This is a genomic window from Streptomyces sp. NRRL F-5755 (genome assembly GCF_001279365.1).
Classification (GTDB): domain Bacteria; phylum Actinomycetota; class Actinomycetes; order Streptomycetales; family Streptomycetaceae; genus Streptomyces; species Streptomyces rimosus.
The window spans coordinates 1-54,356 of sequence record NZ_LGCW01000279.1; the positions used below are offsets into that span (position 1 = coordinate 1).

The 54,356-nt window shown below is 68.4% G+C and carries 51 protein-coding genes, 1 tRNA gene and 12 pseudogenes; 28 read left to right on the forward strand and 36 right to left on the reverse strand.

Going from position 1 to position 54,356, the window contains the following annotated elements:
- Positions 1–189 precede the first annotated feature (189 nt).
- Together ADK86_RS45270 and ADK86_RS27255 are read right to left on the reverse strand one after the other, a co-directional pair.
- Positions 190–423 (reverse strand): annotated as a pseudogene (locus ADK86_RS45270) (EF-hand domain-containing protein); the annotation flags it as partial.
- A 150-nt stretch (positions 424–573) separates the two neighbouring features.
- Complete coding sequence (locus tag ADK86_RS27255) at positions 574–1,038, reverse strand: NUDIX hydrolase (RefSeq protein ID WP_053698998.1); 465 nt, start codon at positions 1,036–1,038, stop codon at positions 574–576.
- Positions 1,039–1,281: 243 nt separating this feature from the next.
- Between ADK86_RS27255 and ADK86_RS44800 the strand changes: the two genes are divergently transcribed.
- Positions 1,282–2,064, forward strand: coding sequence for an NAD-dependent epimerase/dehydratase family protein (locus tag ADK86_RS44800; RefSeq protein ID WP_053698999.1), 783 nt, complete (start codon positions 1,282–1,284; stop codon positions 2,062–2,064).
- 31 nt (positions 2,065–2,095) lie between these two features.
- Positions 2,096–2,218 (forward strand): annotated as a pseudogene (locus ADK86_RS44805) (DUF5999 family protein); the annotation flags it as partial.
- Positions 2,219–2,315: 97 nt separating this feature from the next.
- Here ADK86_RS44805 and ADK86_RS27265 read toward each other — a convergent pair.
- The 3 genes from ADK86_RS27265 to ADK86_RS27275 are packed head-to-tail and all read right to left on the reverse strand — an operon-like array spanning position 2,316 to position 3,770.
- Entirely contained in the window at positions 2,316–2,972 is a 657-nt protein-coding gene (locus tag ADK86_RS27265) for an HAD family hydrolase (protein ID WP_053699000.1), read from the reverse strand.
- A gap of 2 nt (positions 2,973–2,974) precedes the next feature.
- The gene (locus tag ADK86_RS27270) at positions 2,975–3,436 is read right to left on the reverse strand and encodes a DUF6262 family protein (RefSeq protein ID WP_199834477.1); all 462 of its coding nucleotides are present in this window, start codon (positions 3,434–3,436) and stop codon (positions 2,975–2,977) included.
- A gap of 10 nt (positions 3,437–3,446) precedes the next feature.
- Positions 3,447–3,770, reverse strand: coding sequence for a hypothetical protein (locus tag ADK86_RS27275; RefSeq protein WP_053699001.1), 324 nt, complete (start codon positions 3,768–3,770; stop codon positions 3,447–3,449).
- Between the two features lie 484 nt (positions 3,771–4,254).
- On the opposite strand from ADK86_RS27275, the pseudogene ADK86_RS42575 reads away from it, so the two are divergent.
- Positions 4,255–4,377 (forward strand): annotated as a pseudogene (locus tag ADK86_RS42575) (IS110 family transposase); the annotation flags it as partial.
- A gap of 84 nt (positions 4,378–4,461) precedes the next feature.
- Entirely contained in the window at positions 4,462–4,788 is a 327-nt protein-coding gene (locus ADK86_RS43360; RefSeq protein ID WP_159393974.1) for a hypothetical protein, read from the forward strand.
- A gap of 47 nt (positions 4,789–4,835) precedes the next feature.
- Here ADK86_RS43360 and ADK86_RS44810 read toward each other — a convergent pair.
- The 3 genes and pseudogenes from ADK86_RS44810 to ADK86_RS27285 form a co-directional block, all read right to left on the reverse strand.
- Positions 4,836–5,059 (reverse strand): annotated as a pseudogene (locus tag ADK86_RS44810) (transposase); the annotation flags it as partial.
- Positions 5,057–5,233: pseudogene (locus ADK86_RS43905) on the reverse strand (IS110 family transposase); the annotation flags it as partial. The pseudogenes ADK86_RS44810 and ADK86_RS43905, both read right to left, overlap by 3 nt.
- A gap of 541 nt (positions 5,234–5,774) precedes the next feature.
- Entirely contained in the window at positions 5,775–6,038 is a 264-nt protein-coding gene (locus tag ADK86_RS27285) for a hypothetical protein (protein WP_053699003.1), read from the reverse strand.
- A gap of 262 nt (positions 6,039–6,300) precedes the next feature.
- On the opposite strand from ADK86_RS27285, the pseudogene ADK86_RS45730 reads away from it, so the two are divergent.
- Positions 6,301–6,678 (forward strand): annotated as a pseudogene (locus ADK86_RS45730) (HEAT repeat domain-containing protein); the annotation flags it as partial.
- A gap of 437 nt (positions 6,679–7,115) precedes the next feature.
- On the opposite strand, the gene ADK86_RS27290 reads toward ADK86_RS45730, so the two are convergent.
- From ADK86_RS27290 to ADK86_RS45460, 3 genes are read right to left on the reverse strand one after another with little or no spacing between them, the layout of a single operon-like run.
- Complete coding sequence (locus ADK86_RS27290) at positions 7,116–7,445, reverse strand: hypothetical protein (RefSeq protein ID WP_053699004.1); 330 nt, start codon at positions 7,443–7,445, stop codon at positions 7,116–7,118.
- Positions 7,446–7,448: 3 nt separating this feature from the next.
- A complete protein-coding gene (locus tag ADK86_RS45455) occupies positions 7,449–7,871 on the reverse strand; it encodes an AlkA N-terminal domain-containing protein (protein ID WP_053699005.1) in 423 nt (140 codons plus the stop codon).
- 51 nt (positions 7,872–7,922) lie between these two features.
- On the reverse strand, positions 7,923–8,333 hold the full coding sequence (locus ADK86_RS45460) for an Ada metal-binding domain-containing protein (protein ID WP_053699006.1): 411 nt from the start codon (positions 8,331–8,333) through the stop codon (positions 7,923–7,925).
- A 541-nt stretch (positions 8,334–8,874) separates the two neighbouring features.
- Between ADK86_RS45460 and ADK86_RS27305 the strand changes: the two genes are divergently transcribed.
- From ADK86_RS27305 to ADK86_RS27320, 4 genes and pseudogenes are all read left to right on the forward strand, one after another.
- Positions 8,875–9,357: a protein-tyrosine phosphatase family protein gene (locus tag ADK86_RS27305; RefSeq protein ID WP_053699007.1), complete on the forward strand. Its 483-nt coding sequence runs from the start codon at positions 8,875–8,877 to the stop codon at positions 9,355–9,357.
- A gap of 428 nt (positions 9,358–9,785) precedes the next feature.
- A tRNA-Trp gene (locus ADK86_RS27310) sits at positions 9,786–9,857 on the forward strand.
- Positions 9,858–9,860: 3 nt separating this feature from the next.
- Positions 9,861–12,160 (forward strand): annotated as a pseudogene (locus ADK86_RS27315) (hypothetical protein); the annotation flags it as partial.
- A 1,112-nt stretch (positions 12,161–13,272) separates the two neighbouring features.
- Positions 13,273–14,019 (forward strand): hypothetical protein, encoded by a 747-nt coding sequence (locus tag ADK86_RS27320; RefSeq protein ID WP_053699008.1) that lies wholly within the window; start codon positions 13,273–13,275, stop codon positions 14,017–14,019.
- Here ADK86_RS27320 and ADK86_RS41440 read toward each other — a convergent pair.
- Positions 13,971–14,881: pseudogene (locus tag ADK86_RS41440) on the reverse strand (IS5 family transposase). The gene ADK86_RS27320 and the pseudogene ADK86_RS41440 overlap by 49 nt on opposite strands.
- Positions 14,882–15,126: 245 nt before the next feature.
- Between ADK86_RS41440 and ADK86_RS27330 the strand changes: the two are divergent.
- Positions 15,127–15,468: an LppU/SCO3897 family protein gene (locus tag ADK86_RS27330; protein WP_159393976.1), complete on the forward strand. Its 342-nt coding sequence runs from the start codon at positions 15,127–15,129 to the stop codon at positions 15,466–15,468.
- Between the two features lie 105 nt (positions 15,469–15,573).
- On the opposite strand, the gene ADK86_RS27335 is transcribed toward ADK86_RS27330, so the two are convergent.
- Positions 15,574–16,875: an SUKH-4 family immunity protein gene (locus ADK86_RS27335; protein WP_053699010.1), complete on the reverse strand. Its 1,302-nt coding sequence runs from the start codon at positions 16,873–16,875 to the stop codon at positions 15,574–15,576.
- Between the two features lie 303 nt (positions 16,876–17,178).
- Positions 17,179–17,754, reverse strand: coding sequence for a CGNR zinc finger domain-containing protein (locus ADK86_RS41445; protein WP_078952302.1), 576 nt, complete (start codon positions 17,752–17,754; stop codon positions 17,179–17,181).
- Between the two features lie 82 nt (positions 17,755–17,836).
- Between ADK86_RS41445 and ADK86_RS27340 the strand changes: the two genes are divergently transcribed.
- Positions 17,837–19,009 carry an epoxide hydrolase family protein gene (locus tag ADK86_RS27340; RefSeq protein WP_053699011.1) on the forward strand — a complete coding sequence of 391 codons (1,173 nt, stop codon included), beginning with the start codon at positions 17,837–17,839 and terminating at the stop codon, positions 19,007–19,009.
- A 126-nt stretch (positions 19,010–19,135) separates the two neighbouring features.
- Here the strand turns inward: ADK86_RS27340 and ADK86_RS27345 are convergent, their stop codons facing one another.
- The 6 genes from ADK86_RS27345 to ADK86_RS43370 form a co-directional block, all read right to left on the reverse strand.
- Positions 19,136–19,960, reverse strand: coding sequence for an SAM-dependent methyltransferase (locus ADK86_RS27345; RefSeq protein WP_053699012.1), 825 nt, complete (start codon positions 19,958–19,960; stop codon positions 19,136–19,138).
- A 393-nt stretch (positions 19,961–20,353) separates the two neighbouring features.
- Entirely contained in the window at positions 20,354–20,767 is a 414-nt protein-coding gene (locus ADK86_RS43365) for a hypothetical protein (protein WP_159393977.1), read from the reverse strand.
- Positions 20,768–21,801: 1,034 nt separating this feature from the next.
- The gene (locus tag ADK86_RS27355; protein ID WP_053699014.1) at positions 21,802–21,996 is read right to left on the reverse strand and encodes a hypothetical protein; all 195 of its coding nucleotides are present in this window, start codon (positions 21,994–21,996) and stop codon (positions 21,802–21,804) included.
- 64 nt (positions 21,997–22,060) lie between these two features.
- Positions 22,061–22,189: a hypothetical protein gene (locus tag ADK86_RS45275; protein ID WP_267888811.1), complete on the reverse strand. Its 129-nt coding sequence runs from the start codon at positions 22,187–22,189 to the stop codon at positions 22,061–22,063.
- Positions 22,190–22,413: 224 nt separating this feature from the next.
- Positions 22,414–23,049, reverse strand: a complete 636-nt coding sequence (locus ADK86_RS27360; RefSeq protein WP_159393978.1) for a hypothetical protein — start codon at positions 23,047–23,049, stop codon at positions 22,414–22,416.
- A gap of 253 nt (positions 23,050–23,302) precedes the next feature.
- A complete protein-coding gene (locus ADK86_RS43370; protein WP_159393979.1) occupies positions 23,303–23,476 on the reverse strand; it encodes a hypothetical protein in 174 nt (57 codons plus the stop codon).
- Between the two features lie 251 nt (positions 23,477–23,727).
- On the opposite strand from ADK86_RS43370, the gene ADK86_RS43375 reads away from it, so the two are divergent.
- Positions 23,728–23,889, forward strand: a complete 162-nt coding sequence (locus tag ADK86_RS43375; protein ID WP_159393980.1) for a hypothetical protein — start codon at positions 23,728–23,730, stop codon at positions 23,887–23,889.
- Between the two features lie 336 nt (positions 23,890–24,225).
- On the opposite strand, the gene ADK86_RS27365 is transcribed toward ADK86_RS43375, so the two are convergent.
- Positions 24,226–24,540 carry a hypothetical protein gene (locus ADK86_RS27365; protein WP_234346056.1) on the reverse strand — a complete coding sequence of 105 codons (315 nt, stop codon included), beginning with the start codon at positions 24,538–24,540 and terminating at the stop codon, positions 24,226–24,228.
- A 342-nt stretch (positions 24,541–24,882) separates the two neighbouring features.
- On the opposite strand from ADK86_RS27365, the gene ADK86_RS27370 reads away from it, so the two are divergent.
- On the forward strand, positions 24,883–25,218 hold the full coding sequence (locus ADK86_RS27370) for a histone-like nucleoid-structuring protein Lsr2 (protein ID WP_053699017.1): 336 nt from the start codon (positions 24,883–24,885) through the stop codon (positions 25,216–25,218).
- Between the two features lie 586 nt (positions 25,219–25,804).
- On the opposite strand, the gene ADK86_RS27380 is transcribed toward ADK86_RS27370, so the two are convergent.
- From ADK86_RS27380 to ADK86_RS27390, 3 genes and pseudogenes are all read right to left on the reverse strand, one after another.
- Positions 25,805–26,236, reverse strand: coding sequence for a hypothetical protein (locus ADK86_RS27380; protein ID WP_234346057.1), 432 nt, complete (start codon positions 26,234–26,236; stop codon positions 25,805–25,807).
- Positions 26,237–26,395: 159 nt separating this feature from the next.
- Positions 26,396–27,165: pseudogene (locus ADK86_RS27385) on the reverse strand (transposase).
- Between the two features lie 43 nt (positions 27,166–27,208).
- Positions 27,209–27,643, reverse strand: coding sequence for a hypothetical protein (locus tag ADK86_RS27390; protein ID WP_053699019.1), 435 nt, complete (start codon positions 27,641–27,643; stop codon positions 27,209–27,211).
- A 466-nt stretch (positions 27,644–28,109) separates the two neighbouring features.
- On the opposite strand from ADK86_RS27390, the gene ADK86_RS27395 reads away from it, so the two are divergent.
- Complete coding sequence (locus ADK86_RS27395; RefSeq protein WP_053699020.1) at positions 28,110–28,394, forward strand: hypothetical protein; 285 nt, start codon at positions 28,110–28,112, stop codon at positions 28,392–28,394.
- 1,644 nt (positions 28,395–30,038) lie between these two features.
- Here the strand turns inward: ADK86_RS27395 and ADK86_RS27400 are convergent.
- A complete protein-coding gene (locus ADK86_RS27400) occupies positions 30,039–30,527 on the reverse strand; it encodes a hypothetical protein (RefSeq protein WP_053699035.1) in 489 nt (162 codons plus the stop codon).
- Between the two features lie 996 nt (positions 30,528–31,523).
- Here ADK86_RS27400 and ADK86_RS27405 point away from each other — a divergent pair.
- Positions 31,524–32,048, forward strand: coding sequence for a hypothetical protein (locus ADK86_RS27405; RefSeq protein WP_234346058.1), 525 nt, complete (start codon positions 31,524–31,526; stop codon positions 32,046–32,048).
- An 82-nt stretch (positions 32,049–32,130) separates the two neighbouring features.
- Positions 32,131–32,628 (forward strand): hypothetical protein, encoded by a 498-nt coding sequence (locus ADK86_RS27410; RefSeq protein WP_234346059.1) that lies wholly within the window; start codon positions 32,131–32,133, stop codon positions 32,626–32,628.
- Positions 32,629–33,005: 377 nt separating this feature from the next.
- Here ADK86_RS27410 and ADK86_RS27415 read toward each other — a convergent pair whose 3' ends face one another.
- The 4 genes from ADK86_RS27415 to ADK86_RS45280 all read right to left on the reverse strand — a co-directional run bounded on the left by ADK86_RS27415 (position 33,006) and on the right by ADK86_RS45280 (position 35,315).
- The gene (locus ADK86_RS27415; protein WP_053699021.1) at positions 33,006–33,509 is read right to left on the reverse strand and encodes a hypothetical protein; all 504 of its coding nucleotides are present in this window, start codon (positions 33,507–33,509) and stop codon (positions 33,006–33,008) included.
- Positions 33,510–34,303: 794 nt separating this feature from the next.
- Positions 34,304–34,813, reverse strand: coding sequence for a hypothetical protein (locus ADK86_RS41460; RefSeq protein ID WP_199834480.1), 510 nt, complete (start codon positions 34,811–34,813; stop codon positions 34,304–34,306).
- Positions 34,814–34,839: 26 nt separating this feature from the next.
- On the reverse strand, positions 34,840–35,187 hold the full coding sequence (locus ADK86_RS27425) for a hypothetical protein (protein WP_053699023.1): 348 nt from the start codon (positions 35,185–35,187) through the stop codon (positions 34,840–34,842).
- Positions 35,184–35,315, reverse strand: coding sequence for a hypothetical protein (locus tag ADK86_RS45280; RefSeq protein ID WP_267888812.1), 132 nt, complete (start codon positions 35,313–35,315; stop codon positions 35,184–35,186). The genes ADK86_RS27425 and ADK86_RS45280 overlap by 4 nt, the downstream gene beginning before the upstream one ends.
- Positions 35,316–35,487: 172 nt before the next feature.
- Here ADK86_RS45280 and ADK86_RS27430 point away from each other — a divergent pair, with 172 nt between their 5' ends.
- Together ADK86_RS27430 and ADK86_RS27435 are read left to right on the forward strand one after the other, a co-directional pair.
- Entirely contained in the window at positions 35,488–36,900 is a 1,413-nt protein-coding gene (locus ADK86_RS27430; RefSeq protein WP_053699024.1) for an erythromycin esterase family protein, read from the forward strand.
- Between the two features lie 625 nt (positions 36,901–37,525).
- On the forward strand, positions 37,526–38,092 hold the full coding sequence (locus ADK86_RS27435; protein ID WP_234346060.1) for a hypothetical protein: 567 nt from the start codon (positions 37,526–37,528) through the stop codon (positions 38,090–38,092).
- Positions 38,093–38,191: 99 nt separating this feature from the next.
- On the opposite strand, the gene ADK86_RS27440 is transcribed toward ADK86_RS27435, so the two are convergent.
- Positions 38,192–39,262: an alpha/beta hydrolase family protein gene (locus tag ADK86_RS27440; protein ID WP_053699025.1), complete on the reverse strand. Its 1,071-nt coding sequence runs from the start codon at positions 39,260–39,262 to the stop codon at positions 38,192–38,194.
- 659 nt (positions 39,263–39,921) lie between these two features.
- Here ADK86_RS27440 and ADK86_RS45735 point away from each other — a divergent pair.
- Positions 39,922–40,038 (forward strand): annotated as a pseudogene (locus tag ADK86_RS45735) (Ku protein); the annotation flags it as partial.
- Between the two features lie 301 nt (positions 40,039–40,339).
- Positions 40,340–40,513 carry a hypothetical protein gene (locus tag ADK86_RS43385; protein WP_159393981.1) on the forward strand — a complete coding sequence of 58 codons (174 nt, stop codon included), beginning with the start codon at positions 40,340–40,342 and terminating at the stop codon, positions 40,511–40,513.
- A gap of 149 nt (positions 40,514–40,662) precedes the next feature.
- Here ADK86_RS43385 and ADK86_RS43390 read toward each other — a convergent pair whose 3' ends face one another.
- Complete coding sequence (locus ADK86_RS43390) at positions 40,663–40,938, reverse strand: hypothetical protein (RefSeq protein ID WP_053699027.1); 276 nt, start codon at positions 40,936–40,938, stop codon at positions 40,663–40,665.
- Between the two features lie 390 nt (positions 40,939–41,328).
- Positions 41,329–42,288 carry an Lrp/AsnC family transcriptional regulator gene (locus ADK86_RS27455; protein WP_078952305.1) on the reverse strand — a complete coding sequence of 320 codons (960 nt, stop codon included), beginning with the start codon at positions 42,286–42,288 and terminating at the stop codon, positions 41,329–41,331.
- A 206-nt stretch (positions 42,289–42,494) separates the two neighbouring features.
- On the opposite strand from ADK86_RS27455, the gene ADK86_RS27460 reads away from it, so the two are divergent.
- From ADK86_RS27460 to ADK86_RS44820, 5 genes and pseudogenes are all read left to right on the forward strand, one after another.
- A complete protein-coding gene (locus ADK86_RS27460; RefSeq protein ID WP_159393982.1) occupies positions 42,495–43,643 on the forward strand; it encodes an MFS transporter in 1,149 nt (382 codons plus the stop codon).
- Positions 43,644–43,859: 216 nt separating this feature from the next.
- Positions 43,860–44,561 carry a flavin reductase family protein gene (locus tag ADK86_RS27465; RefSeq protein ID WP_159393983.1) on the forward strand — a complete coding sequence of 234 codons (702 nt, stop codon included), beginning with the start codon at positions 43,860–43,862 and terminating at the stop codon, positions 44,559–44,561.
- A gap of 1,228 nt (positions 44,562–45,789) precedes the next feature.
- Entirely contained in the window at positions 45,790–47,268 is a 1,479-nt protein-coding gene (locus ADK86_RS27470) for an MFS transporter (RefSeq protein WP_053699031.1), read from the forward strand.
- A 505-nt stretch (positions 47,269–47,773) separates the two neighbouring features.
- Positions 47,774–48,019: pseudogene (locus tag ADK86_RS27475) on the forward strand (transposase); the annotation flags it as partial.
- A gap of 302 nt (positions 48,020–48,321) precedes the next feature.
- A pseudogene (locus ADK86_RS44820) lies at positions 48,322–48,636 on the forward strand (hypothetical protein); the annotation flags it as partial.
- A gap of 334 nt (positions 48,637–48,970) precedes the next feature.
- On the opposite strand, the gene ADK86_RS44825 reads toward ADK86_RS44820, so the two are convergent.
- The 4 genes from ADK86_RS44825 to ADK86_RS43400 all read right to left on the reverse strand — a co-directional run bounded on the left by ADK86_RS44825 (position 48,971) and on the right by ADK86_RS43400 (position 52,056).
- Positions 48,971–49,525 carry a hypothetical protein gene (locus ADK86_RS44825; RefSeq protein WP_234346061.1) on the reverse strand — a complete coding sequence of 185 codons (555 nt, stop codon included), beginning with the start codon at positions 49,523–49,525 and terminating at the stop codon, positions 48,971–48,973.
- A 137-nt stretch (positions 49,526–49,662) separates the two neighbouring features.
- Entirely contained in the window at positions 49,663–50,040 is a 378-nt protein-coding gene (locus ADK86_RS43915; protein ID WP_199834482.1) for a hypothetical protein, read from the reverse strand.
- Positions 50,041–50,872: 832 nt separating this feature from the next.
- Positions 50,873–51,553, reverse strand: a complete 681-nt coding sequence (locus ADK86_RS43920; RefSeq protein ID WP_199834483.1) for a helix-turn-helix domain-containing protein — start codon at positions 51,551–51,553, stop codon at positions 50,873–50,875.
- 92 nt (positions 51,554–51,645) lie between these two features.
- Positions 51,646–52,056 carry a hypothetical protein gene (locus ADK86_RS43400; protein ID WP_159393984.1) on the reverse strand — a complete coding sequence of 137 codons (411 nt, stop codon included), beginning with the start codon at positions 52,054–52,056 and terminating at the stop codon, positions 51,646–51,648.
- 154 nt (positions 52,057–52,210) lie between these two features.
- On the opposite strand from ADK86_RS43400, the gene ADK86_RS45285 reads away from it, so the two are divergent.
- The 3 genes from ADK86_RS45285 to ADK86_RS43405 all read left to right on the forward strand — a co-directional run bounded on the left by ADK86_RS45285 (position 52,211) and on the right by ADK86_RS43405 (position 53,796).
- Entirely contained in the window at positions 52,211–52,342 is a 132-nt protein-coding gene (locus ADK86_RS45285; protein WP_267888813.1) for a hypothetical protein, read from the forward strand.
- Between the two features lie 105 nt (positions 52,343–52,447).
- Positions 52,448–53,353, forward strand: coding sequence for a DUF6197 family protein (locus ADK86_RS43925; protein ID WP_199834484.1), 906 nt, complete (start codon positions 52,448–52,450; stop codon positions 53,351–53,353).
- Between the two features lie 83 nt (positions 53,354–53,436).
- Positions 53,437–53,796 carry a hypothetical protein gene (locus ADK86_RS43405; protein ID WP_053699033.1) on the forward strand — a complete coding sequence of 120 codons (360 nt, stop codon included), beginning with the start codon at positions 53,437–53,439 and terminating at the stop codon, positions 53,794–53,796.
- The last annotated feature ends 560 nt before the right edge of the window (positions 53,797–54,356 follow it).

Consider the following 54,356-nt stretch of genomic DNA (forward strand, 5'->3'; position numbering starts at 1 on the left):
CCGCCGCTACGAACGCAAGCCCGAACACTTCCTCGCCTTCACCGCCATCGCCTCAACCCTCATCTGCCATCGACGACTCCAAATGAAATGACGTCTAAGACGCCCATCGGCATCGGTGTCGGCGATGTCGAACAAGGACCCCAGCGCGGGCCGGCAGGAGCGTTCGAACGCCTCGTGCCCCACCCATGTGCGGTATTCCTCGAAGGTCACGCGGCCGTCGTGGTCGGCGTCCATGTCGCCGAAGACCGCCTCGTGGGCAGCCCGCGCGCCGACGACCACCGGGTGGTCAGCGGCGCGGTCCATGGCCGAGGCCACACGGTCGACCCTTCCGAGGTATTCCGCATGGGTGATGGCGCCATCACCGTCCACGTCCAGCATCGCGAAGATGCGGTGTTGCGGCGAGTCAGCCCCTGGGCTGGACATGTGCTACCTCCCGGCGGTTTCCATGGCTTCGCATCCGTCAAGATACCCACAGAACGACAAAGCGATGCATAGCTAACCGTAATTGGGCAAGTGTGTCCGCCTCGGCGCCAACCATCGTTCAGCGTTCCGTGTATCGCGCCCGCTGAATGGTCAGGCTTCCTCCGGTCCCCAGCCGTATTTGCTGCTGGTGCGTCCGGCAGAGATGTGACGCAGGACGGCCGCATGGTAAGACACGATCTCGACAGGAATGTCGCTGAGGGGAAACCGGGACAGGCCGCCGCATTTATCCGGCTCGGCGTTGTACGGTTCGCCGTCCCACGAGTGGGCGCGGTAGAAGATGCCGAAGCGGGGGTCTTCTCCGGGGGCGCGGTGGTCGATGACGTGGGCGAGTTCGAGGTGGTCCGGGTCGACGCGTACGCCGATCTCTTCCCATCCTTCGCGAACGGTGCCGTGGTCGGTGGGTTCACCTGCTTCGAGGTGGCCGGAGGGGACCTGCCATTGCCCGGAGGCATAGCCGCCTTGGCGCAGGCTGAGCAGGACCTGGCTGTCGCGGGTCAGCAGGAGGTGGACGTCGATGATCCGGCGGTGGCGCTGGACGTCGCGGGGTGCGGTCACGGGGAAGCGTTTCCTGTGAGTGCTGCAAAGTGGGTGGAGGGTGCCCGTCTACTGGGTGCGAATGCGGTCTAGCCGTTCGTCTTGGGGGATCACGTACGTGGTCAGTTCGCACAGTTCGAGACGGGAGCTGCGGCAAAGCACCGGGTGCATGCTGCGGATGCTATCTGCGAAGGACCGTACGGAGCAGTGTGGAGCGTGCGCCGAAGATGGCGGGGTCCGGCTCTTGGAGGGCACGATCTGTCCATGCGCATTCTCATCATGGGCGGGACGTGGTTTCTGGGCCGGGCTGTTGCCGAGGAGGCGCTGCGGCGCGGGTGGGAGGTGAGCACCTTCAACCGCGGGCGCTCGGGCCCAGACGTGCCGGGAGTGCGGGCGGTGCACGGTGACCGGACGGATCCGGAGAACCTGTCGGCTCTGGCGTCGTACTGGCCGTGGGACGTGGTGGTGGACACGTCGTCTTCGGCGTTGCCGCCGCACGATGTCCTGGCCGGCGCTCGGGTTCTGCAGGCCGTGGCGGAGCAGTACGTGTACGTCTCGACGGTCAACGCCTATCGGGGGTGGCCCAGTGATCCGCTGACCGAGCAGTCGGAGCTGCTGGACGGGCCGCCGGATGCGGATGCCGAGTACGAGCGGCTGCCCGAGGGATGGGATGGCCCGGACTGGTACGACCAGGTCAAAATCCGGATGGCGCAGCTGCTCAGCAAGCTGGGGCCGACGACCGCATCGACGCGATGCGCATCTGCGAGCAGCACGGCCTCCTCGACGAGGACACCGACAGTTCCGGCCCGCCCGGCACCGCCCGACCCGGCGAGGCCGCCTGAGACGACCGCTCGGTGCGCCGGAGAGATCACACCCTGCCCACCAAGCGGAAGCCGCTTCCCGTACCCCAGCACACCGAGGAACGCGATGAGCGAGCAGAACACCAGCGGCCAGGACGACCAGGATCAGCCGAAGGGCGAGGGCTGCATCGGCTGCGGCACTTTTAAGGGCCGCTGCATGGACCCCAACCGGCACAGCCTGATGTAGCGGCCACCGACGCGTCGTGAAAGGACTGCTCATGTGCCAGCACCAGCCGCCCTGCCCAACGGCCTACGCCGCCGACCGGGACGCCGCCCACCTGGTGGCCCACCACCCGGAACAGGGCTGGAGCCTATTGTGCAACGGCGTCGTGCACTTCGAGGTTATGTCGATCTCTCAGTAACAAGGACTGGTCTGACGTGCTGCTTCGCGAGAAGGACATGTCGTTTCAGCGGCTCTGGACCAGGAGCTGTGCGGGCTTAGGCGGCGGTGGCCAGCAGTTCGGGCAGGTTGCGCATGTCGTCGAATACGACGGTGCCTGGTCCTTCCAGCCGCGAGGCCGGGGTCAGGCCGCCGCAGTAGCCGAAGGCCCGCATGCCAGCGGCGCGAGCCGCCTGCACCCCGTATGCACTGTCTTCGATCACCGCGCACCGCTCGGGTTGTACTCCCATGGAACGTGCAGCGTGCTGGAAGAGGTCGGGTGCGGGCTTGCCTCGGCGGACGTCAGCCGCACTGAAGATGCGGTTCTCAAAGTGATCCGTCAGGTCGGCGATCTCCAGGCTTCGTCGGATGCCGGCGTGATCACCGTTCGAGGCGACACAGACGCCTATGGTGAGACTTTTCAGGACCTCTGCGACGCCGTCGACAGCGGTCAGCTCGGCCTCGAAGGCCGCCTCATACAGATGCTCGTACTTCTGCTGCCAGCCCTTTTCCAGGCGCCGTCCGAGTCGTTTCTCGACGGCTGCGGTGTAGACCTCGGCGGACGAGCCCACGAACCGCTCGATGATCTCAGCTTCGGTGAACGCGCACCCCAGGTCAGCCATGACCATCGCGTCGACTTTGACGCATATCTTCTCGCTGTCCACCAGCACGCCGTCACAGTCGAAGATCACCAGTTCAACAGGGCTCTGCGTCATTATCAGCAGCGTAGAGGGATGCCGGTGCAGACTCCGCACCGCATAGGGCTGTCGTCGGATTTGCCGGGGTTTAACCCCGAGCCGCTCGCACCACCCGCCGGAGTGCCCGACAGTGCGCGGAGGCGACGGATCTCGCCGTGGGCGATCTCCAGCTTCTGGGTGAGGTCGGCGACCTGGTCGCGAAGCTGCCGATTGCGTTCGAGCGCGGTCTCCAGCCTGCGTTGCAGAGAGGTACCGCTGGCCGCGTGCCGCGGGCTGCGGTGTGGTGCCGGGGCTTGTTGCTGGAGCTGGTTGATCGCGGTGATGAGGTCGGTCTGCGTGTATAGCCAGGACCCGGAGACACCGGCCGCGTTCGCGTTGCCGACCACGGTGGGTCGTTCGCTGCGGCGGGCTGCTGCCTTGATGGTTTCTTCGGCGCGCTCGCGTGCCTGCCGGCTGCGCGTCTTCGATGCTTCGACGAGCAATCGGGCGTTGTCAGCCGGTGGCATCGAGATCGGTCACCTTCCCACCGGCCACGATCTGCTGCGGTCCGGCCTGTACCAGGGCGTCGATGGTGGTGTCGAGTTTGCCGAGCATGCGGGTGTTCTTCTCGACGATGCGCGACAGCCCGGCTTTCTCGGCATCGTCGATGAGCTTGCGGGTCTCCTCACGTTGGCGTCGGTGCTGGTCGAGGAAGTCGCCGGTGGTGATGAAGTGGCAGTCCAGGCAGGGGTTGGCGTACTCGCAGTCGGTCTGGATAGGGGCTCCGCAGTAGCCGTTGGGGAGACTGACCTTGGCGCGGACCGGGGACAGCCGCATCCAGGTGGCGGCATACCGCGTCTCGCAACTTGATCCACAGCCCGCATACCCCACGCCTGTGGCGAAGTCACTGGCTGGAAGCGTTCCCCTCAGGGGAAGCGCCACCTGACGATTTCCACCCGGCGACTGACGACGCTGATCCGCAGTACGTGAGCGGACAGCAGGGACGGAGCAAAACGAGTGCGCGCTTGACCTGGTTCAAGAGCAGGACTGCCGACGTTGCACCCCTGCACCGCCGGTCCTCACATCCTGACACGGCAAAACTGCTCTGGCACCACACGTCGCGAGGCGCTCTCCGCGTAAGCGGAGGTGGGCCGCGGCCGATGTCGGCACCGACCGTGTACTCGGCTTAAGCGGGGGTGAGCCGGATGGCCTACCGGTGTGCGTCCGCTCCGCGTGTTCTCTCTGGGGGCGGAGTGATCCTTGGAACAGTTTCAGGTCGGCCTACGCTTGATGCGCTCTGCGCGTCGCCGAGACGGGCGACGAAGGCAAAAGCCACATCCAGGCCGTGCTGGCCCTGGCCCGCCGGCGCCTCAACGTCCTCTGGGCCACGATCCGCGACCACACCTCCTGCGAACTCCGCCCTCCGACCGCGGCTGCGGCTTGACGTCCGCTATTAGGAAGTCGTTTAACGTGCACATTGCCGCTTCGGTCGAGCCGGTGGGCTGGGGGGCCTGACATGCTTCGGGGCATGGAGTCCCGCAAGAGTCCCGAGAAGAGCCCGTTGCGCCTGGCTGATGTCTGCCCTGATCTTGTTGGCGAGGTAGTTGCCCTGCTGCGGGACTCACATCCGGGAGACCCGATCGCGGACTCGATCTCGAGCCTTCCCTTTCACGGGATCTGCCGCAACTACGTGCTGACCGCTCCAGAGGGGACGCCATCGCCGTGGGTCATCGAGCTGGAGCGTGAACAGGAGACGGTGTTCCTGCTGGGTGTTGATCCGTCTCGGTCTGTAGTCACGTGGGTTGATGTGCTGGACGGACGAGATCCGTCTGCTGCATTGCCGCGTCAGTCCTGACTGACGCGTCTGGGCTTCGTTCCCTTTTGGTGGTGGGCTGGACGGCTTTAGGCCTCACCAGTGGCGAGGACCCGGCCCACATCATGACGGGGTGCCGGACAGCGGTTCTTCGAGCCGGATGGCCGGCCCGGACCGGGCTGAGACGGTTTCGGCGCACCAGCCGGAGAGCCGGTATTCGCGTGCAGGTTCTGAACCCCCTGCGGACGCGCGTTGGTGTCAGCTTGTTCGGCTCGGTCGGCTTCTCCCAGGGCCGCCGCAGGTCGGTGGCCATCGCCCACAGCGCCTCGCCCTGGTCGGCGAGGACGAGCACCTCTCGGATGAGCTCCAGCAGCTCGGGCTCGTCGTTGCCGACACGGCGCGACAGCCGCCGTTCACCCCGGGTGTCGAGCACCACGCAGTGGTGATGCTCCTTGCCGATGTCTCCCCCGGCCCAGATCCTGAACATGGCCGTCTCCGTCAGCTCTTCGTTCTGCGGCCCCGCGGGCGGCCTTGCTGGCGTTTTCCTACACAGCGATCAAGCCGCGTATCCCAATGAGCGGTTGTGACCGTCACGGACTCCGGTCGGCCAAGTCTTTTCAGCCATCAGACGGCTACAAGCTCACTGCTATACCCAGAGCCTTCGGACTCACCGATGCTACGAATGACCGGCGTAGGCCCGCGCTAGAATGGTAGGACAAGCTGAGTGATTGTTCGCCATCCGGGTTCCTGAGTGGCCGGGGAGCTATGACCTGGTGGCATGTTCGAGGTCGTCGAACGGATACGGGAGCGTCGTTGCCAGGACTGCGACGACCGGTTGAGGGGCTCTTCACGCTGGACCCCACCTCAGCCAAGCGGTGATCAACATGACGGGACGGTGGCCGCCTCCCCTCCCCCGGCGGGCCGTTGCAATCATCTTCAACTTCCCTGTGCCTAACCAAACGAGGCCCACCGGGCGTCACCCCAGTGAGCCTCTTCCGGCAGAGTGGCCCGTCACGAGCGGCCAGGGATCAGCCTTCCGCCACCCCTCTCAGCCCGCGGGCAATCTTGAGATCTACGTCGAGCGCACTGAGCCTTACCGGATCACGCCGGTCGTCGAGCACGACAACATGGAGCCTTCTGCCGACGATGTCGGATCGGTCGCCCGAAGGCCACTCCGGGTCCTTGGTGTTGTCGATCAACCCTCGGGTTCCCTCCCGCGACTCGACCTCCAATCCCCAAGGCCGGACAGCAACCACCGTCACGTCGGCCTCGTGATTCTGCAGAAAAGCCATGTCCGTCTTCCAATCCCTCCGGGCATCCAGACGCGCTTCAGCGTCAGCGAGTTGAGGCCCTTGAGCCGCGACGCCTTGTCAGTGCGCCCGATTAGGGTGCCCGCCATGGACAAAGGGCTGTTGGCCGTATCGCTCTCCGGTTCCTGGGAGCACACTACGGCGGCGCGTGATGCTCTCGTGGAACAAGGAGCTGCCGTCGTCGGGACGGTGCTGGACGTGCTCTGCGACGAGCAGTCGCCCGTTGCGTGGACGGTCCCTGCGGATGTGCTATGCCGGATCGGGGAACCGGCTCTTGGGCCCCTGGCACGAGCAGCAGCAGCGGCGGCGGACTCACCCGAAGCCGCGAGAAGAGCCGCGTGGGCGCTGGGACGACTGGAGGTGGACGATCCAGGGGCCTACGAGCCACTGCTGGAATGCGCACCCGTGGGTTCGGAGCAACGCTCTCTTCGCACTCCAGAGCCACGGCGAGGCGGCACTGAGGTTCATCGACCGGCTGACCCCGTTGCTGGGAGCCCCGGAACCCGAGGTCCGGCAGCGAGCGGTCCGGGTATTCCAGGCGATCGGCACCCCAGGGGTGCCCGGCCTGCAACGCGTGCGCCGCCTGCCGGCACCCGGCCGCAGAGTGCGAGCCGGCGCGCTCGAGGCCCTCGCGGCCATCGCAGGGCCCGACGGTCTCGACTCCAAGGACCAGGACGCCTGGCGCCGACTGACGAAGATCAAAATGCTGGCCGAGGTCCCGGACAGCATGCACCTGTGCGGATCCTGGTACGCGGTGCCGACCGCCGACCAGGACGCGGTACTTGAAGCGTTCGACCTCGGCAGCCCCCAGCCGGTCACGCTGCGCACCGGTGCGGCGGCCTGGAGCCACGACCACCATCACAGCTCCGTGACGGCCAGCGGGTCGGCATCCAGGTCCAGCCGGCGGCACCGCCGAAGCGGTTCTCAAGCTCCGCGCTCTCATCAGCAACGGCGATCTCGGCTCCTACTGGGCGTATCATCTCGCCGCCGAACATCAGCGTCTCTATCCAGCTGACCAGCGCCGATACGCTCTCACCGCCTGAGAACCACCGCTTGACGCTACCGAGCATCAGCGTTCCCGATTTCGGCAGCCAATGCGGCCATCTCCCGCAAGCGCTCGTAGTACTCGATCGCGCCGCCCTCATCATCGATCAACGGCAGGACCTTCTCAACGGCCGCGAGGCACCCGAGAAGGACCTGGTGGCGCCTTTCATCGAGGGGCCCCGACAGCGACGAGGAGACACAGCCAGCGATCTCCGTGTCCAGCAACACCATGTCTTCACCTTCGATCTCTCGACGGCGCATGTGTGGCGGGAATGACGCGCGCATGTGCTCGCCCCACAGCCGTGAGAGCAGGTTCAGTCCCCGTTCGCTCATGTTCGCGATCATGCCCTACATCCAAGCTCTACGGAAAAGAGTCCCCGCCGAGTCGCCGAATGACCGCTCGACCTGTTTCGTCGGCCATGGATGCCTACCTGCCGACCTGCGGACTACCTCACGCAGAACGAGCCGCACCCCTTCGACATAGCCGGTGCGTGCAGTCAGCGCAACCGCTCCCGTCCCGTGCGGCAGTTGCAAGCTCCGGCGGTAGATGGCACCGTCGATCTCTTCGATGCCTGGCACCGCGTGGGCGGCGAAGAACCGCAACAGGGTCTGACTGTCGAAGGGCTCGCGGACCGACACGCGTACCACGATGGTCCCGGCAGCATGCTCGGCAGGCGAGTCGGCCATCTCCCGTAAGGCGGTGGGGGTGCGGTTGAAGACGGCCGCCATGGTGTCGTTGAACCGCCGGATACTGGTGAAGCCGGCGGCCATCGCCACATCGGTGATGCGCAGGCTGGTCGTCTCCAGCAGGATCCGGGCGGTCTAGGCCCGCTGCGCACGGGCCAGGGCCTGCGGCCCCACACCGACCTCGGCGGACAACAAGCGGTGCACGTGACGTGTGGTGTAGCCCAGTTGCGTGGCCAGCCCGGCAACGCCTTCACGGTCGCAGACGCCGTCGGCGATCAGTCGCATGGCGCGCCCCACGACATCGGCGCGCAGGTTCCATTCGGGCGAGCCGGGGCTGGCGTCGGGGTTGCATCGCTTGCACGCGCGGTAGCCGACGTCCTGGGCAGCGGCCGCGCTTCGATAGAAGCGTGACATTTTCCGCTTCGGGCAGCCAGGGCAGCTGGGGCGGCAGTAGATACCGGTGGTGACCACGGCGGAATAGAACAGCCCGTCGAAACGCGTGTCCCGGCTCAGCAAGGCACGCCAGCAGCGTTCGAAGTCCAGCACGCCAAGAACCCTTCCAGTGGAGAGTGCGTGGTGCTGGCAGCTATCGGACATGCAGGGTTGATACAGCGGATCCCCTACGCCGGGACGACCACGGCCTGCAGCAGGTACGGCTCTTCCTGGCTCACCACATCGGATGGGCCAAGCGCTGAGCGCTTCGAGGCAGCGGTTGAGTGATCGGTCCTGCCAGTTACCGGAAACGGTCTCGGCGTTACCGGCAACGGCCTCGGCCTCGTCGCTGAGCCTTCTTGCGTAAGAGACAAGGTCTGCCAACCAAGCGACCGGAGCGCAGCCGCGTGAACGCCTTCCGAGTCGTTGGTGTTCTGGCGGCCCAGGATGAGGGTGGCCACCGGCAGCATGGAGCATGCTGCTTACACGGAGGATCGCGCTGCCGGCGATGACGGCCAGGCTGTCCCCGGCCCCTCTCCCGGGCGACCCGCCCGGTGGGCCTGTTCCCAAGCGCATTCCGTGCCTCACATGGTCAGCCTCTGCTGCTGACTGCCCATTCATCACCTGAATTCACCGAACCGAAAGTGTTGCTGATATGCGCCCTGCCCTCTTCACCATCGGGCTTCCCGGCCCGGGACGACTGAGCACCATGGCCAGACCCCGCGGTCATGACTGGCTCGACGACGAGATGACCGCACTCAAGAACTGCGGCGTCGACATCCTGGTCTGCGCACTCACCGGACCCGAACGCGACGAACTCGGCCTCGCCAACGAACCCCGAAAAGCCACAGCAGCCGGGCTGCAATTCGTCGCAATACCCATCCCCGACCGCGCCGTCCCCGACCGCACCACGGTCTTGCCCACTCTGCGCAACCTCGCCGAAGCCCTAAACGACGGCGCCCACATCGTCACCCACTGCCGAGCCGGCATCGGACGCTCCTCCCTCCTCGCAGCCGCCCTCCTCATCCTCAACAGAGTCACCCCCAACACCGCCTGGAACCAGATCGAGAAAGCCCGCGGGCTCACCGTTCCCGACACCGCCGAACAGCGAGAGTGGACGATGAAACTGCTCGGGTAGGCACGATGCCGACACAGTAGCTGCCAGTTACGCGGGGAAGCTGGGACGTCGGGCTCGCAGTCGCGATACAGCTCGGCGGCAGACCTGTGGAAGGTCGCGTGCCGCCCGAGAGCCCGGCCCGCCCGGCAGGGATGTAGCGGCGTCAAGTCCGCGGCCGCCCACCAAACGGCCAGGCCGTTCGCGCCGCACCACACCGCACCACACCGCCTCCTCGCTCCCCTACCCGCTCCGTCCCCCCTCCCCTGGCCCGCCGGAACACGTCCCTACCCGGATGGGCTCCGAGCTGCACAAAAGCGTCACGTATCTGTCCGGCCCCGGGACATCCCGGCCAACCGCTCACGGCCCCATGGTCCGGAAGAGCTGGCGGCCCGCACGGTGTCGACAATGCATTTGTACGGCCGATCAGCGGTGATTTAGTCTCCGGCCAACGACGTGTAGCTCAGCAGCAGAGCGCCGGGCTCCAGACCCGGAGGGCGCAGGGGCAGAACCTGCCACGTCGGCTCATGAACAACCACGCTGACCAGCAGCAACCCACCGTGGTCCCGTCCTACGCGGCAAACCAGTTGGCCACAGCCTTCATGACCGCGCTGATCCATGAGGACGCTGCGACCCGCCGCCGCGCCGCAGAGCGAGTCCAGCACTGGGAGGACGTGCTCGCCGGCATGACCGACGGCCGGCTCGCGCACACCGGTGGCCAGGCTTCCCGCCTGGGTCACCCTGAACGTGGTGCGCGGCGGTTTCGCCACGGGCGCGCCCGCCGCCGGCGGCCCCCTCCAGCCGTACGAGAAGGAAGCCGCGCGCGAGGCCGGGCTGCCGGAGGAGCGCCGGGCCCTGTTCGGCCACTGCCTCACCGAGCCCGGCCTGGCCTGGTTGTACGCGCTGCTGGACAGCGGCCGGTACGACGTCACCGTGCCCGAGGAGGCCGCGCTGCTCACCGTGGCGTGGCTGGTGCGCTCCGGGGACGTGGCGGGCGCGTTCGCCCTGCTCGACGAGCTGTGGCCGTTCGCGGACACGCTGCGGTTCCTCCCCCGGCCCGCCAAGGGGCCGGCGCCGGACGCCACCGCCGTACACCGGCGTACGGTCGCCGAGGCCGGCCGTGCCCTGGCACGGCGGCGGCCGCACGAAGCGGTCGAGGCGCAGCGGGAAGCGCTCACGGTCTGGCAGCCGTTCGGCGACGAACTGCTCGCGCACTGGCTTGAGACCGCCGGGACGGGCCGCGTGCTCGACCGGGCCCCGGGTGCCGGCTGGTACGAGCGCGGCGCGGCCCTGCTGGAGCGCTACCGGGTGCTTGCCGCAGCCCACACCCGCTGCGGCAAGCACCGCAGCCCCAAGGAGAATCTGGGCATCCTGCGCGGCGCGCTGGAGGAGATGGTCGCCGGGCGCCCGCTGGACGCGCGGCGCCTCGGTCTGCTGCGCCATGCCGTGGCGGCCATGGTGCGGCGGCGCGGCACGCCCGGATCGGAGCGGCACACCGCGCTGCGCCGGGAGCAGGCGGCGCAGGCGGCGCTGCCGTCCCACCACGCCCTGGCCCAGCTGGTGCTGCGCCGGCTGTCCGGGCTCCCGCAGGATGCCGGGGCGGCCGACATCGACCCGCTCGTCGCTCCGGTGTCCGAGGACGAGGCGCGGGAGAGCGGGCTGCCCGCCGGGGCACCGGTCCCCGCGACGATCCGGCGGAGTGTCGAGACCGCGCTCAGCGCGCCGGTCGGCACGCTGGTGGCGCGGGGCGTGGTGCCGTCGGCCGAGGTGCTGGCCGATCTGGTACCGCAGCTCGTCGCGGCCACCACGGCGCAGGCGTACGAGGACGGGGCGCTGCGCACGCTGATGGCCGCGACCTACCGGGCCTTTCGCAACCGCCGTTCGCTGCTGCTGGTCAACTTGCGGCGGCAGGTGCGGGTCGAAGAGCTGCCCTGGGTGCGGGCGGTGGCAAACCAGCGCGGCCACGCGGCGGCCCGCCCGCCGGCGCACACCGCGCTGCGGCAGCTGGGCGAGCTGGCGGTGCAGAGCTTCCCAGGCACCATCCTGCCCAACCACCTCGTCCGCGAGCTCGGTGTGCTCGCCCGCCAGGCCGAACTGGACGCGCCCCTCCTGGTCGAGGAGCTGGCCGCGGACATCTTCATGGGCACCTTCACCCCGAAGTTCCTCGCGGCGGCGCAGGTCGCCGGCGATCTGCTCGGCGGCACGCTGTACGAGCGGTACTACGGCATCGACTACGCGGCCGTGCGCGACCTCGCGATCACCGAAGCGGGCGGGGCACCGTCCCGCGGGTACGCGGCCGGGTACACGGCGCGGACCTCCCCCGGGTTCGCGCGGCTGTGCGCCGAGCGGGCCGGAACGTCCGGCCCCTGGCAGTCGTGGTCGGTGGCGGCAAATGGCGCGGTGATCGAACAGTCACAGATCCTGACCAGCCACAATCTGGCCACGCTGGTGCACCGGGTGGGCATCGCCCCCGAGCCGGGATGGCCGGACCTGGCACGCCGGTGCTTCGCCGCGGTGTGCCGGCTGACGGCCCGGGTGCACGGCAACCCGCGCCCGCTGGCCACGGTCAAGGACGCGGCGTACGTATGGCGGCAGATGGTCTTCTACCTGTCGCTGTGCACCCCGGCCGAGCAGCGGCGGGATCATCGGCGAGCTGGCGGCGGAGACGGCCCGCCGCCCTGGGCGCGTCGGTTCCCGGCTCGCGCCCGCGCTCGCGGGGCTGCAGTGCCTGGCCGACGGGGGTGCCTTCGACGCCGACGGCACCACGGACCGGGGCCGTGCCCGGCGCTTCCTTGGCTGGACCACCGACGGTGGCCACTGGCTGTGCCAGGCCCCCCACTACCGTGCTCCACGGCCACCGCTCGCACAACGGCAGCTGATTTCGCCCGCTGTCGTCCTCGGCGCTGTGGGCCGGCCGGTACGGTACGGGCGCGCTACGCGGCGGCGGCCTCGGCGGATGGTGTCCCTGCCGTGGCTGTGACCGCGAGGTCGGCCAGCTACCTCCGGACACAGCGAGCGCTCGCGGAAGGCCGGAGGCCCGCCACGCAGCACCAGGATGCGGTGAGTCGGTCTTCGGGCATGAGGGTGCCGTCGTGCAGGAATTGGCATGCGGCATTCCAGCGATGCTCGTCGCCCGGCGACGTCTCTCCGTGGGCGACTGGGATGCGTACCTTCGCCGTCGAAGTCAGCCGACGGACAGCGAGGGCAAACCGCCACCCAGCATCGAATACATGAAAACGTCCCGACGCTCCTCGCCTACTGCTGCCAACTGCGGTGCATACCCGCACGCTGGAAGTCCGCACGCTCAGCCGCCCGCTGGGACGCGGCGTTCCACGGCTCGACCTACAGCTCAAGACCGGGAATCCGAAGGTCGCCATCGGCCCAGGCAGCGACAGATCGAGGGGCTTCCGCAGCAACACCCTGGCCACGAGCCGACCCGGCCACCCAATACCCCAGGGACGCACGGCCCCTCGTTCAGGTTTCTCAGCCACAGCCGAACGCTCCGATTGGCCGGCCGTCCTCAACCCGCACAATGACAAACGGGCACCCGCTGTCGGAAGTCGCCCGCCCCCTACCGCCGCGCGAAGGCTTCGTCCGCTTCCCGCGGATACGCCGACGGCACGGTCGTGATCAATGGAAGGTAATCGCCGCTCGGCGCCTCCCAGAGGAGAGACAGATCGCCGAACTCTCAGGAGCGGGCTCAAATCTTTCGCCCGCAAACAAGCGCGGAGCATCCAGCGGAACGCCCAAGGAAGCAACCACGATCGCACGCTGCCGGGGCCCCTACCGGGATGCACTCGCATTTCACCGCTGTGACCAAGGCAATCGGACAGCCTCCCTACCCGACGTCACCACCAGGGCGGGCCGGATCCGGCCGGCTCGGCGACCTAGGCCGTTTCGTTCGGATCTTGCGAGGCTTGTCATACTTCCCGAGTGGAGATGCAAGCCGAGGAAGCAGCACGGCGTTGGCTGGCTGATCAGGGTGTCAGCCGGGTGCGCGACGGGTGGGTGAGCGACGAGGAACCGGACGCGTTGCTCACTGCCAACCAGGTGGCGCACTCCTGGGCCGGTGATGTGTTCGCCGAAGACCTGGATGCAGCCGACCAGGTGCGGTTGGCTTGCGGGCTGCTGGACCTCCTCGACGAGTACTGGGTCACGTGCGAGATCCGGTTCGCGAACGAGGGTGCGGAGGGCCCTTTGCCGGCCGACGCGCTGTGGGACGGCTACCGTCGGCGGCTGGAGGCGGACCGGGACGCCGAAGCCGTCACCTACTCGCTGTGGGTGGACTGGTTCGAGGACCACGCCACTTCCGCGACGGCCTTCGCCGAGGTTCTCGGTAACGACATCGACCGGGTGGTGGCCGAGCGATCGGAAGCCCTGCTCCGCCGAGCCCGTCGGGTTCTGGAGTGCTCGGGACCGGTGCGCTGGACGGTGAAGGAGCTGACATACCGCACCGCCATGCGGCTTCCCGCCCTGCACTCGGCCGTCTTCCGCGGCATCCTGGCGAGCTTCCACGACGTCTACGGCGACCTGGAGCCGGCCGCCGCACTGGCCCTCCTCGGCCGGCTGGATCTTCCCACGAACACCCAGCACCTTGCCGCACTGCGCCACGTACTTGCCGCGGGGCACAAGAACCACTACTGCAGCCCTGGTGCCTGGGACGATGCGGTTTGCTCCTGCTCCTGAGCCGTTGGCCTGGCAGACCAAAGAAAGATGCCGGCGACGTAGCGTCCGGCCAGGAAGATGGTTGCGGTCTTCTCGTAGCGGGTGGCGATGCCCCGCCACTGCTTCAGGCGGTTGATGCAGCGTTCGACGGTGTTGCGCTGCTGGTATGCCTCGCGGTCGAAGGCGGGTGGTCTGCCACCTCGGCTGCCGCGCCGCAGCCGGTGGCCGCGTTGATCGGCCGGAGTGGGGATGACCGCCCGGATTCCGCGCTTGCGCAGGTGCGCGGATTGCGCGGGAGGAGTACGCCTTGTCGGCTAGGACCACGTCCGGCCTGGTACGGGGACGTCCTCACTGCCGAGGCACGCGGAGGCGGGCCATGACGTGAGCGAAGGCGGGTGCGTCACCCGCCTGTCCGGCGGTGAGCACGAAGGCCAGCGGTCGGCAGTGGGCGTCGGAGGCGAGGTGGATCTTCGTGGTCAGTCCGCCGCGGGACCGGCCGATGGCATTGTCATCGGGCTCGCCGGCCGGGGCCCCCTTTTGCGGGCCCCGACTGCGTGCTGGTGAGCGCGCACGACAGTGGAGTCGACCGAGACGGCCCAGCTGAGGTCTTCCTCGGCGTCGGCCTGTGCGATGAGCGCGGTGAACACCCGCTCCCAGGTGCCGTCGATCGCCCACATCCGCAGCCTGTTGTAGACGCCCCTACAGTTCTGTACTTCTCGGGCAGGTGGACCCACTGCGATCCGGTCTGGAACTTCCAGGCGATCGCGTCGATCACCTCGCGGTGATCCCGCCACCGGCCACCCCGCTGCGGCGTCCGGTCTGGCAACAACGGCTCGATCCGCGCCCACTGCGTGTCAGTCAACGGCACGCCCAGACCAACGATCAGATGATCCAAACGAAACGGCCTAGCCGTCGCACCTCTGGAAATGGTCCTCGACCACATCGGCCACGGATTCTGATGGTCGGCCCCACGCCCAATCCTGACCACCGCTCCGAGAAGGCGACCAGTCGCGTCCTGCCGTCAATTCGATGTGTTGCTAGGGTCACCCGAAGCTGTTCGCCCTTGTCTTACCGGAGGTACCGCCACCCGTGTCCGCCCTTCCGTCTCTGCCTGCCCCGGACGCCTCGGTGACGCCCGCCAACCGCACGCGCGGCCGACTGGTGCTACTGGGCCTCATTTTGATTGTCGTCGGCGTGGTAGCGGCTGCGGTCTTCCTGCCGGAAGACGCATCGGACGAGGCCGCAACGTTGCAGGCGGGCGAGTGTTTCCAGAACACGGGGACCACGAAGGACCCTGAGGTCAACAAGCTCGGCTGCACGGACAGCCACGCCGATTACAAGGTGCTCAAGACCATCAAGGGCGGGGTTTCCGGCACGCTTGAGTGCGCGGATGTCAGGGGCGCGACGGGCTCCCTCACCCAGGTCGGCACCGAGTCGTTCGTGGTCTGCTTCGCCGACAACAAGCGGTAGCCCGCCACCAGCGTCGCATCCAGCACATCCCGGTCGAGACCGATTTCCGGCGCCAATACGTCAGGACCTTCGCCCTGCCGAACGCGGTGCACCGCTGAGCCGGATTCAGTACCCGTCGGGGCCGATAGCCGTGATACCGGCGAAGATGTGTTCCCAAAGCATGCCGCTGTGGGTGTCGGGATCGAACAGGCCCGGAGCGTGGTCGTCCATCTCCATGACGAGCATCTGGCCCATGTCGGGCTCGTCAGGATACGGGTACCAGCAGGCGTTCGCGTACCGGCGTACCCCCTCCAGGCAGCGGGTGAAGAGGTCGAGGCCGGGCGCGAGTTCGACCATGACATCGTCCGGGGTGCCCAGGTCATGGGCTGACGCGTGGATGTGCACGGTGCCTTCGCGGCGGTGCAGGTAGATGTCGCCGCTCTCGCAGGTACCGAGCGCCAGCAGGTCGTCGGCCTGTAGCCCTTCCGGCAGCCGGATTCCCTGTAGCGCCCCGTGGCTCAGCACTGTCATTTCCTCGGCGGGCCGCGGCTCGAACGTGATCGCTCCACAAGACCACCACACCGGCAGGCCAATATCGGTCAAATGGGCGCGGCTCGCCTTGTGTTCGAGTGCGGCGGGCAGCTCGCCGGCCGGTATGCGCTGAACTGCGTAGGGCGCGAACGCCTCAGCGATGCGCAGGGCAGTGAGCGGCCCCTCCGCGGATGTGGCAAGCGGTACCTTCCCGGGGCTGCCGTCCTCCGCCGAAGCATGGTCCATCCCTCCGCGCGGCCAGCCGCGCAGGACAGCCGGGTCGGCGTCGAGCAGTGCCAGGCCGTGGGCATCCTCCACCAGGTAGCGCATCCGGCCGTCCCTGCCGGGCATCGGGGCTGCGGTCCCCCAGCTGTGCGGGGCGTACAGCTCCCACTCGTCCAGGTACTCCACAGACTCATCACGCAGATACGAGCGGCCGGCCGGGGCCGTGGTGCCCTTGGCGGGGGCCGGTATCGAGCTGCCGGTCTCCAGATCGAGCCAGGTGTCTTCCCAATGCCCCTTCACCTCCAGCACCTCGCGGCCCTCGTGTATGTGACGCAGCGCCTCGTTGCTTTCGCTGAGGTTCGGGTGCGCCATGCAGCGTCCCACCGGACGCCACCACACCCAGATCGCCCGCCACGGCATTCCCTGCGCGGCCGCCGCCACCTGCTCGGCGTACGCGTCGTGTCCGAGCACCTTCGCGGCGAAGTGCAACCAGGACGCGAACTCGGCACGCGGCACCTCCTGCCCACCGAACAGCGCCTCGGCCTGCTGAAACACCTCTCGCCCGACGCTGTCCGCGCCGTCACCGGCGGAGGTGTACGCCCGCACCGCTGCCCGGTCGGTGCCCAGCAGCCGCGCCGGATCGTCCAGCAGCCCATCCGCTTCTTCGTTCATGCGGATCATCCTGCCAGGCGGCGGCGCACCACCACCTCGCTGAGCGGCGAGCCGCCGCCCCGGCCAGCAGCTGACCGGGCAGAAACCGTCACAGGAAGAGCTCCCCTGGAAGACCTTCCACGCTTACCCCGCCAACCCCCGACTGCGAAGAGCCGATGAACGTCGCTGGTCAGTAAGCGTGGGCGTACTGATTGAGATCGTTGCTCGGAGGCGGCGGACGGCTCCTAGCAGCGCTGTTGGGGTGCGCCCAACGCGACAGATGTGTCGCAGGCGTGGGGCCCACTTGGATGTGCCCGGTAGCGATCACTCCACTGATCTTGGGTTTTTGCGCTGGTTGGCTCGGAAGCGCGCCTTCTTCTGACGATTTCCGCATGTATTCATGTCGCACCATTTCCGGGTGCGACTTTGACTGGTGTCGAAGAAGGCGGCTTGGCAGGTCGGTGACGCGCACAAGGCCAATTTTCCGTCCCGTTCGCCTGCGATGATGCTGATCGCATCGGCGGCGATCACACTGAGGGCATCTTCCACGCAGGACGCCGAACTGAGCCGCCACCGCCGCATACCCTCGGGTGTCAGGATCGCCGCGGCCCGGCCCTGAGCGCTGCAGTCATTGATGACTTGCACAGCAGATGCAGGAAGAGCGTCCTGGATTGCGGCCGCTGTCGCGGCGGCGTGAATCGACTCCCTCAGTTCCCGGGCGAGGTCGAGTTGGGCAGCGGTGCAGGAGTCCACGGCGAGGTCGTTCACTGCCAGCCAGTCGACGAGTCGGCGCGGCGTGGGAATGCGCTCCACAGCGTTGCCATGACGTTCCGACAGAGTCCCCGTGAAGCTGGTCGCCAGCACGTTGCCGAGGCGGAAGTCAGGGAATCCAGCGCGCATGGAACCACCTTAGGGGGTTGCAACTCGGTTTGGAGGACTGCTAGAACCGCCTTAGCCGGTTCCTCGATGGCCAGGAGGCCTCATGCCCCGCCCGACCAGCGACGTGCAAGCATGTGAAGCCCGCGCTACCGACGCCGACCTCGACGATCTGCGCACGCGACTGGCCGCGGCGCGGTTACCGGAGGCCGAGACGGTCCATCGCGCCGCGCCCGGCTCTCCCCGATGGGAACAGGGCGTCCCTCTCGCCGACCTCGTCGATGTCGTGAACTACTGGCGTACCGGGTACGACTGGCGGTCGTTCGAAGCGCGCCTCAACCGGATCGGTCAGTTCCGCACGACCATCGATGATCTGGGAATCCACTTCCTGCACCGCCGATCCGCGCGCTCAGATGCCACTCCTCTGATCTTGACGCACGGCTGGCCGGGCAGCATCGCCGAGTTCATCGATGTAGTGGACGAGTTGGCTGATCCGAAAGACGCGGACACTCCGGCGTTCCACGTCGTGGTGCCGTCGCTACCGGGCTTCGGTTACAGCGACAAGCCGACCACCACCGGGTGGGGAACCGAAAAGATCGCGGCCGCGTGGGTGGAACTGATGGGAAGGCTCGGCTACAGCAAGTTCGCGGCCCACGGCGGCGACTGGGGAGGTAATATCACCACCGTTCTCGGCGGCAGGTTCCCTGCGCACGTTCTTGGCATCCACACAACGTTCGCGGAGGGACCGCCCGGGTTGGCGGCGGACGGGCTGACGGCGGCCGAGCGCGAATGGGCCGAGGAAACCCGCGATTTCTGGCGCCACCGCGCGGCGTACGCGAAGCAGCAGGCGACCCGGCCGCAGACCATCGGCTACGCGCTCGTCGACTCACCGGTCGGGCTTCTCGCCTGGATCCTCGACAAGTTCGCCGAGTGGTCAGACACCGAAGACAGCCCCTTCGAGACGATTTCCAGGGACCGCATTCTTGACGACGTCACCCTGTATTGGCTGACGCGGACCGGCGCATCGGCGGCCCGCATCTACTACGAAAGCCACAACTCGCTCGCCCCCGAACTCCGGGTCGACGTCCCGTCAGCGATCACTATGTACCCTCGCGACATCGAGAAGTGTCCGCGCCCCTGGGCACAGGAGCGGTACCGGCGGATCGTCCGATGGAGGGAACCCGAAAATGGGGGGCATTTCCCGTCGCTGGAGGTTCCCGAGTATTTCGTCAAAGATCTGCAGGAGGGCCTCGCGGCAGTGCTGGCCGCCAGTCGGTGAGCGCGGCTGGGTGCCGACAATCGATCACCGACTGATCCGGCTCAAGGCGTCGCCCGACGACTTCAAGACGGCAGTGAGTTGCTCCGCAACTGCTTTCCTCGCCCGGTTGCGCCGGATGCCCGTCGGTTACGACTTACGGGCCAGCGCGCAAGAGATCATCTGCTCCCATACCGTCAGTTCGAGCCTATCTGCTTCGGCCGTGCCGACATCACCGGCCGGTGCGCGTTCCGAACGCCACAGTGAGCAATTCACCAGCCCCGGTTCGAGCAGCTCAAGGCCACCGAACAGTTGGGTGATCTCCTCGTCGGTGCGCCAGCGGCCCCGGCCGAAACTGGCCTGCAGCTTCTGTTCCGCGACCTGTGTTGCCTCGTCGTCACCGCGGCGGAAGTGCGAGATGTAGACCTGGCTGCGCGACGGGACCCGGTCCACCCACCAGCGCACGAGTTCGGCGGGCCGTTCGTCGTCGTTGAGGTGATGCAGGATGGCGCTGAAGATGACACCGACCGGCTCGTCGAAGTTGATCAGGTTTGCCACGTCAGGGTTGCCGTAGATGTCTTCCGGCTCGCGCAGGTCCGCCTGGATCACGGTGGTGCGGTCGTCGGTTGCCAGCAGCGCCCGGCCGTGAGCGAGGACGATCGGATCGTTGTCGACGTAGGCGACACGCGCAGCAGCAGAATGACGCCGGGCGACCTGGTGCACATTGTCGGCGGTGGGCAGGCCACTGCCCATGTCCACGAACTGACGGATGCCGTCGCCTGCCATGGCGCCCACTGCGCGGATCAGGGCCTGACGGTTGGCGGATGCGATCGCCTGCGAACCGGGCAGGTCCTTGATGAAGAAGTCGCCGATCTCTCGGTCGGCAGCATAATTATCCTTACCGCCGAGCAGGTAGTCGTAGACACGGGCGATGCTCGGTTCCGACTGGTTGATGCTTGCAGCGTGCTCGGCCATCGGCCACCCCCTGGGGTTCCTCGTCGCACGATCGTAGAAGAACAGCTGGGGCCGAGGTGCCGTTCACGGTCGACACTTCCGGTCGTGTCACCCGCCGTAAGGCTTAAGGGCACGTGCTGCACCTGATAGCTGACCGGCTCGACATCGGGCACCCGCTGGAGCCCGGCCGGCATCGAACCGTCCTCAAGCTCCGCGCCGTCACACAGCAACGGTGACTTCGGCGCCTACTGACGCTTCCATACCACCCGAGAGTAGGAACGGCTACGTCAAAGCCCCCGTCGGGGCACCTGCCCCCTCGGCGCCTGTCACGCCCTTCCCTCAGAAAGGCCCAGGCTCAACGCCGCCTGACTGCCCGGCCGCCCGCTGAAGAAGACGACGGATTCGGCAAGTTCCTCAGCGCGCCAACTCCGGCCGACAGCGGATGAGGGCCTGAGCCGTGAGCTTGGTCATCTGGTTCTTGTCCAGCTTCAGCTCTTCCCGGGTCTTCTGGAGCTGCTCCTTGAGAGCCTGGCCGCGTGCGGTACACAGCGCGTTGGCGTGCTTGACAAGTGCGTCGGGCTCGATGCCCGCCAACTCCGGTACGTAGTCTCGGATCGTCCTGAGGAAGAACGCCTCCTGCACCTTGGTCAGCTCATGTCCCTGTGCCGGGCTGGAAGACGGTCTTCCTGCGGGAGCGTTTGCGGCGGACGTGGTCGCGGAGGGAGCCGCCGAGGCACTTGCACGGCCATCGCCGGACCCACCACACGCCGAGACGCCCAGAGCGGTGATCGTGAGGCAGGCGGCGAGCAGGGAAAGGCGCTTGTTCATGGATCTCCTGGTAGTGAGGGAAGTGGGGGGGCACGATCACTTGTCCCCGGTTGCCCCGGCGTCGGTGACGCACCTCTCGATGCGTTCGGACGACATCGACAGCCCTCTTCAGAGAACTCCTTCACACAACCGCCGTCGGCACGACTCCCATGTCGTCTTTGGGCTAACCAAGAAGATCATATCGCTTAAAACAGATGGTAGAGCGGAGTTTAAGAGCGGGCCCGGTCCCATCGGAACACCGGGCCCCGGCGGACACGGCGCTCTTCCACGCAGTACGGGTCCACCGTCCGGGTAGAGGGTCTGAGCCTGCGGTGTACCCGTTCGCGATGAACACCGCCTCGATGATTTCGCTCTCCGTGCCGACGCACTGCGGCAGGGACGCCTCGCACCACGACTCGGCGGCCGGTGCCCTGTGACAACGGGGAACCTTGATCGCGTGTCATGAGACTTTGATCGGGTCGGGTCCATGCCTGGGGTCCGGTTTTCCCCTACGGTTCGTGTGATTCGCTGCGTGTGGGCAGGGTCGGCGTGCATCGGTTCCGGGCATCCGGGCCTGGGGCGAACGCGGCCACGGGCCAGGGCGGCCCAGAGATTTCCGGCGAGTGTGAGGAGGTAGTCGTCCGGCGGGTCAGCGGGTGCCGGGACGGCAGGCCGGTACGGAGCGTTGTTGTGGTCGCTAATGTTCAAGGTCCGCGTTTTTTGCTGACGCGCCGATTCCTGAGCTTCCCAGGCAACTTGCATTCTTCCGCGATCCCCAGCGGATCCCTTCGGCTGGTGTGCTACCCGGCCATGTTCGTTCTCAGCGCCGACGGTACCGATGTATCCCGAGGCCGGTTAGTAGCTGTGTCATATCGCCTCGGAATACGTCAACGGGCACGACTGCACCGTCAGCGGTGCTGGTCGCGCCCGTCACCTCAACGATTGCGCGGGAAGGAGGTCACCAACAGTTTCCAGGCAGGGTTATGACACAGGTTCTATTACTGGTTGTACCAATATTGCGGCCGATGACGCCGCGAAAGCTGACGGCGGCTTCGTCACTCATGACGGCTCCGTGCGATACCCGCGGCGACGAAGCCCACGCAGACCAGCAAAGCGGCGAACAGAACCGCCATGAGGCCGATCTGCGCGGCCCCGGTCATGGTCACATTGACAATAGCGAGCAGCGTCACGACGGGCGCGGCGACGACGGCGGGGATCAGTATCGATTTTTGTTGTTGACCGGTGGACATGAAGGTCTCCTTGCTGTGCGGGGTGGGAATATCAGGTGAGAGTGCCATGGCGGCAGCACATCTGCTACTGCCACATCCCCTTGACGGTGCGCAGCGCGCGCAGGGTGCTCAGGTGGGCTTCGATGGGCTTGACCGGGTGGCTGCGGTCGGGCCGGGCCGGCGAGGTAGGAACACCACCGCGTTGGGCCATCAAGGGCCCAGCCGTAGGCGGCGCACCACCAGTGGTAGGAGCGTCGGCGCATGGCCCGGGCCCCACTGGAGTTCTTCGGTAGGGAGTCGGCCAGCCGACGGTGGCCGCGCCAGTCATCCGTATGCCGGTGGTCATCCGTATGCCGATGGCGGTGCACACGTCCGGCTCCGCGCGGCAGCGGACAGCCGGGACAACCCCAGCGGCGGGTACGAGGTCGGTCGACATGGCTACGGCTCCTGGTACGGAGTCGGGCGCGGGCGGGCGGGGGCGGTGCCGGGCACGGCGTGGACACCCCAGCGTTCCCCTTGCCGGTTGGGGACGTCGCCGCTGGCCAGCGTGGCGGCGAGGACCGCGCGCAGCCGCCGGGACCACGACAGGTCCGGCGGTCCGTCGGTGAGCAGGGCCTGAAGCAGCAGGGCGAACAACGGCGCGTGGGTATAGGAGGCGTTGCCGTCACAGACCAGCAGGGCCAACGGCGGAAGGTCGGCGGGCCGGCGCGCGGCCAGGGCCGAGCGGAAGCGGCAGTTGCTGCCGGAGCAGGCGTAGGCGACCAGCACCGGCGCGCGCAGCGGCTGCTGAAGGCCGGCCAGTTCGGTGCCGAGGAAGCTGTCGGGGGCCGTTCCGTCGATCTCCCGGGAGTCGCAACTGTGGCCAGCGGCGAAGAGCACGTCGGCGTCGGTCCCGAGCGCGGCGCGCACATCCCCCACGGTCATCTCCGTCGGGGCCCGGCCGCCGATCAGGTCGACGCCGGGCAGGGCGGCGAGGCGCCCGGCGACCTGACGGCAGGCGCGGCCAAGAACGGCGGGCACCGCAGCGCGGTGGTGGCCCACCCCGGCATCCTCGGGCAGTTGACGGGCCCTCATACGCGCCCCCGACCGCCACCACAGTGTGTGACGAGATAGACGCCCGGTTGCCGTGCCTCACTGTCCGCAACGGCCCACTTGGCCCGGTCGCGGGAGATGGAAACCAGGTTTTCGACGGCCGGGTTGTGCGTGGAGGCGATGCCGTATTCGACCGGCAGGTCGAAGGCGGCCTGTTCGTCGCCGCCTCGCGGGCGGCGGCGGTCCGGCGGGCGTGGCGTCTTGGAACCGGCCGGTCCGACAAGGCCCAGGCCACTCACCGCGCGCTCTCGCCCTCGCCGGGCGCCTGCCAGACGAGGGTCTCCAGCGGCGGGCGGGCGGGGACGCTGCGGGACGGGCGGTCGGTGGCCGCGTCCGCGTCGCTGAACAGCGCAGCGCGGTGCGCAGCCGCGGTGTCCTGCCCTGCCTCCGGAAGGATCTGCCCCGTCATCCGCTCCCCCTGCTCCCCGAGTGTCGTTGCACGCCCGCTTCCTGCGTGCACCGGTTGTTGCATGCATGAGTCGGTTCTGATTCCGACCAAGGGCAGCGTATCCGGAATCAGAATTTCGTTCGCCGAGCGGCTGCGACACGGTTGCGCTCCGCAACTCTTCGCTGAGGACGCTTCTGCGCTCCGGCCCCTTGTCCGCCAGCAACCCCTGTCCCGCCGACAGTCGCGCCCCTGGAAGCGAGCAGCACGCCACCGTGACCGAGCGCGCCACCCGGCTGGGAGGCGAACTCACCGCCCTGCGCCCCCGGCTGGACGAGCTCACCACCGAGCACCGCCGCCTGGACCAGCAGCTGCGCAGCGCCACCGGCGAACTGGCCGCCGCCGTACCCGCACCGAGGCGGACACCCGCCGCCTGACCGACTTGACGACGCGGCTGGAGCAGGAGCAGGCCCAAGGCTGCGGCGTGACGCGGCCCAGGAGCGGCACGAGCAGTTCAACGAAGATCCAGCGGTGTTCTTCCGCGGGCAGCCGGTGGCAGTCGACCCCGGACGCCTGCCGGCGCGACTTAGCGATCCGCCGGACCAACTCGGCCAGGTATACGGCGTGCTCCGCATCCCACCGTGCCGCCGTCTCCCAGTCCCCCGGCGGGTCCGGACCGTGAAAGGCGCCGGTCGGCGTCGGCGAGCTGCCGACGAACCCGGCCGTCTCTTGGCGGGGGCGGCGTGCGCGACCGTAACCGCTCCCCCACCTGGTCAAGCGCCCGGGATAAGTCCTCCGCACACGGCGCGAGCATAGAGTCGCTGAGCCCATTCGTTGGCACCGGGACCCAGATCGGCGGTCAGGACGGGGTTCGGGGCGGTCTCGATGAGGTGCAGCAGCGACCCGGCGACGCCGAAGCAGTCGTCCGGGCCGAAGCAGGAGACCAGGGCCCGGGCCTCTTCGTCCGTGACGGGTGCCACGATGGCCTCGAGTTGCCGGACCCGCCTTCCGATCTCTTCTTCGCTCGCGTCCCAGTCAGGCAATGGGCCATCAGCGACAAACGCCAGCACTTCGGATCTCAATCTCATCAGTACATGATGGGTTGCCATCTCCATCTGGGCAAAAAACTTCGCTGGTCAGGCCGCTATGTCCATCCAGGACGGTCCCAGAACGGTGCGCGAGCCCATCAAGGGTCTCCCACTCTCGCCGGGCCAACCACAGCCGGATCGCGCAGTGCCCGCGCCGGGCGGCCCCCGGATGACGTCCGTGGTCGCATGGGGACGAGCGGAGCTCTACAGTCGCCCCTCCAAGAGCGCAGCCCTCCCCGCGGGCCGGGGCGGCGGGTCCTTGTAGGACATCGCGCCGCTGTGTCGGGGAGCTTTCCCATGTGCTGCTTCGGTGTCCGCAGCAGCCCCTAGAGACTGCGCACCATGGCTCAGAGAATCATCACTATCTACACGGATGACCTCACTGGCGAAGAGACCCGGGACGCATCCACTCACACCTTCGCTATCGATAGTTTGGCATACGAAATCGACCTCAGCTCTGACAGCTATGACAGGCTGCTGGAAGCCCTGGGACCTTTTCTCAAGGCCGGTCGCCGCATGGGCCGCGTCAAGAGCATGGCGGGTGCCCGCAAGGCCAAGCCGGGTGGTGAGGACACGGCCAAGATCCGTGCCTGGGCCAAGGAAAACGGGTACGAGGTCAACGACCGTGGTCGCGTCCCGGCCAACGTTCGCAAAGCATATTTCGACGCCGCGAACTGACTGATCTGATTCACGTACGGATTCAACGCCCCTCATGTTGGTGAGGGGCTTTTCGCTGTGCCGATGAAGCCCACATGCGCCCTTCCCGGACGGCCCGATGATCTTGACGCCGCGGGGCGCGCCCGGGGATCAGCGCGCCGTCCCCTTCGGCTGCCGGACGCGCTGCCTTGCGGGGGCCGAGCCGACCACCGCGTCCGGTATATGCAGCCACACGTGGGCTCTGCCGTCCTCAGTGACGGCCATGCCGAAGTCCTCAACCCGCGTGGGACGGCTGGCCGCGGCGTACTCCTGCCAGGCGGCTCGGTCCACAGGTCCCGGCGGTTGCCGTAGGCCGCGGCCCAGCCGTCTTCGGCCGAGATGCCCGCCCCGCACCGTCCCACAGATAGATCTGGGCGTCATCGCCGAAGCCCCGGCAGGTCATGTGTACGCCGGGTAGTCGCTCGCCGGCGTACAGGACGAAGCCCGGCACGGTGATGTCCTCCGGCAGGCCCGGCAAGGCCGCCAGGCGTGGCAGTGCCGCAGAGTGGGAGCGGCCGTTCGCCCTCGCCGGAAACCGGGGTTGTCGGGTGTGGGCCAGAACTGCTCGTCAGGGCTTCGGGATGAAGGTGGGATCGATACCCATTGCGGCGATGCCTTGGCGCACGGAGCGGTCGAACCGCTCGATCTCCGCCACGAGAACATTCCAGGCGACAGGTGAGGTCCAGAAGTCCGACGTGAAGGTGAAGCCCATCCGCCAGCCCTCATCGGAATTCGTGATACGGATCAGCCCCGGATCCGCCTGCATCGAGTCGAGCTCAAATCCCTCTCGGTCGGCGCCCGGGCTCTGGAGCCAGAGTGCCAAGTGGTACGCCAGTTCGGCCACGGGGAACGCCTCCTCAGACCACACGATCCGCCCGTCTTCCCAGATGGACAGCTCTGCCTCAAGGTCGAGGAGAAGCACCTCCAAGGAAGTCTCGGGCGCGGCGAGATCGCGCCGCGACAGATCCGACAGTCCGAAGTTTCGGCAGGTGAACCGCACTGCCCGGCCTCCATGAAATCTGAGGCCCTACTCCAGGCCACCCAAATACGGACAACCGTACCAAGTTATGTCAGCCACCCCACCCAGCAGCCTAAAGCTTGTCCCGTAAACGATCTTTGAGTCGGTGTGGACGAGCCGGTTGCTATTCGGACTGCTCGCCTATCCGGCGAGGGCGAGGTTGTGAAGGCGGGCGATGCCGAGCATGGCATGGTGGACGCCGTCGCCTTTAAGACGGCAGTCGCGGAGGATCTTCCAGGTCTTCATGCGGGCGAAGGCGTGCTCGACGCGGGCGCGGATCTTGCGGTGAGAAGTGTTGTGTTCTTCCTTCCAGCCGGGCAGATCGCTCTGCCCGCGTTCGCGGCGGTGTGGAACGACCAGCCCGGTGGCCCAGTAGCCGCCGTCGGCGATCACTGTGGTGCGGCCGACGGCGTCCTTGGCTCCGGACAGAGCCCATGCCTTGCAGTCGTTGCGGTTGCCGGGCAGTGGCCGGCCGACCACGACGACGAGTCGCTGTCAACGTCGATGACGACCTGGTGATTGGTGGAGTACCGGTAGTCCTTCGACTTCTCGGCCACTGTGTGGTCGCGGGTGGGCACCAGGGTGCCGTCCGCGATGAGCACGGTGTCCGCGCGGAACCGCTTGCGGGGCCGGAGCGCAAGGAGGGGGCCGAGGTGATGAACGATGCGGTCGGCCGCGGACTTGGAGACGCCGAAGAGCGGGGCGAGTTGGCGCAGTGTCAAGTTTGTGCGCCAGTACGCTGCGACCAGCAGCACGCGGTCCTCCAGCGGCAGGCTCCACGGTCGGCCCCGGCGGGCCGCATCCGCGCCTTCGCGCCGCAGCATCGTCACCAGTTTGTCGAAACAGCGCGGGCTCAGCCCGGTGAACGGGGCTATCCAGGACGGCTGCGACGCCGCGATCACACCGGTCATTGGTGAGATCCTCACACGGTTCCCGCAGATGCTGACGTGGTGATCACTTGCTGGACAGGTGAAGATCCCCAGACCAGGTTCCGCACCGGACGCGGCCGGAGTCAAAGGTGATCTCCAGCGCCAGCCGCCCGGTGTCCGAGTCTCCTTCTTCGCTGATCGCCAATACCGTCTCGCCGAGATGATCTGCGAACGGCGTCTCGCTACTGATCGGCGTCACCTCGACACGTCCCCACTCCGCCATGTCGTATCCCTCGGATGGGGCCGACACCTTCACGATCAGGCACCAGTCCGAACCGGTAGTGACGTGCGTGGCGATCTTCTCGCTGTCGATCAGCCACACGTCCAACGGGCCGGACGGAGCCTCCGTGCTGGACAGATGCCACGAAGCGACCACCTGCTCAAGACGCCGCCCGACCAGGTACTCAGGATGCACCCCGGCCCCGTGCAAGGGGCACTCGCCCAACCTCTTCAACTCCACCCGGCGACCGTATCGTGAGGCAAAGCCCCAGCGCACACCCTTATGCGGGACAAGCTTTAGTTACGGGACAAGCAGCGGATATCCGAAACCAGGACCCGGCGCCGGGCGGCGCCGAGGCCCCTGAGCCGCCGCGCACCGGCAAACCGGGCCCGCCGCCGAAGTGCTGCCGAATACACAACAACCCGCGCGACCGGCAGCGCGCGTACCGCCACTACCAGCGCCTGGAGCGGGAACGGACCGAGGCTGCCGCCCAAGAAGGCGACCGAACCCGCGCCCGAGCCACTGGAGCAGATCCCGGCCCGCCGCGACCGCGCCGTCCTGCTGCCAAGTCCTGACCGCCCTGGCGCCCCAGGCCGACGGCCAGCGCGCCGCCGCCCACACCGACGCCGTCGCCGCCCACCTCGACGGCGTCCACCAGGCCGCCGTCCTGCGCGCCCGCGCGGCCAAGAAGTCCGCGGAGCCGGCTGTGGCCGACGACGACGCGACGGACGCCGCCCCGCTGGCCGCGCCGGAGTCGGCCCGCCCCGAGGCCGAAGAGGAGGGGGACAGCCGAGAGGATGGTGTCCGGCCGACCGCCGCCATCGACGACCTGGACGAGCACGCGGGCTTCGGCTGGTCCCTGGTGCGTTTCGAGGCGGGCTGGGACCGCTGGAGCGTACTGCGCGACGGCCCCGTCGTCGGCCAGGTCGACCCCCAGGACGGCCTCCCGGCCGCCGCTCCCTGCTCGCCTGGGCCGCCAACCACCATCTGATGTCCCTCACCCCTCGCGGCAGCAAGCACCACCGCAACCGGCTCACCGCCGCCCAGACCGTCATCGAGGCCGCCGTACGGTACCCAGCCAGGCCCCGCCGCCCCGCCCCGTCCTGATGGCGCGCGCTCGGCGCCTCGCAGCTGAACGCGCGTCGGCGCCGCCGACTCTACTGGCCACCGTCGCGCGCGGCGGGCCGTTCGCCTGCCTGGCCCCCACACCCACCGCGCCGCCGCGCTGTGCATCGCCCCCCCCCCGCGGCCCGCACGACGACCTCGGCATGCTCGGGCTCCTCCCCCGCACCATCCTGGACCGCACCTGGCGCGGCCGCCGTTTCGTCGACGCCTTGGAGGCCGGCCGCCGCACCTGGCGCCTGCCGCCCGACCCCGACCAGGAAGGGCACTACCGCGCCTACGCCGACCAAGAACAGCTGGGCACCGCCGCGCCAACTGCCCTCCAGACGGCCCACCCGACGGAGAACCGCCACCCGTGGCCTGCTGACCACCACCGCCTCAGGCCACACCCAGCTCTGCCGCAACCTGACCGCCGCTGGCTGGACCGTCGCCGAGGAGGACGCCTACCGGCCCCTGCCGCCGCCGAACGACGCCGCGTAACAGATCCCACCGGGCCTGCGCAGCAACCCGTTCGGAACCGCCAGCGAGGCCCACCGAGGCAGCTGCCACCTCACCCGCCTGCAGCCGACCGCCGACCGCTCGACGGTCCGCGCCGCCCTGGCCGACGCGGCTCACATCGCCGACGGACACCTGGTCCCCCGCGCATCTGGCCTCGCTCCTCGACGCCCCCGTCAGGACCTGGGACCGGCCAAGAGCATCCACACCGACCGGCTGTACACCGTGCTGCAACAGTCCTACAGAACACGGCCCGGCGGCCGCGGACCCGCACCAGCGGTGGGTCGGCACGCTGGCTCCGAACGAGTCTGCTGGCCCCTTCGGGCCGGAAGTTCTTGCCCCGCTTGGTGATCGACTGGCCCTGTCGCGGCCGAATCATTCGGCCCCATCCATGAGACCGGCTCGTGGCATCATGCCCGCATGACGCTGATCAGAAAGGGCGATGCCGCGTAGGCGCCCGAAGGCCGTCCGTACTGAGCGATACCGGCCCGGTAAGCACGTGATGGTGCACCGCATCCGCGGTGTCTCTGCTCGAACCCGGGCGGCGGTTCGCCGTGTGGAGGACGAGCGGCTGAGTCGTCCGGATCTTGTCGTCGGTGCATTGTCCCGCTTCGAGCGGGCGTTCAGGCAGCCAGGACGGTTTCTGAACGCGTCGGAGGTCTGGCAGCCCGGATTGGAGATCGAGGACGCCCGCGATGACCTGGATGAGGTCATGCGTCATCTCCCACGCGGTGCCGGATCGACCTCGGCAGGCTGGTCGCCCGGATCGATGCCGAGTTCGAGCGTCGCACTCTGCCGGATCCTGGCTGGGTGCCCGAGTGGACCGCGGGTCGTTGGTGGTGGTGGAGAATCCGGGAGCGTTGAGCTTGCCGCTCACCCATCCATGGGACGTCGGTGACCGGCGACAACCGGTTCATTGCTGTTCGGTCCGGGCCCGGGTCAACCGCTGTCGCTGTGTCGGGCGCGAGTCCGGCTCGACGGCGGGGTGTTGCGCTGTGGGCTCCACCGCCTTGGCCTCCTACAGTTGGTCCCCCTTGCCGGCTGGTTTCGGAGGATGCGTCCCGCCACCGTCCTTGATGTCCTGATCGCAGGTTCGCGGGTCGTAGGACCGGTCATTGGGGATCAACAGCACGCCGGCAACCTGCCCGGGGTCCTCGACGGCGAGCCAGTCGTCACCCGTGAGAGCACCGTCCGACTGCTGCCGTGTCTGGGTCGAATAGATCGTCTCACACAACAGAGCCACGCGCTTCTTATCGACCGCGCAAGCGTCCACCCCGGGGCCGGATGTCCCGTTGGTGCCGTCGAAGCGGTAGGTGAAGTGGACCCGGTCCCCTTCGGAAGGCACCTGTGGGTGGGGCTCCAGGCGCCAGTCAACGACCTCGGCGGTGACGCCGTGGCGCTGCCCATACGTGTCCTCGACCTGAACTTTCACACTGGCTCCACCGCGCTTCGCCGTCGTGTCGGTGCAGACCCAGGAGGAAGAGCAGCCGGACACGGCGAGAATCACCAGGGCCAACGGGGCACCGGCAAGTACCCGTCGAGGGAACACTGAGAAGGCCTCCGGTCGGGGTGGGGCCGAGCAGTGTATCCCGGGGCCCGGCAGCTGGGGTGCTGGCGGCGAGCGCCTGCGGCGGTGAAGCCGAAACGCAAAGGAACCCTGTGAACCAAGCGGACACGGACAGCATCACGATGCAGCCGACTCGCCAAGTGAAGCACGGTCTAGAGCAACTGCTCGCAGCGGGCAACCTTCCAGGAGCAGCATCGGTGACCGCGTACGACCCGTCGTGCTGGGCCGCCAGAAGGCGCGCCGACCGCTCGGCCAGGACCTCAGCGGTGCGCTCGGGGCCAATGACGTTGGCGGCGCAGCGCAGCTCCCGGCGGGCGGCCTTCTCCACCATGCGGCGGGCCACAGAAGTGCCCAGCCGGTCCCAGGGCACCCGCACCGGCGCCAGGGCTTGCGGGCGCTCTGGAACCTGCTGGTACGGCTTCGGCACCATGCAGATCGTGCTGCGGCGCAACGGCCGCGTCACCGATCTCCGGGCAGCCGAACCACCCTTGGGCCTATTGGGTCCAATAGGTCCGACCATCTCTGACCGAGACGTCTGCGATTCGCGGACACGCGTCGCAGCGTGTTGCCGCTGCCCCGCCTCCCTATGAAGCAACGCGGACGGGTTTATCGGAACCTGATGTCAGCACAGCAAAGGGCTATGTACAGGCGCCTGTCGAGTCGATATCCGTCATGTATAACGCGTCGATCCTGGAGCCACTTAGGCAGGTATGTCGGACGTGACTGCACAGACCGGTACGTCGTGATCTTCTTCGCGACTTGTCGCCTGGAAACCCACCTCGGACGTGAGTTAGCGTCAGCTCCTGTCCGCCGGGCGATGACCACGCCGCGGACTTCAGAAATAACCGGGGGAAGAAGACTCGGGGGCCGTTGAGTTTCCACGCCTTCCGGCGTTCCCGCATGCCCTCTTCCCCCGCCTACAAGGGGAAAGTGTACGTGCACAAGAACCACATCCGTATAGCCGCCGCCACCGCCGTGACCGCCGTCGCCCTGGGCGTCGCCGCGCCGGCCGCCAGTGCCGTCGAGGCGCACCGCGAGGCGAAGGCCGCCTCGCAGACCGTCGACTCGCTGCGCCCGACCGCCGACGACGTGCGCGACCTCGTGACCCGCATGCGGGCCGACGGCGCGGACGAGAACCAGATCCGGGAGTTCGAGCAGTACGCCAAGCAGCTCGACAACCCCCACCAGCGTCACAAGCGCGCCCTGGGCATGGGAACGATCATCCGCAAGCTGGTTGTCGCCGGTCTGCGCCACGGCGGTTCCTGGGCCGGGAAGATCGTCGGCAAGGTCAGCAAGAAGAGCGGCGACTTCATCGCCCGCAACGGCGGGAAGATCGCCGACGCGATCGAGGACGTCGAGGGCTGGAGCGAGACCGCGCTCACCGTGGCCATGGTGCACGCCGGCGTGCCCACCGACATCGCCAACGACATCGCCAAGGCCATCATGCTGATCGCCCTGTGATCAGGACGTAGCCCCCAGCGGCACCCGCCCCATTTGGGCCGGGTGCCGCCCGCAGCTGCCCGGGCACCGGAAGGAGCACGCGGTGGACAACAGCCACCTCCCCGACGACGAACCCACCTGGGCGTCCCTCTCCCGGCGGGACAAGGCTCTGGCCGCTTTCGGCATGACCGGCCTGGGCCTGGGAATCATCACCGCCGTCCTCACGGTCCTGCTGCTCGGTCTCCTCGCCGTCGCCGTCGCCTCACGCCACTTGGTGGAAGCCGACGGGATCGGGCCCCTGTTCTGGGGAGCGGCGCTGCTCCTGCCGTGCGGGGCTCTCGCAGCGCTGTTCACCTATCCGCTGCGGTTGGGCCTGCGGCTCACCGGTATCGCACCGCGTAGCAAAAACGCGACGGAGGCGGCGCTTTCCGCGACGACAACGTTCCTCGCCGTCCTGTTCGCTGAACATTTCACCCCTGGATTGCGGGTGCATCATCCGTGGCTTCCGGCGCTGCTGGCCACGCTGCTTGTCGCCCTGGCCAACTTGGTGATCAGGAAATTGGAGAGGCGCACGCCGGAGAAGGATTCTTCGACAGACTGAGGTTACTGAAGTATCCCGGTACAGCGTTCCGTAACCGGGCCCGGCGACATCAGGGATGGCCTTGTTCCGGCGGTACGCAGCCAGTGCCCGGCTTGCGACCTGGTCCCAGGCCGGCCAGGCGTCGAAAACATGCTGAGCGGCACGCAGGTGTCGCTGTCGACGGCAACACCGACCTGCGGAGGGGACAGCCCACCTGCGGCTCATAGCTACCAGACGGCTATAGACGCACGTCCCAGCAGGCCGGCAGCACTGCCCTGATCGGGCATCTGCAGTACTGCGGCACGCACACAACCTCGACCTGCCCTGCCCTCGCCGGGGAACGCGTGCTGTGCCGGGCATCGACCTGCCGGCCCGACAAGTGCCGCACGTACACAAGGTCAGTCACGACGGACTCCCCTGGAAAGCCGCTGGATGTAGACCGTCGCGGCGTTCCGCAGCACGGTGTGGGCGTTACGGCTGCGCTCGCGGCCCTCGGCCAGCGCGGCCTCGACCTCGTCGGCGAATCGGCCGTCGGTGACCGGGCCGAGGGGGATGTCGGCCAGCTCGATCGCGGACCACACCGCCGCGCTGGCCGGGGTGCGCAGCGCAGGGTCGGCGGTGGCCAGCGCGAGCCGGTCAATGGCCCGGGTGACCTCCGAGCGCGCCCGGTACAGAGCGACGCGGTCCTCGCGACTCTGGCTCCTGCCCTCCCGCAGATCGGCGATGCTCAGCCAGTACTGCTTGCGGTAGGTGATCACGGCGCCCAGGAGCTCGTGGACGGATTCGGCGATCTCCTGCCGCTGCCGGTCGGCGCGCGTACGGCGCTCCGCCCACAGCTGGGTGGCGCTGGCCAGGGCGACCCCGGCGAGGGTGCCCAGAACAGCGATGACGCTGGCCCACATCAGCGGATCTCCTCGGTTCGGCCGGGTCGTTGGCGGCTACCGCGCGTACGGGCTACCCATCGTCGAGGTGCACCGTCACGCACGTACAGGTCTTCGGGAATGCCACTATGCTGGCGGGGGCCACCGAGTTAACGGAGCCCGAACCTCTGCCCTTCCCGGATGCCAGCAGGGATGCGGACGGAGCTGACGGACCATCGTTCCAGCTCCCCGGGGCGTCCGGGCGCAGAGTGCGCAGGGCGGCCGGTTGCTCGCTCGCCGCGTTCGGAGCCTTTGTCAAGGGCGAGCGTCCGGCTCCCCGGACGCTGCTGAGGGACCTGCCGGGCAGCAGCTGCATCACCAGGTAGGCGTACAGGCGTCCGTCGTGCACCGCGGAGCCGAAGTCGTGCACGGACGATGCCCGGGTGGGACAGCCCGCCGGCGACGGTGACCTCGCGGGCGAACCGAGCCACCTGCCGGTCACCGTCCGCGCTGCCGCTGGTAGGACAGCCCGAGGGTCATCATCGTCACCTCTGAAGAACCAACGAAGATCGCCAAAGGTATCCGTAAACGCTCGCCGAGTGCGCCAAGCGCGAGGCGTACCCCGAAGCAGCCGAGCAGGCCCACGCATACTTCGGACCGCACTCCAGGTAGGGGAGGTTCCCAGGCCCCGCCCCGCTCTGCCTGGCCGGGCGTCACTCTGATCATGGAGAGCTACGTCACCTCGTCGTAGCTTCGCGGAGAAGGAAGCCGTGGTCCCCATGGGGTCAAAGAAACGGAAAGCCACCAGCCTCAACCCACGGGCCCACCGGTCTGTTTCAGGTCCGTCCATCCGCGTATCCGGTGGGAACACGAGGATGCTGCGCAAGCCGCAGAGCTTCGGCCGTGACATCGGCGTCGACCTGTGCCGGTGTTCTATCGCCGTATTCGAGAATGTCGTACTCGTCGTCCAGCTCGGCGAGTCGTTCCGTCAGGGGCAGCTCGTGCCCGAAGCGCTGATGGATCCGGAAAGCCAGCTCACGTGGCGTCAGCTCACCGGCCAGCATCCGGGCGGCGAGTGCTCGTGCGGCGGCTTCCTGCCCGGCAACACTGCCCACTGTGTAGAAGGTGAGACCCAGTTCGTCGAGTGCCGGGGGAAGGAGTTCGGGGACGTCGTAACCCGCCTCCCCGCGTGTGCACGCCGCCAAGATTTGTAGGGCAGGACTGTCCAAGCCAGCGACGAGTGCATCACAGGCAGCCGTGACGACGTCGGCTGCGGGGATCTCGCCCATGCTCCAGAGAACGGCACGGTCCTGAAACTGGCGGGCTGCTGATTCGGGCGACGGCATCTGTCCATGATCTCGCCAGGGCCTGATCAAGTCGAGCCGGTTCCACTACCGGCGACCGCGACAAGGCCCTGACGCTCACCGGCTTCCACTACGCCTCGCGCTCCCAGGCCCCTGGCCGGGCCGACCGGAATGTTCGTGTTCTGAGCCGCCTCCGGCACGGCCTTCGCCGTATCGGGAGCTGCCCTCACCCGATGTCGCTGTAGACCCGCGAAGACGGGGTCGTAGCGGGCCCTGCCCGGTTCGGCGTTGCGGATGAGGGCAGCCTCGCCACCCCAGGCGCCGTTCTCGGTCATCAGCGACACCGGCAGGACAGCGGGCGAGAGCCGGATACGGTCCTCGCCCTCCATCTCGCCCAGGGCGGACACATCGGTCATCGTTCATCGGCACCCGCATCGCGGTCGGCGGCGGCGCGCCGCATCGCCGTACCGGCCGCGCGCCCGGAGACCGGCCCGGCCTCGACGTCCGTACGTACGTCGTCCGGCCAGTGGCGGAGGCGTTGCACCGCTCGATGCGCATCACCCGCTCGCCCTGCTGTCGCATACGGTCGGCGACGGATAGCGCCTCCTGGCCGTCTCCAGCCCTTCGCCCACCATCGACGGGTGTAGCTAACCCCCCGGCCGATCGGGGGGCGAAGTGGATGGTCCGGGGCGCCCCCGCGCGGCGAGAGTTGCGCCATGAACACACACAAGGCCCTGCTCGCCGCCCTGCTCGTCCCGCTCGGCGCCACCCTGGCCGTCACCCCGGCCGCCTCCGCCGCCACCTCGCCCGCCCCGGCTGCCGCATCGGCCTTCGCCGACGCCGCCGCGCCCGCCGGCCCGGAGGAGGCCGCGGCCGCCGCGTACCGCTCCCCCGAGGCGGCCCTGGGCCGGGTGGCCCACCCACTGCGCACCACCGAGCCCCGCGGCGGCCTGGCCGACCTCCGCCCGTTCGGCCAGATGGTCGGCGACGCCCGGGTGGTGGGCCTGGGTGAGGCCACCCACAGCTCGCACGAGTTCTTCACCGTCAAGCACCGGGTCCTGCGGTACCTGGTCGAGGAGAAGGGCTTTCGGGCCTTTGCCCTCGAAGCCCCGTGGAGCACCGGTCTGCGGCTCGACACCTACCTCACGAGCGGCAAGGGCGACCTGAAGCAGATCATGGACGAGGAGTTCCGGGGCGACTACCGGTGGTGGAACAACGCCGAGTACCGCGATCTGCTCCAGTGGATACGCGCGTACAACGTCAAGCACCCGAAGGACCCGGTCCGCTTCGTCGGCGACGACGGCGGGTTCGCCGGTGCCGAGATGTACGACAAGGTGAGCGCCTACGCGGCCGCGTCCCGCCCCGAACTCGCCCCGCGGCTCACCGAGCTGTACCGGGGCCTGCGGCCCGCCACCGACGCCGAGACGTACGTCAACGACTACCTGGCGAAGCCGTTGGCCGAACGCAAGGAACTCGCCGAGCGGACCGGCCGGGCGGTGGACCTGCTCAAGCAGCGGCCCGGCACGGGCGCCGACGCCGACGCGCACGCCTGGGCCGTCCAGCACGCCACCGCGATCCACCAGATGACCACGCTGTACGCCTTCGACTGGGACGACCCACAGGGCATCAGCGACGCCATGCTCCACCGCGACCGGATCATGGCGGAGAACGTCGCCTGGTGGCAGCAGCGGACCGGCGACAAGATCCTGCTCGCCGCCCACAACGGCCACCTCGCCCTCAAGACCTACGCCCCCGGCACCTATCCGAAGGTCCAGGGCGAGTTCCTCCGCGAGAAGTTGGGCGGCGGCTACCTCAGCGTCGGCCTCACCTTCGACCACGGCTCGTTCAACGCCTTCGGCCAGGACGGCGCCGTCCACCGCTTCACCGTCGGCCCGGCCGCGCCCGGCACCGCCGAGCACACCCTCGACCGGGTACGGCACCGCGACTACGTGGTGGACCTGCGCAACGCCCCGGCGGCGGCCCGCACCTGGCTCGCCGCGCCGCACACCGTCAAGAACATCGGCGCCACCTACCCCGGGATCGCGGACGCCCCGCAGATCCGGCTCGCGGACTCGCACGACGTCGTGATCCACCTCCACCGGGTGCAGGCGGCCCGCATGCTCAAGTAGCACCGGGCCCACGCGGCGGCGCGGTAGATCAGCCGGTCCGACGTCCCGCTCCCTCTCCCGCTGCTTCCCCGCCCTCGTCGTCTCGTCCTTCCGGCGGACCAATTCGCGGCCTTGGAGATAAGGGCACACCCGCACCGCGACGGCCGGCGTCCCGGCCGCAGCGGCGATGCCGTGGTCACCGGTCATCCGCAGGCTCAGAACCTGGGTGCGAAACCGGGCAGCCTCAGCGGTCTGCCGCTCGTCCCAAGCGGTGCCGGTAACCGGCCGCGACGCCGAACTCGCCACCTCTACGAGAACCCCAGCGCCGTCGAAAGCAACACCCGCTGAACGTCAGTCAAACTTTGATGAGACGGGTCAGCAGCGGGCACGGGGTCGCGGCGGGGGCACCGCGCGGGTGTCACGCTGTCACGCGGATCCGCTCAGGACGGGGGCCAGGGCCCCAAATCCGCTCAGAAGCACTGCCCGTACCGGGCTTTTGGGCGCAGGTTGTCAGGTGGCCGGGCGGCGGCGTGACAACGGGCGTGACAGGGCGGTGCAGCGACGCGGCCTACCACGCGGCGGCGCCGGTCCGGGTGAATCAGAAGGAATATCGGCCGCCGGGCCTGCGGGTCCGCTAGAAAAGGGCATGGCAGAAGGCGACCCGTGGATGGTCGATGCGGTGTGGCGGGCGTCCGACCTGACACGGGCCTACCTCGCGCAGGACCGTGCCCGGGTCGCGGGCTGCCTCGCGGGCTTGGACGCCGGACGGCTGGAGCGGGTCCTGGTCTGGCTGGTCCTCGAACACGACGAGCTCTTCGACAGGCTGGGGGAGCCGTCCATGGCGGTGCGCGAAATCGACGCGGTGGCGGCCCTGGCGCCGGCGGAGACCGAGCTCGCGATGTTGACGGCCGTACGCCGAGTCGCCGCGAAGGAGGCGGGGCTCACCCGCGCGGTAGAGAGCCTGCCACTCCTGGACCAGGTTCACGCCATCGCGATCTGCACCGTGGTCATGCTGCTGGAAGCGTTCGGCCGCAGCCGCGCCCTGGACCAGCTCGATGCAGAGACCGCGCACTACGAGCGAATGGGACACCCCGGCCCTACACGCTCACGTGACCGCCCGGCCCCTGTTCCGCTCAGGGGCCGGACCGGGCGGATCAGGCCGCTGGTCCAACTTCTTGATGTCCACCGAGCGCGACTCATCGTTGACCTGTGACAGCGAACCTTGATGCTTTGCCATCGAAGCTTGACCGGGGAAGGGCGCCGGGTAGCGGGCCGGCCCGGCTGTCCAGGCGGGTCGCCTACCCGAGGCCTGTCACCGCACGTACTTGTCGAAGAACGCGGTTACGTAGCGGATCGCGGTCTCGCGTTGCTCAGAGGGCTTGAGCTGCTGGATGGTGCCGGTCCCGTTGGTGCTTTGACACTTGCCGCCAGGACGGTTCCGCTTGTCGACGGCGACATCGTCCGTCGCGAAGGCCGGCCCGGTGCCGGGCGTCCAGACGGTGTTGAAGAAGTTGTGGTTGCCTCCGGGCACGTCGTGGTGTTCGACGTTCGGGTTCCCCGAGGCCATTGCGACGGGGATCTTGCTGTCTTTCCACATGGCGTCGCAGGTTCCCGCGACCACGGAGAGGGGGATGCGGGTGATGCGTTCCTTGTCGGCGCTGATGCCGTTCATGGCGGGCGCGAGTGCCAGCGTGCCCCGGATGTTCACGCCGGGCGGGCGCTTGTGGCTGTCCAGGGCCTGGGCGAGGACACCGCCGCCGCCGCGCGAGTGCCCGAGCGTGCCGACCCGGTTCAGATCCACGTGGTTGGTGAACTGCTTGAGCTCCCGCAGCGGGCCCTCCCCGGTGCCCAGTTGTTGCCACATCTTCAGGTGCTTGTCCAGCAGTGCCGCGCGCGCGGTGTGCCCGTCGTCCTTCTCCTGGGCCTGGATGCCGTTGGCCGCCACCGACACCACGATGTAACCCTTGTCGGCCAGGGCCTCGGCGAGGTAGGAGTACCCCAGGTAATTGTCGACCGACTTGGCGTCCTTGGAACACGGCCAGTCTTGGCTGCGGACGGGCTTGTCAGCTTTGGCGCAGGTATCGCCCCAGCCGTGCAGCATCATCACCACAGGGTGCTTGCCCCCGTCCAGCTTGCGGGGGTAGGTGACAGCGGCCTTCAGCTCCATGCGCTTGCCGTCCAGGCCCGGCGGGGCGTAGGCGGTGTCACCGAAGTCGTAGGTGAGCTGGGCCGCACGGGCCGTGCCGTCCTGCGTGGAGACCTGGGCCGAACCGACGACTTCGGGCTGGGGGCTGCTGCAGGCGGCGCCCACGGCGACCGTGGCCGTGGTGATGGCTGTCGCGGTGAGGATGTGACGGCGCAGAATGCGAGGGGGCATACGCATGGGGAACGGGGTACCTTCCAGCGCGCGGTTGTGGGGCTGTGGTGAGCCGCTCGGATCCGTAGTTGCTCGCGGCGACACTCGGAAGGTATCCGTCCTGGTCATCAGGGATGTATCAGGTAATGCTCACTTATGACTCAATAGCTACGAGACCACCTCGAACCGCGCGCTCCAAGCCCGCCGCAACGGCTCTCGCCGACGCACACCCGCGGCGCAAAGGTCCAGCTCAAGAGCTGATAACGCTGTCGGCACCGACGAACCACCCCTGCGGCTCTTCCTCGGCACCTACCCCTATCCGGTTGTCGAGGCGGCCTATCGCAAGCGGCTCGACATGTGGAACCAATGGCGGCCCCTCGCCTCCCGTGCGTGAGCGGTACGGAGCATCCCGCAGTGTCGAGGGTCTTTGCACGTCGCCGGCTGCACGCTGCCACCGGCATTGCGTACGGGACGCCTCGGCGGTAGCCGGTGCATCCGCCCGCGCCATCCCGGTTGCCGGCCGTCTTCACGGACGGCGTCGACGGGCGCAGACCGGGGGCGCCAGTCCAAAACCGTCGAGGACCTGAAGAAGGGGCGGCTGGAGCTCGCCGAGCTGAGGACGCGGCTACTACGTCGCGCCCAACGGCCCGGCCGCCGCCAAGCCGTACGTCCTGCTGCGCGACGCCATGGAGGACCACGGCTCGGTCGCCATCGGCAAGATCGCCCCGCGCAGCAAGGAAACCTTGGCACTGGTACGGCCGATGGGAGATGCGCTGGTGCTGCACTTCCTGCGCTGGCCCGACCAGATCCGTACCCCCGTCGGCATGGTCCCCGACCGTCCGGTCGACACCAGCGAAGACGAGCTCGCCGCGGCCGAGGCACTGATGAACAGCTACGGCCCGCTGAACCAGGAGGACCTGCGCGACCGCTACCGTAAGCAGGTCGAGGAGATCGTGGCGGCCAAGCTGGAGGACCGCGAAGTCGAAGCCTCTGGCGAGGCTCCCAGCCTCGCGGGCAGGTACTGGACCTGCTGGCCGCGCTGGAGGATAGCGTCCGCGCCGCCAGAAGCGCCCGCGGCGAAGATGCCGACGGTACGGAGGCGTGGTGACGCCGCTGCGGGCCATCGCCCTCCACGAGGACAAGGTGGCCGGGACCACCGATGCCCGCAAGGGCGCCCGCATGCCGAAGAAGGCCGACGGCAAGAGGACCACCGCCAGAGCGTCGGCGAAGAAGGCCGCAGCGAAGAAGAAGGCGACCGGCGGCCGCCGCGCCGGCTGACTGCCGAGCACTGGCTGCTTACGAAGTGCGGGCCCCCACGCCGGTGGTCCAGAGGTCGCTCACCTCGTCCGCGCTTGGCGCGTGGTTCTCCGGGTACGTGGCGGCTGCTCGTTGCCGGGCGGCCTGGGCGGTGTCGCGGACCGTGCGGTTCAGGCAGGTTCCTGGGTGATCGGGGCGATGATGTCGCGTGTGCGGGCTGTATCCCAGTCGGCGACCATCAACGCGGTGGACACCAGCAGTTGGGCCGCTCCTGCGCGAACCGCGACGGCATCATCATCACCGGCAGCCGCACGGATCAGTCGGTCGCGGATCGCCCGGGCGTTTTCCCAGCCGCGCCAGATCCCTTCCTGCTGGTCTATCAAGCTGCCCCGCTCGATGCGCTGGGACAGCGGCGGATAGAACCAGTACCAGTTCAGTCGCCGCACGTCAGTCGCGGGCCGGCGCCTGTACGGCGGCCTCGCTGACGACCCGGGCCCGCAGGCGCTCCACCTGCCACTGCCGCGACTGGTCGTGCCGCTCCTGCGCCGCGCAGTCCGGGCGCACCGGCGGTCCGGGCCGAGCCGGCGGGCTCCACGAGCGGCTCGTACGCAGCAGCTCCGCCCCACAGGCGGCACAGAAAGATGCCTGACGGCGACGGGCCGATCGCCGCGAGCATGTCGTTGAGGGTGAGGCCGGCGGCCTCGGCCAGCGGGCGCCCATGAATCCCGGGCTGCTACGGGAGCGGAAGCTCGGCCGGGCCGAACCACCGCCCGTCGAAAGCGACAGGTAGGGCAAGCGCAGTGGAGACGGCATCGGCGGCGCTTCTGTTCCCGGTGTCACAGTGGTGTCGGCGGGGGCGGGGTCTTCCCGTTGGGTGGGCGCAGAAGGTGGCCTTCGCGGAGGATGCCGTGGCGTTTGACGACGCGGACGGTGGGGGTGATCTCGATGCGCTGGATGTCTTGGAGGGCGCCGAGGGTGTCGGTCTGCATGCGGTAGAGGTCGCCGGCGGTGGGGTGGTGGGTGGCCAGGACCAGGTTGTAGGGGCCGGTGGTGGCCGCGCAGAACCGGACCCGAGGGTCGGCGGCCAGGACGGTGCCGATGTCTTCGATGGAGCGGGTGCGAACGTTGAGCCACATCATGGTCTCCACCGGGCGGCCCAGGAGCGTGAGGTCGATCTCGGTGCGGAACTGCAGGGCCTGGCGTTCGCACAGCTGCTCAAGACGGCGGCGCACGGTGGTGGCGGTGGAGCCCAGCTCTTCGGCGAGTTTCTCGAAGGGGGCGCGGCCGTCCTGGACGAGTGCGGCGACCAGCCGCTGTTCGTAGGGGTCCAGGGGCGGGCCCTCGCCGGTCCAGGATGCGGGGCCGGTGAAGATGCGCAGGGTCATGCAGGGGACGCTCTCGCGGATTCCCCGGGTGCGGGCGAGGGCGTCGAGGAGGCGGGCGCTGTCTTCGGTCGCCGGGCGGGTGAGTGTCGTGAACGTGACGTCGGTGGTGCCGGCCAGGGTCTCCACCCAGGGAGTGTCGGCCCGGCGGGCGACCTGGGTTGCCACGTCGCGGCCCGTACTGCCCTCGGTGTGCACCCGCACGATCAGCGGCAGCAGCCCTTGGGCGTACGGGTCGGGCTGCACCGAGACCCGCAGGATGCGGTCCGCGGTCAGGCGGTGGTAGCGGCGGGAGGCTGTCTGCTCCGAGACGTCCAGGTGCTGGGCCAGGCTCCGAAACGAGGCACGGCCGTCCTTGCGGAGCTCTTCGACCAGGCGCACATCGACTTCATCGAGGTGTGGTTTTCCTGCCATTCACTGCCTCCCGATGGAATTAATCTGCGCCTTCTCCGCTGATTCTTACATGTTCTTCGCTCCTTGCCGATGCTGGAGCCGTTCCTTCCGGTTCCCGTTCTTCGGAGGCTCCTGTGCGTGTATGCCAGATTCCCCGCGCCCCGTCCGTCCCGGCGTCGCTCCCCGCAGGCGAGCGCGGCAATGCTCGGCGCGGTGGTGTGCTGCTGGTGTGCGCTGTTGTGCTCGCCGCGGCGGCGTTGCGGCCCGCCCTTACGGCCGTCGGGCCGCTGGCGCAGCGGATGGCCGCTCAGGGGATGAGTCCTCTGGTCTTCGCCTCTCTCACCACGCTTCCGCTTCTGCTCTTCGCCGGTGTCGGCCCGCTGACCCGGCGGCTGGCCACGCGCTGGGGCATCGAACGCGTGCTGGCGGCGGCCCTGCTGGCCATCGCGGCAGGCTGCGCGCTGCGCTGGCCGGGGAGCACTCCCCTGCTGCTGGCCGGGACGGCGGTGCTCGGCGCGGGCATCGTGGTGGCCAACATCCTGCTGCCGAGCCTGGTCAAGAGCCGCTTTCCCGACAACGTGGGCGCCGTGACCGGCCTGTATACCGGGACCATGGCCCTGGCCGGAGCGGCGGCGGCCGCAGCCGCCGTCCCGCTGGCCGGCACCTCGCTTGGCTGGTCCGGTTCGCTGGGGGTGTGGGCGCTGCCCGCCGCGGTGGCCGCCCTGGCCTGGGTGCCGCACGCCTGGGGTGTCCGGCGTACGCCGCCACCGGCGCCCGGCGCAGCATCCCCCACGCTGTTCCGCTCCCGCCTGGCCTGGCAGATCACCGGGTATTTCGCGGCCACCGCCCTGGGCTTCTACATCTGCACGGCGTATCTGCCCAAGGTCATGGCCGACCGCGGGCTGTCCGAGGACACCGCAGGGGCCGGCCTCGCCACCGGACTGCTGCTCGGCGCGGCCACCGCCACCGCCGTGCCGGCCGTAGCAATGCGGCTGCGCTCCCAGCGAGGTGCCGTGGGTATCCTGAGCGCCGCCCAGGCGGCCGGAGCCATCGGGCTCCTCACCACCGGCGGCAGCGCCGCTGCGGCCTTCGGCATCCTGCTGCTGGCCGCGGTCAGCGGGGCCTTCGCCCTGTGCTTCGTGCTCTTCACCACCCGCGCACCCGACCCCGCGACCGCGACCCGACTCTCGGCGATGGCCCAGTCCACGGGGTACCTGATCGGCGCGCTCGGACCGCTGATGTTCGGCACGGCCCACACCCTCACCGGCACCTGGAACGCCCCCCTGGCCTTGCTGCTCGCCATGGTGGCGGCGGCCACGCCACTGGGCCTGGCGGCAGGCCGCAGCCGCCGCACGCTCTCACCCCGCACCCCCTGAGTCCCGCCGCCGTGCAGCCTCAGCCTCTCCCGGGTGCGTATCACGCCCCACTGTCCCTGCACCGGGTGCGCGCACCGCCCAAGGGCCCGCCGCCCACCGAACCGTCCGACAAGGAAAGAGGAAAACCAACGTGAAGTCGATGACCAACCTGCGGCACGGTGGCCGCCAGCCGCAGTAAGCGCTGTACGCCCTGTTCCTGGGCGCAGCGAGCAGCCGGTGGCGCAGGCCACGCACCACCCCCTGATCGATACATCCCCTTTACGGGAAGGCAAAAGAAAAATGCTCATCCAGCCCGCCGCTCTGTCTGAGCGTGACATCTATGAACTGATGATCGGCACCGTGACACCCCGGCCGATCTCCTGGACCGCCACGGTGGCCCGGAACGGCACCCGGAATCTGGCACCTATTGCCTACTGGTCGGCGGTCTCCCACGAACCGCCGATCGTCTCCCTGACCATCGAAGACCGCGCCGACGGCGCAGAATCCGACACACTGACCAATATGCGCGCCACCGGCGAATTCACGGTAAACACCGTCTCCCACCACCAGGCCAAGGCCATGCTGATGACCGCAAGGAAAGTAGCGCCGGAGGTGGATGAGTTCGAACTCGCCGGCGTCACCCCGGCCCCAGCCGCCGTCGTGGCTCCGCCGCTGGTCGCCGATTCGCTGATCAGCATCGAATGCCAGGTCCGCGACATCCTCCGGCCCGGCTCGCACACCGTGGTATGGGGCAGCGTTGTGGCTTTCCACGCTCCCGACCGGATCTTCTGCCACGGCCGCATCGACCGGCAACAGCTCGCCGACATCGACCGGGACATCATTGACATCCGCGACACCATCGACACTACCCCCGCACCATGCCCCGACAACTCCGACGCCACTGAAAGGCAAGGTAGGTCAGCACAACCGAGTGCGTAGTCATGCAGCCGCGCCTTTCAATCTGCTGGCCGGCGACGCGCACGGTGCAGCCTCCAGTCGCACCAGACATGGTTTTCTGTGTCCGTACGGCTTGACCTTGCATAGGTCAGCGTGATCTTGCATCAAGGGGTGGGGTTAACGTGACGTGGGGCATGCGTTAGAGGTTCTGAAGGGCGGCTCTGCCAGCCGTCGGCGGTCGGGTGCGAGGTTGGCTGTGCACGCGGAATCGGGAGTCGTTTCGACGTGAGTTCGGGAGTCACTTCCCAGCTCCGTCGCATGATCAATGTCGATGAGTTCGGGAGTCACTGCGGCCTTCCTCGCGGGCCGAGTGTGGCCGTCGCTCGCCGCAGCTACCGAGGAAGGGCTCAGAGCGCCGCCGGCCGCGCGTGAGGTGGCTCCCGTTCTCGCGTACATCGCTGATTCGCGTGCACGTGCGACTCCCGGTTCGACGTCGAAACGACATCGGAACTCACGTACATAGCCACGAGGTGGTGTACGTCACCGTGGACGGCTCGGAGGTACGGCGCCCGCTGCCGGACGTGTGGGCGGTGCGTTTTGAGGACGTTGAGCCGGTACGCGCGTTCGCGTCGTATCGCGGCCAGCGGAATCTGCCGGGTCTGCGGTGGTCGGCGACGGCGGGCGGGCACAATCGGGTACGAGTCCTGGCCGGAGCGGGACCACGTGATGCTGCTGGACTTCGATTCGGCGGTGGTGGGCATCTCCTCGCAGCCGTTCTGACTGTTCTGGCAGTCGGTGGCCCCCAGCCCGGCCCCTGACCACCTACGCACCCGGCCGGGTCCGCCCCGCCCCCCGCAAGAGGTTGTGAGAAAGCCACAGGAGCTCGAACGCACAGCAACGGAGTAAGCGGTGGGCCGTGCGGGCCGGGGCAGGGCGGGTTCTACGGGGTGTGAGTTATCGCATTGCACGGACGCCGAAGGGGCCTTTACCCTGTTTCGAGTTCCGCCTGTGCCCGTTCCGGGGCCCGGCGCTGTGATTCGAGGTGACGACCTATCTCCCAGGCCAAGTAGCCGTCCGCAGTTCCCCACGTTCTGATCGTTTGAACGTGTCCGGGGGCGGACGCCGCGCTGGCCTGAGTTGCGTCACCCACCCCCGCATTTCCCTGTCATTTTCCGGGTGCAGCTCTGCCGACTGCCCCGGGTTTCGTGTTTTCCGGCCCCGGCGCGGCTGACGGCAGGGCTCCCCGACTCCTTGGATCAGGAGCCCCACAGTGCCTTCCCCCGCGCTCGACAACGAGCCACAGCACACCGCCCATCCCCCAGCCCACCCCACACCCGGACCGTCGAAGACGGCTTTGGGGGCCTGGATCGCCCTCTTGGTGCTGCTGGGCGCCGAGCTGATGGACATGCTCGACCAGTCGGTCGTGCTGACCGCCCTGCCCGCGATCCAGGAATCGACCGGCGCCGGACCGGCCGCCGTGCAATGGCTGACCACCGGCTATTCCCTGCCCGTCGCCGTCGGGCTGGTTACCGGCGGGCGCCTCGGCGACCTCTACGGCCGGCGCAGGATCCTCCTCGTCGACACCATCGTGTTCACCGCGGCCTCGCTGCTGTGCGGTCTGGCCACCGGGCCGGGCGTGCTGGTCGGTGCCCGCATGCTCCAGGGCGTCGCCGTGGCCTTGATGATCCCGCAGGTCCTGGCCACCCTGCACGTCACCTTCGAGGGACAAAACCGCAGCAAGGCGTTCGGTCTGTACGGGGCCGTCCTCTCCCTGGCCAACGTCCTGGGCCCGGTGATGGGCGGCCTGCTCACCGAGGCCGACCTGTTCGGGCTGTCCTGGCGGCCGATCTTCCTGGTCAACGTGCCCGTCGGCCTCGCCGTGCTCCTCCTGGGACGCCGGTTCATCCCCGAGTCGACCGTGAAGAAGGCCGACCGACCCGACCTCACCGGCATGCTGCTGTCCGCCCTGGCCATCGTCCTGATCGTCTTCCCGCTCAGCGAGGGGCACCTCCATCACTGGCCGCTGTGGTGCTTCGCCCTGCTCGCCACCGGTCTCCTTGCGCTGGGCGTCTTCCTGCGCCACCAGCAGCGCAAGCAGAACAACGCCCCGCTCGTGCCCCTGTCCCTCTTCCGGGGCAGGCAGTTCTCCGGCGGCACGGCCGCGCAGCTGATGCACGGCCTGCTGTGCGGGCTGTTCTTCATGACCTGGACCCTCTACCTCCAGCGCGGACTGGGCATGAGCCCCTTCCACGCAGCCCTGGCCTTCGTACTGCTCTCCCTCGGAGAGCTGGCCGGCGCGACGCTCGCGGCGAAGAGCGGCGGGCGCTTCGCCCGCCGCCTTCCCCAGGCCGGAGCCCTCATCGCGGCCGCTTCGATGGCCGCCTACGGACTCCAGGCCGCCGAAGGCCAGGCAGACCTGACCCTGCTGGCGATGACCGCTCCGGTGGTACTGATCGGCTTCGGCCTCGGCATGGTCAGCGGCCCGCTGGCCGACCTGTCGCTGGCCCGCGTCCCGCACGAGAACGCCGGAGCCGCCTCCGGTCTGTTCAACACCGCCATCCACCTGGGCATCGCCCTCGGCACCGCGCTGACCGCCCTGGTGTTCTTCGCCACCACCGGCAGCTCGCCCGACGCCGGACTCAACCGCGACGCGTTCATCACCGTGCTGTGGTGGGTCGGCAGCCTCCTCACCCTGATGTGGGCCCTGATGTTCTTCCTGCCTAGGCACACGAAGAACCAGGCCGGGTAAGCTTGTTCTTTATCTTTCGTCCGACACGGACGGTAGTGGTGGCAAGGTCCAGATGCCGTCGAGCCTGCTGATGGCCTTTCGGAGTTCTCGGGCTCCGAGCGGGTTTCCACAGCAGTGCCAGTGAAGGGCGGAACACTTGTCGTCGTGCCAGAGCTGGTCGAAGTCGTGCCACAGCTCTCGCTTGGGGCGGTGGACGTAGTCCGTCCACAGGCGTACAGCCTTGCCGACATCTCCCGGATCCAGGTAGTTCCGGGTGCGCTCAAGGCGGCCTACCTCAGCCAGTGTTCGCGAGGAGAGGCCCTTGATGACCGTGGTGGTGCCCTGTGACCGGCGCCGGCGCGGAGGGTCGGCCCGGATGCGTCCTGGCCGTTTACGCGACATGGACCTTTCGGTTGATCGTCATGCCGGACATGGTGCCACCGCCTCGAACAGGTTCCGAACTTGGGGCAGGGTTGCCGCGGTTCCCGATGGTCGCGGTCGTGTTCGCGCGATCGTGTGCCGTGTGATGCGTGAGTTCCTATCCGGGCCCCGGCGGGAGGCGTACGCGCTGGTGTCCCGGTTCCGGGATGCCTGTTTCACGTGCCTGACCCGGCGGCGCGATGAGCTGTTCGAGCTCACCGACGCCGTGCTGTGTGCGGAGGGCCCGGTGAAGTCCCCGGTCGACCTGACGTTGCTGGCCGAGCACCGGCGTGGGCACGGTGCGCTGTACGGCGGTCTGGGCCGCGGCGGCATCGGCGTCGAGCGGCTGCGCAGCTTCGACACGACGCGTCCCGCCGCATCCAGGACGCCGACGACCTGATCAGCGCCCGCAGGCGGGATGCCGACGAACGGATCTACGCAGTGAACACCAGCCAGGTCATCATCGCCCGGGACAAGCTCGCCCGGCGCCGACGACTGGACCGTATCTGGCGCGCCGGCGCGGTGGTCAGCTCGCTGTCCTTACTTACTGCCGTCCTCGGCACGGGCACCGCCGCGCTCACCACAGGCGACCCCGCACGGTTCGCCCTGGGCGACCTGATCTGCGCCAGCCTGCTCCTGCTGTCCCTGCTGGCGATGGTCGCAGTGCACTTCGCCGGACGGAGCCTACCCACCCTCCCCTTCGCCGAGGCGCAGCTCGCCTCCGCGCAGGAGTCGCTGTGGCAGCAGAAGGCCGACCGGCGCCCTGACCTGCCTGAGCGGCGCACCCTCTACCGTGAGGAGGTCGCAACCGCGATCGAGCAGTATCAGGCCGACAGCCGCAAGTACCGGCGCATCCACAACGGCCTGCAGTCCCTGGTCATGGTCGGCTCGGCCTCCACTACCACGATCGCGGCTCTCGACACGGGCAAGGAACTGACCTGGCAGAGCCCTTCCCTGACCGCGATCAGCTTCGCCATTACGGTGGCCGCGATGTTCACCGGCTACTACAAGTTCCGCGAGCGCAGCTACTTCTCCAGCAGACCGCCGACGCGATGCGTCGGCGGTCCTCGCTCGTCAGCTCCGGCCATCGGTCCCGCGCCCGGAACTGCCCGGACAGCAGGAAAGCCGCCTTGCAAAAGGGGGCGGCGGGCGCATCGCCGCCCACGGACTGTCGGGGAAGTAATGGGCGGCCAGTGCAAGCGCGGCGCACAGGGCTGTCCTCTCCACGGAAAGCTCGGTCACGACCAGACCACCCCCGAACGCTCACAAACCATCTCGCCGAACTCGGACGCGGTGGTCACCTTCAGTCCGTACTTCTCCCCCACCCCGACAACAAGGGCGCCTGAGCGGCCCGATGGTCCGGAACCACCAGCCACTCCGCTCCCCCGCTGTCGCCTTCCTGCGCGTGGATCAGCTGCGCGAGCGCGGTGCCCGAGGTGTAATCCTTCACGTCCACGCGCAGTTGCTCCATTTTCCGCGCTCGCTTGCGCCCGACATGCACACACAGGTCGTAGGCATCGAGGGCGTGCCATAGCTCCACCTTGAGGCCACGCTCGACCAACCGGTCCCGCAGAGCCAGCTCCGCCAGCCCGGGGACGCAGATGTACCGCCACACACCCCGTACCAGGGCCTTGCGTCCCTCGACGGGCCTCGCCTCCGGGACGATCCCCAGGTCGGGCCAGAGGACAGCTTCCTGGTCAAGCGGGGGTGGCGGAGGGGGTTCCGGCAGTAGTTCGGGCGGCACGATCCCCTCGACAGGGCGGAAGCGGTAGGAAGCGCCCAAATCCTGATGCGGCTTGTGCCGGCAGGCGACCACACCGATCTGCCGGCCCGCCTCATGGCGCAGCGCGACGCGCATCGGCCACCGGCACACCGGACACGCGAACCATCAGCCCCGGTACGTCGAGGCGTAGGGGATGTCCTCGTACAGATCCACGATCAGCGAAGGCAGTCGCAGTTCATTCAGCTCATTCACTGGACCCACCGGGTAGCGGATCAGATCGGTACGTCCGCTCTCGTAGACTTTCTAGTTCCCGCCTTGCACAACTGAGCGAAGGCCGTCTCCTGCGCGACCTCGTCATCCAAGTCGCGCGCACTGATCAGACCGGCGCCCCTTCTCCTCTCTTGCAGGACGCGGAGAACCAGGCGCTGCTCCGCGTCGATGTCGAATGCGTCCTCCGTGACGTGCCCGTCGGAGTCGACTGCGCGCAGTTCGTCGACGTCCCACCCGGGAACGCCCTCGGGCAAGAGCCGGGAGGGATCACCGCGCACCTGACGCCGGAAGTCGGCGAAGGACAGTTTGCTTCCCGGGCCACGCGCGGCCAGCAGCGCGCCATGGCACTCCATCAGCGTCCCGAGACGGGTGGAGGGCATTACCGGGGGCCGTCACCGCGTCGGCGGCACGCAGCACCGAGCGCGCCACGAGGGACTTCACCCAGATCTCATCGATCGGTCGAACATCATCGTTCATCGCGTTCTCCATGAGACCAGAGGGTAGAAGTCATCACTGACAATTCGTCTGGCTTTCTCTCGGGCAGACGGGTCATGAGGGGACGCCAGCGAGAGACGTGAAGCCCGTGGTATCGACCCGTGGATACCGGCGGCGGTACTCTTCCAGATACTCGGCTGCGTGCCGCAGTCCCACTGGGGTCAGCTTCCACCGGTAGCCGATGACATGGCTCCCGTCGGCCGCGAGCACCGGCACTTCGTCGATGCCCCCGGCTCGGCCGCCCTGCGGACTTACTCTTGTAGCCGACATCCAGGTAGAACGGCGCCCGGCCGGACAGTGCGTCTCCCCAGGCCATCAGGGCCTGCCCTGGCCACTCGGGCCATGACGCCCCACAGCCACTCGGACAGCAGCGGCATATCGGGCTGCCGCTCCGCGGACTCCCCCAGCCCCGCGCGAGCGGCTGCCCTACCTCGCCTCGTCATCTCCACCCGAACTCTGGCCACCTCGCCTGCTACCGGGTGGCGCACTACATCGGTGCTGGTCACCAGTAGCCCGCGGCGTTCCAGAGCATGCACGGTCGCACCGGCTCCAGGATCATGAACGCCTTTGCAACGCAATCGCTCCTGCAACCGTGTATAGCCCACGACGTGTGCTGGTGCACGCAGAGCGAGAGGCAGCTTGCGCCACTCCACTGGGCGCGGCACCGGCAGATGGTGGACCCTGCGCATCCACATCTCCGTCTCCGTCATGCGTTCGTCACGCAGGACTTCGGAGGTAGGCCCGCTGCCGCTCGTTCAGCGACCGCCAGGCAGCGTCAGCCGACCCGCTCGGCCCCCTTGGGGCCTGTCGCCTCGGCCGCACCGGCGCCGGCTCATCGAGGCGGGTACGCATCCAGGCGTCCACCACCATACGCACCGGTACGCCGTAGACCTTGGCCAGAGCGGCGGGAAGCCGTCCCACCACGTCACGGTCGCACCAGTTCCGGCCAGGCACGGGACGTCCCTGTCCCAAGGCGGAGAGCCGCGGCGCAGACAGACAGAGGTCACGCCCAACGGCCGTCCCGCGCAGCAGCTCGACCGCCCGGTCGAGCGGCAGGCCAGCAGCAAAGCGCAGGTCGACGAGCCTTTCCTCACCCCGGCGGACTCCGGTGAGTTCCTCCACATCGCAGCGCAGTGCCTCGGCCATCTTCTGCAGCCACTGCGGAGTCGGCGTGTGCCTGCCCTCCTCATAGAAGAAAACCATGCGCGTCGACACACCGATTCGCCGGGCAAGTTCAGCCTTCGTCAATCCTGCCTGCTCCCGCAACGCCGTGAGGCGACCGGGAGTGATCAGGCGCATGGGCAGCGGCATGTCTCCATAAAACTGCAATGAAGATTTCATGACAAAGGCATCCAGCGATACCGGCAAGACTTCCCTTTGTGCCCATACGGCCGTCACGCGCTGGGCTCCTGGAAGCCGTCGCCCTGGAGGAGTAGAGACGTCGGCCAGCCGGATAGATCTACGACGGTGTGGGGAACCCAGAAACGCAGTCAGCCGAAATGGGAGGGCTGGTTGTAGGAACCGTTCTGGTGGTGTTGGCGCCCACACAGCACGGCGGGCGCGCCTGCTCCATCACGCGGCGGGCCCCGGAAGTGTCCAGCCGGTTCCACTGCACCCGCACCGGCGACAACGGCCGCGCCGTTCTGATGCGCAGCCTCTTCGCGGACTTCGACACCGACCTCGCGCACCTGTTCCCCGACGAGATCAACCGGCTCACCGACGACGAGATCGACGAGATCGCGGAGCTGGAAAAGCGCGGTTTGTGGGGCGCCTGGCACCGCGAGCCCGAGCCCGGCGAGTTCTGGCCCGCTCCAAAGGAGGACGACGGCGACGGCGGCCCATCGCGCCGCCGCGGCGGAGGCGGGGCGGCAAGGGCGGCGGTGGCAGGCGCGGGTCCGCATCCAGCCGCCGTACCGAGGAGATCACCTCGACCCGCAAGGCGCTGGAGGCCATCAAGCACCTCACCGACGCCTGACCTGCCCCACACCCCCACCCATCCTGCAGGGCCCGGCCATCCGGCTGGGCCTTGCTCACATCTGGAAGGACACACCGCCCGTGGCCGTATCAACCTCCGTCGTCGTCCTGCTCGGCATCATCGTCTTCGTCATGATCCACAGCAGCTGGGTATGCCTGTGGCCCCCTGGCCTGCGCCGGGGCGCCGTCGCAAGCTGGGTCGTCAGCATCTGAACCGTCCCGGCCGCCGGCGTCGAGGACCGCCACACGACCCCGCACCTTCGACGCCGCAGGAGCACCGATGCCCCACACCCCCACCAAGCGCCGCCACCCGCCGGCGTGACCCGACCACCCCCACCGCCCCGGCGCCCGCGCCCGACAGCGGAACTCTCCCTCGAAGAACGCCTCACCCTCATCGACGCGGCGATGACCGTCCGGCTGGACACCGCTGCCATCGCATACGAGGTCAACACCGCCCACCTCGCCACCGAACCCGTCGACCTGGCCGACGTCATCACCGGCCCCACCGAGCCCGCCGACCCCACCGAGCCCGCCGACCCGGCCGGGACCGCGGCCCGGCCGCTGCCCGACCTACATCCGACACCAGTCGCTGCCCTGCTCCAGCGCGCCCACCACCGCCCACTCACCGACGGCTGGTGCACCGGCACCCTCGTCGACACCGACGGCGCACGCTGCCTGTACGGCGCCATCCAGGCCGAAGCTGGCGGCAACCAGCGCCTGGAATCCGATGCCCTGGACGTTCTCCTGGACGCCACCCGCCGCCAGCCCGACGACAGTTACAGGCCGCGAGCGTCGGCGAGGTGTGCGGCTTGGCCGAGCAGGCGCAGCGGGACATGGGGGCTGCCGAAGGCGTCGTTGAACGCGGGCACAGACTTCGCGCCGACGACACCCGCCCCAGCCTTACGCTCGGACGTGCACCTGCGGCCCCTTCCGCAACTTCCCCACCGAGCACGGCCTGGCCCGCAGCGCCTGGCGGCACATGCACCCCACGCTCCGGCCCCGGATGCAGCAGTGGACCGCCCGGCGGCTTCGGACCCGCACCACCACCAGTACCTGACGCCCTGCCTTGTCCTCGCCCGCCCTTGGGGCCGAGCGAGGGCCGGACAGACCGCCCGGCCACCCGCCGCACCGTCTGCTGCGCCCCACCGATGCGTACGTACGAAGTCGGCGGGGCGCGGTGCGCCCATCCACCTGTCGGAACGGCTGTGCTTCTGGCAGGCCTGAAGCACAGGCCATGGGTACGATGCGGGCGATTACCGACGCTCATGAGCTGGTCAGGGTGCCAGGCTTTCGCACGAGAGGGAACGATGGTGCTGGCGGAGCGGCCTTCAGCGGCATGGGAAGTCGCAGACCTGGTACGGGAGCGGCTGCTCGTCGTGCCGAATCCTCTGGCAGCTTGGGACAGTGACCCGCTCTGGGTTTCCGTCTGGGACTCGGAGCCCGGGCAGGTTCTCGTTTCCCTGATGGCTCCGCGTGAGAGCGCCGATCTGTTCATTCAGCTGAGGATCGGGTTCTCAGTGACCGAGGAAAGCCCTGAGGTCCAGGCTGAGCGGATCCTCGCTGCTGTCCGGCACCCGCATCCTCTGGACGGCGCAGTGGTCTGCGCGGGCTACCGGGAGTGCGCCGAAGAGTACGGGTATCTCTGGCCTTCGTCATTGGACGAGTGAGTCGTCGGCACCTCGGTCGGCGTGGCCCGGCCTGTCCGTTAGGGGCTGCGCCACAGTGACAGCGATCGAGTTCGGCTGTGTCCACGGAAGCTGTGACAGGGCCGGTGTTTCAGCGAACCGCCGGGCGCCTGCTGGTCTCCGACCCCTGGTGAACCGTGCTGGCTCCGGCGTCTGCGCCGGGGCCTTGCCAGCGCCCCCGAGCGCGGTGTCCACCTGGTCGAGTGGCTCAGCTACACCCTGATCGTCCACCAAAGCGAGGCCGGCCAGGTAACCCTTTCGGCCTGCTCCTCGCCCCTGCGCGCTGACTCGGTGCCGGGCGGCGTCGCTGGATCCGGGGCTGCGACCTGGTCCATTCCGGATCCGCCGCTGACAGTGCCCAGCACGCACGTCACCGCCCTGCCGGACCAGCGGAGCCGACTGCAGAGCGTGCCTACCCGCCATGCCTTTATGGAACTGGCGCGCCTAGGCCGTTTCCTTCAGATCATCGGATCGTTGGTCTGGTGTGTCGTTGACTGACGCCCAGTGGGCACGCATCGAGCCGTTGCTGCCGGACCGGACAC

What these genes read in the sequence shown, in the direction of transcription:
- ADK86_RS44800 (WP_053698999.1), top strand. Translation starts at nt 1,282, where the DNA reads ATGCGCATTCTCATCATGGGCGGGACGTGGTTTCTGGGCCGGGCTGTT.
- ADK86_RS27265 (WP_053699000.1), bottom strand. Translation starts at nt 2,972, where the DNA reads ATGACGCAGAGCCCTGTTGAACTGGTGATCTTCGACTGTGACGGCGTG.
- ADK86_RS27275 (WP_053699001.1), bottom strand. Translation starts at nt 3,770, where the DNA reads ATGCGGCTGTCCCCGGTCCGCGCCAAGGTCAGTCTCCCCAACGGCTAC.
- ADK86_RS43360 (WP_159393974.1), top strand. Translation starts at nt 4,462, where the DNA reads ATGGAGTCCCGCAAGAGTCCCGAGAAGAGCCCGTTGCGCCTGGCTGAT.
- ADK86_RS27285 (WP_053699003.1), bottom strand. Translation starts at nt 6,038, where the DNA reads ATGGCTTTTCTGCAGAATCACGAGGCCGACGTGACGGTGGTTGCTGTC.
- ADK86_RS27290 (WP_053699004.1), bottom strand. Translation starts at nt 7,445, where the DNA reads ATGATCGCGAACATGAGCGAACGGGGACTGAACCTGCTCTCACGGCTG.
- ADK86_RS45455 (WP_053699005.1), bottom strand. Translation starts at nt 7,871, where the DNA reads ATGGCCGCCGGCTTCACCAGTATCCGGCGGTTCAACGACACCATGGCG.
- ADK86_RS27305 (WP_053699007.1), top strand. Translation starts at nt 8,875, where the DNA reads ATGCGCCCTGCCCTCTTCACCATCGGGCTTCCCGGCCCGGGACGACTG.
- ADK86_RS27320 (WP_053699008.1), top strand. Translation starts at nt 13,273, where the DNA reads ATGCAAGCCGAGGAAGCAGCACGGCGTTGGCTGGCTGATCAGGGTGTC.
- ADK86_RS27335 (WP_053699010.1), bottom strand. Translation starts at nt 16,875, where the DNA reads ATGAACGAAGAAGCGGATGGGCTGCTGGACGATCCGGCGCGGCTGCTG.
- ADK86_RS41445 (WP_078952302.1), bottom strand. Translation starts at nt 17,754, where the DNA reads ATGCGCGCTGGATTCCCTGACTTCCGCCTCGGCAACGTGCTGGCGACC.
- ADK86_RS27340 (WP_053699011.1), top strand. Translation starts at nt 17,837, where the DNA reads ATGCCCCGCCCGACCAGCGACGTGCAAGCATGTGAAGCCCGCGCTACC.
- ADK86_RS27345 (WP_053699012.1), bottom strand. Translation starts at nt 19,960, where the DNA reads ATGGCCGAGCACGCTGCAAGCATCAACCAGTCGGAACCGAGCATCGCC.
- ADK86_RS43365 (WP_159393977.1), bottom strand. Translation starts at nt 20,767, where the DNA reads ATGAACAAGCGCCTTTCCCTGCTCGCCGCCTGCCTCACGATCACCGCT.
- ADK86_RS27355 (WP_053699014.1), bottom strand. Translation starts at nt 21,996, where the DNA reads ATGTCCACCGGTCAACAACAAAAATCGATACTGATCCCCGCCGTCGTC.
- ADK86_RS27360 (WP_159393978.1), bottom strand. Translation starts at nt 23,049, where the DNA reads ATGAGGGCCCGTCAACTGCCCGAGGATGCCGGGGTGGGCCACCACCGC.
- ADK86_RS43370 (WP_159393979.1), bottom strand. Translation starts at nt 23,476, where the DNA reads ATGACGGGGCAGATCCTTCCGGAGGCAGGGCAGGACACCGCGGCTGCG.
- ADK86_RS27365 (WP_234346056.1), bottom strand. Translation starts at nt 24,540, where the DNA reads ATGAGATTGAGATCCGAAGTGCTGGCGTTTGTCGCTGATGGCCCATTG.
- ADK86_RS27370 (WP_053699017.1), top strand. Translation starts at nt 24,883, where the DNA reads ATGGCTCAGAGAATCATCACTATCTACACGGATGACCTCACTGGCGAA.
- ADK86_RS27415 (WP_053699021.1), bottom strand. Translation starts at nt 33,509, where the DNA reads ATGTGGGCCAGCGTCATCGCTGTTCTGGGCACCCTCGCCGGGGTCGCC.
- ADK86_RS41460 (WP_199834480.1), bottom strand. Translation starts at nt 34,813, where the DNA reads ATGCCGTCGCCCGAATCAGCAGCCCGCCAGTTTCAGGACCGTGCCGTT.
- ADK86_RS27425 (WP_053699023.1), bottom strand. Translation starts at nt 35,187, where the DNA reads ATGACCGATGTGTCCGCCCTGGGCGAGATGGAGGGCGAGGACCGTATC.
- ADK86_RS27430 (WP_053699024.1), top strand. Translation starts at nt 35,488, where the DNA reads ATGAACACACACAAGGCCCTGCTCGCCGCCCTGCTCGTCCCGCTCGGC.
- ADK86_RS27435 (WP_234346060.1), top strand. Translation starts at nt 37,526, where the DNA reads ATGGCAGAAGGCGACCCGTGGATGGTCGATGCGGTGTGGCGGGCGTCC.
- ADK86_RS27440 (WP_053699025.1), bottom strand. Translation starts at nt 39,262, where the DNA reads ATGCGTATGCCCCCTCGCATTCTGCGCCGTCACATCCTCACCGCGACA.
- ADK86_RS27455 (WP_078952305.1), bottom strand. Translation starts at nt 42,288, where the DNA reads ATGGCAGGAAAACCACACCTCGATGAAGTCGATGTGCGCCTGGTCGAA.
- ADK86_RS44825 (WP_234346061.1), bottom strand. Translation starts at nt 49,525, where the DNA reads ATGCGCGTCGCGCTGCGCCATGAGGCGGGCCGGCAGATCGGTGTGGTC.
- ADK86_RS43915 (WP_199834482.1), bottom strand. Translation starts at nt 50,040, where the DNA reads ATGCCCTCCACCCGTCTCGGGACGCTGATGGAGTGCCATGGCGCGCTG.
- ADK86_RS43400 (WP_159393984.1), bottom strand. Translation starts at nt 52,056, where the DNA reads ATGCGGACCCGCGCCTGCCACCGCCGCCCTTGCCGCCCCGCCTCCGCC.
- ADK86_RS43405 (WP_053699033.1), top strand. Translation starts at nt 53,437, where the DNA reads ATGGTGCTGGCGGAGCGGCCTTCAGCGGCATGGGAAGTCGCAGACCTG.